The organism is Hymenobacter terrigena, assembly GCF_054776515.1.
Genome location: NZ_BAAHBU010000007.1, coordinates 1 through 55675 on the forward strand (window position 1 = coordinate 1; position 55675 = coordinate 55675).

Here is a 55675-nt window from a genome sequence, read left to right on the forward strand (position 1 = left end):
GACGAGTGGATGCTCGACTACAACACCCAACGGCCGCACCAGGCCTTGAATTTTATGACCCCCATCGAATTTAAACAAGCTGCTTAACCTCTGCTTACTACTGGCTTACCGAATGGGGAAGCGTACAGTCGAGGTGCCAGCTGACTACGCGCCGCGAGTAGGTATCGCGTCAAGTGGCCAGATAACACCAGCGCCCGCCGATGAGGGACAAGTACGTGGTGTCACCGGCCCACACCTGATTAGGCGCGGCGGGCGCGGGCTGGCCGAGGAGCAGGTTTTGGCCACGACTGCCGCTGGGTCGGCCACGGTGGTACGCGGGCGTTGCGGATGAGTACTCAGCGCTCGCAAGCCGCAGCGACGCAGCCAGGTACGCAGGGTATGGTGCCCGACAGCGTGCCCCTCAACGCGCCATTCTGCCCGCAGGCGTCGGGTGTCATAGCGCTGGGCATGGCGCGAAAAGGCGGCGGTGGCCGTAGGCTCCCAAACGGGCGTTGGGCGCGCTGCCCGGCTCTGACACTGATAATAGCCCGCGGCACCGACCTGTAGCACGCGGCAGAGCACCTGCACAGGCTCGGTGGCCGCAATCTGCTCGATGAACTGGTAACGGCTCACGATGGAGGCGGTTGGGAGAGTCTGCGCATGAAGCAGGCATTAATCACGACTTTTTTTAAAATGTCGCGCTCCTGTTCCACGCGTTTGAGTTCGGCGCGCAAGCGCTTAATCTCATCTCGTTCTGTGCTGCTGGGTACGGCCTCGGCTAACGCCTGGCGCTGCCAGCGGCCGAGCAAGGCGGGTGACAGGCCCTGGTCGCGGACCACGTCTGTTGCCGGTCCCCAGCGGCCACTTAGCGCACGCATGCGGCTTTGAAGGCCGGCGTATATTTCTTGCAGGTCAGCGGTGAGCCGCTTGGAAGTGTTTTATTGGGCATGAGCGGTAGAAGGTAAGACTTGCCACTTTCTGTTGTTACCTGACCACCTCAGTTTAGTTTTTCAGTCATGAATAGCGGAAGTTAAGACTTCTCGCTGTCCGTTTCCAATAGACCACCTCAACCTGATAATTATTACTAATGCTACAGTATGTAATGGTGTAATAAAGATTTTAAGTAATTTGACCGTTGGCTAATAGTCCATTGGATGCTAGTAATTCTGGTAGTTTGCTACTCTCTTCCTCAATCCAATTGTCTGTAGTAATAAGCTCTTCGATAAGTTTACGCTGTTCCGCCGAGAAAACCTGCGCCGCTGGTGCTCGGCTTTCTATCTTATTTGTCCAGAAGTCACTTTTCCATTTGCTGGCATGTTGTGGCGAATTAGTATGTTTTCGGGGGGCGTTGACTACTGGCGTAAGTAAAGTGATACGCTGATTACGAGCAGCGTACAGTGCCCAAATTCGACGAAATATCATTAAGCCGTCGTAGTCCCAGTCGCAGGCATAATAAAATTCCGGATTTGGGTCTGGGGAGTGGAAAAGCGGCTTCAAATTATTGCCGCCTGTGAACCAGAGACTTGTTTGCAATGCCCGCGCTACGTGAGGTTGCAGTAAGTAGTCCTCATTTTCACACAATAAGATACGCCGAGCGTTAGGGCAGCCGCTTACTGTTAAGGCTCTATCTCGAATATCGTTAAGCTCAGGATAATCAAGTTGGTTGGTAACTTTTAAGTAAGCTGCATTTAGTGTTTTGCTTTGTTTTAAGACTTTGGCCCCACCAAAGAAATTACTGCCTGCTTGTCGTTGCGTAAAGCCACCTTTCACTACTACATCCACTTGGTCTACTACTTGTTCTAAGTTATAGATGTCTAGCAAGGTGAGTGGGGAATTTGGCTCATCAAGCTCAAAGAGCGACAAAAAGCCATAAGCCCAGTCATACACTACCTGGATATGCTGGTCATATTCTTGGTCAAAGCCTGGACGTTTAACCTTAATATTTGTAGTAGACGGTTTATAATCTATGAATCCCTGCTTGAATAGGAAGTCAAAATAAGGGCCTTTAAGGCTGGCTTGCGTTTCTCCCTCATGGCGTAACTTATGTAAAGCTCGTAAATGCCGCCACGTGAATTCTGAGGTCAGGAATAGAGGATTGATATGAGTCATGGCTGAGTGAATAGGTCCACAGGTGAAGCGTAAAAATCATCCTCGTTAATCGGTTCAGCCTTAGTACCTCGGAGCATCATGGGCGTAAGGTTAAGCTTTGCTTTGGGTTGGCCAGCGCCCAGCACGTAAATACGGTGGTAGGCTACAGTTGCTGGGTCGGCGTCCAAGACGGGTTCAATAGCTAGTGAAACCACCTGATAGCCTTGTTGTGCGGCTAGCTTCAGCAAATTATTATAATTGCTGCCTAGGCCTGCGGCTTCGTCAATAGGCATAAACCGTATGCCTGGACGCCGCTTATGTAGTCGTCCATCGCGGCCAATAAGCGAGAGCCGAGCTATGTTGAGCAATGCGGCGGCCATAAACGTTTGACCAGTGCTACCGTGGTTGATTTGGCCTTCAGCTTCCATGTGGTAAGTGAGACGCAAATACGATTTAGGGTCGAGCAGCTCCTCTGCGATAGCCTGCTGGTTTTTACCCCCTTTTTCAATGTAGGCGGCACGCATGAGTTTAAGCAACGTTTCAGACTGGCGTAGCCCATCAAGGGCACCAACTTCGCCTCGGGCTTTAGCACGGAGCATATCCTGAAAATGGTGTAACCATTCCAGCGGGTATTCTGACGCCAGCGAGACGCGTAGTTTGGCACTAAAGCCACCAGCAATACCAGCTTCACCTCGTCGAAAATAGCTTTCTAATTCCTGTATCTCGTTTCGATAAGCAGTTACTGTTGTACGCACTCTGTTCAATACTTCGCCTAGGCGATTTAATTTATGCTCAGTTAGTTGGTTGCTCTGTGCGCTGATTTCTTCCAAGTAGACCAGCAATTCGTGGAGTGCTTCTTCTGGTTGGTCGAGGTATGTTTTAACAGCATCCGGCACAGCCCGTTGAATAAGAGCTGCAGGTTCGCCGGGGGTAAGGCGAGTGCCGTTGCTGCCTAATGGCGTGGCTAATACCCGAAAGCAAGTCTCATACTCTTGCTCTGCTTTTCGAGCGGCTACTTCATTGGGCTCGGGCAGAATATTATCGTTTTTTTCGAATTGAGGCAATTGGCCTGTTAGTTTTTGAAAACGTTGCTCAGCATCAGCAACTTCTTTCTGGCTCTTAATGAGTGCTTCTTTTGCTCTTTCAATGTCGTTGAAGCCCGCGCTGCATTTTTCCTTATAGGTGGCACAACTCCCGATAAGTTTGTCCTGCTCTACTTCCGCCATGGGTATTTCTATACCTTCTACAACATGAGCTTGGTAGAATGTAAAATCCAAATGATTTTCGTTCAGCCACTGGATTAACTCATCATGTGAAGTCTGCTGCAGCTCTGTGGATTCTTTAACTTGTTTATCTAATTCCTCTCGTAGGCCAGCTTGCAAGATTTGGTCACATTTCGCTAATTCCTTCTGAATTTCTGTAACGGCGTGCTCACAATTAGCAAGTTGCTCAACAGCCGCGTTGTGGTTGTGCTGGGCGGTCTGCCAGTCGTGTTCAAGCTGCGAACGGTCAGCATAGTGTTGCAGCATTTCGTGCAACTTGCTCTCTTCAGGCAGCATGTTAGCTGCGTCGACGGCTGCGGTAGCAGCAAGTTCCTCGCGGCGAGCGTAAAGCCGTAAACCAGTTAGCCAGTCACCATAGGCTTCCAGTGCTTCTTGTAATTGCTGCTCAACTTGTACTTGTCCTCGTAATTCCTCTACTGTTTGCTCCGCTGCTGCGGCACGTTGAGCAAGCAAAGCTGTAATACGCTCCTTATCACTGTTGAAAAAAATACAATGTTCAGCTTTCAGGCGAAGTATCCATTCTCCAACACCTCGTAAATCGAGCCAAAACCCCGACTCATTGCTACCTAGCAACTCCGGTAGAGGTAAGGCCAGCAAAGCCGCCGGGTCGGCTAAGTACCGTTGATTGGGTGCTGCTGTACGAGTTCGCAGTTTGGGTAAGCTGCTGAAGTGAGCCAATATACTTTCTTGCTCCCGGCTCAAGGCCACACTCTGCGTCAATGCCCAACGCGCCAGTGAATCTTCGTCGTTTAAGTCATTGAACTGTTGGAGTTGCTCGGCAGCGACTAGGCGGTTATGCATATCGCTTAAGTAAGTGCGATAGTCGCCAATAGGTGAATTGTTGGCCCATACTGATGCCCTAAGTGCCTCGTTTAGTTGTTGTTTATCGAGGTACTGAAGGAACTCATCTAATTGCCGCCTCTCGACCCGGCGCCGCTCTTGCTGCCGTTGGCTCTGCAGTAGGTCGGTTGGGGTCGGTCCCATAGGGCTTGTAAGCCATTGTTCTACTTGCTTGGCATCGGTGCGTTTCGCTTCTATGTGTTGTACTAGTCCTTTTTGTGCTTCTTCAGCCTTTTTAGCCTCCTCAACGTCATGGCTAAGCTGAGGAAGACGTCTGGTTAACTCAGGCTTGCGAAGAGTTGCTTGCGCGTGCGCCTGTTGCGTCTGGTAGGCAGTATCGGTTTTACGTCGAAGCACTTCAGCTTGCAAGCAGAAATAGGATAAATGATGCTGTTGGCTGGTAAGCTGTTGTGTTGACAACTCTTGTTGAGTTTTACTCAGTTGATAATGGCAATAACGCACCTGCTTTGTGGCAAAATGCTGCGCCTTCCCACGCAGGTCAAGCAATTCGCGAAAGTCGGTAACCTTATTTTTGGTGTCCTCAATTAGCTTATGCTGAACGTGTTGTTCGCGTCCATCTCGTTCAAATTCCTCCAGCAGCTTCTGATAGTCGGTCCATATGGATTCCTTGGCCTCCTTACCAAATAGAAAATCTATATAGTCGATGGTGCCTTTCTCCAACTCGCCACTCCGGGCAAATGAACGGATGATTTTAGCGTAGTTTTTTAGCAGGTCTTCGCTGCTACCTACATCTAGAGGCAGGATATGCTGCTGGTACAACAGCTGATGGTAACGCCGGTAGTTGTTAGGGAACATCTGGGTGCTGACGCCCTGTGGGTGGTGGCGCAAACGGTCGGCCCAAGTCTTGAAGGGCTTTATTTGCCCGTCGAGCAGGAAATCACGGAAACCCAGCGGCTGGCTGAAGCGGATAAGCTCAGTTTCATGGTAACCTGCGTGCACAACAAATGGATAGGCCGCACCAGACGCTTCGAGGTAGCAGCCTATACCCACATACTGACCGTGGGCAGTTTCAACGTTGGCATAAGCGTAAGCCAACCCTTCGGCTACCAGGCCGGGTAGCTTGCGCGGTTGCTGGCTACGCGTGGCCGATTCATACACACCAGGGCCGGTAAAAAGTAATTGCAACAAATCGGCTACAATACTTTTGCCAACGCCGCTGTCGCCGGCGAAGCTGGTGCAGTGGGGGTGCAACACATAGTCGCAATCGCCGTGGTAGATAATGCCCACAGTCGATAGACTATAGAGGCGGGGGTATTGGAAGGCTAGTTGCATAAGTAGCGTAAGGCTAAGCAGCCGGCGACGTCGATGGGGTTTGGTAGCGGGTGGCTAAGGTCTTAATTTCTACCTCGTACATTTCCCGAATACGGTCAAGGGCTGGCATTACCTCAAGACGCCCGTCTGGGTGCTCATACAGCCAGCCTAAGCGTTTATATTCTTTAAAGCAGCGTTTTAGCCAGCCAATTACTTTCTTCTTATCGGGCGCTATTTCGACGTCGCCTTTAACGTGGGCCAGGTGCCAGAATAATCCTTCGCGGTATGGCTCGTACTCATCTTGCAACTGCTGCAGTAAGTCGTCGGCCGATGCAAAATCGGTTATCTGATAGTCAATTATGCTAACCTTACACAGCAGCAAAGCCACGATAACGTACTCAGGTCCAAATTCTCGGCGAAACTTCAGGGGTTGCTGAGCTCCGGCTCCTAGCAGCGGTGCTAAAAAATAGTACGGCTCGTTCAGGCTGCCTTCCTTTACCAACTGCCAGCTATATACGGTGCTGAAATGGTAATTCAGCAGTGTATAATGCTGTCGTAGATAGCGTACTAATGTAGACTGCTCGGGATGTGCTGCTTGTAAATGAGTACCACTGCGTAAGGTCAGCTCAAGTGTGCCGAAGTGAGTTAGTGTATCGGGGTGCTGCCAAAAGGCGCTCAGCTCTTCGGGGCTGGGCGAATACGAAGTTTCCATAGCGTGAGGGTGTAGGCGGGAATAGTCAAATGTTCTTCCGCAGTAGGGTCAGGATGTAGCGTCCAGCCGCGACGTGGGGCCACATGCCGCCGTAATTGGGCCAGTAGTCGGGCTAGTATTGCGAAGGCTTGAGGCCCCTCGGTTTGCCCGATTCGGTGAGCCAATTCGATAAACGGGAAGCCTTCCGCCGCATGAGCTTCTACTGCCTGCGTAAGCTCATTAAGCCAGTAGGTTATTCGCTGTTGCACATCCCATTGTGCCTGGGTTTGGCGGCCAAAGGCCGCTTCGGCTTCAGGTTGGGGTAGGCGCGAGCGAGCTGGCACTGGTTGTGGCGGTAGCGCCCGCTCGGTGCGGCCACCTAGCAAGCAATAGCTCTGAGTCGGCGGCCCAGGCGATTTTGGTTGCAGCCCCGCCGGCCAAGTGCCCGGTGGTAGGTCAGGGTGTAAAAAAGCATCGAGTAAGCGCTCAGAATTGCGGTCGAACTGCAGTTTACGCAGGTTGCCGAATAAATCGCGTATGCGCGGCTGTACCAGACTGAGACGGCGCTCGAGGCTACGCAGGCGCTGATGCGTGTGTTCCAGAAAGTCGCGAGCTTGGCCTACGCCGGCCCGAAGTTGCGCTTCAATCTCTGCGTCGGACACGCCCTGGCTTTGCCAGCGCCGTTCTAGCTCAGTGTCAAGTTCACTGGCTTGCCCGAAGGCGGCTCGTAACTCAGCCGCTTGTTGGCTTAGCTCGGCTAATGCTTCGCTCACGCGCTTGACCAACAAGTTGAGGGATTCGTCGTCATGGTCAGTACGACGCCGCAGTTTACGTAGCTCGATGCGTAGGTTTTCGGCTAGGGTTTCAACATGTTGCTGAATAACGCCGCGCAGTTCAGGCAGTACCGTTTGCACCCAATGCAGTAAGTCGCCGTCTTCGAGTGTGCGGCGCAATGTGACAAAGGTTTGTGCTACTTGCGCTGGATTTACCTGCTCAGTAAACACCTTCTGCAAACCTTGACACAAGGCCAATCCGAATACCGTGAAGCGGTAGGTATGGGTATCACGGTCGCGTTCCAGTAAGTACTGTTGTAGGTGCCGCCACTGCTGATGTGCCGCCCGCGAACCTAACTCATCGGTTGCCGCAGGCTCATCAGCAGCTACTCTGTGCATAGCTTCGCTCAGGTCATCTTCCGTAAACACCTGCCCGCCGGCGTGAGCCGGCCCGAATTGCTCGTACAGGTATACCAGGGCCAAAATGGCTCGCTGGCCGGGAAAAAGCCGCTTGTAATCTTCGCGAACCTGTTGATACAAATAAACCTTGTCCTGCATAGCACCACAAGGTTAAAACAACTGGCGTAGAAGGACAAGCTTTATTTTGTTTAGTCATTAGAATGGCTTAATTGGAGCTCTTTCTAAGCACTATTGGGCTAGTATATAGCAAGCTGATATAAGGTGCTAGCTCGTCTCGAATGAGTTGAACGGTGTCTGCAATTCTAGCGCCGCGTACACCTCTAGCAGCGCCTGCGTCACGGCATCAGCTACTTTTACCCAGCGCACGGTCATGCCTGACACGGCAAGCTTCTCGGCCACAAACAGCGGCCCGAACACCTCATGCCCCGCCAATGCCGAGCGAGACTTACCCGCTAAGCTAGCTGTGTGCCCGGCCGCCTCAGCCGAGTGCCACGCCCGCAGAAACGCAAACGAGGCGCTGTAATGCGACGATTTGGGGCGGCTGTGCTCGTTCAGGCGCCGGCGCAGGTCGCGGGTGCGGCCCACGTACACGGGCTGGTCGTCGTGGTAGAAGGCGTAGATGCCGGGCGTGTTCTTGAGAATGCGCTGGGCTAGCTCGGCGCGAGCGGCCGGCGGGCAGGCTTTGAGGTCGGCTAGCAGGGCGGGCAGCTGGGCTAGCTGTTCGGTAAAGGTCACTAAGCTGTTAGTCGTAAGGCCGCAAGCAACTCCGACGCTTGCAAAGGGCCATGAAGTTGTTTACGCACAAGTGTCTGAATCTGGCGCAGTGTACTAGGACATTCTTTGGTAAACTTGGCTTCGGAAGGCAGTAATACTACTTCAAAACCACGAGCTTCGTGTTTCTGAAGCCGGCATTTGGGGAAAGAAGCTTTGCGAATGCCACCGGGAAAAACTATTTCTCGCAAGCTCTCATAAAGCCGCACAGTGTAAATGTGTTCAACTCCTATCGCGTCGGTTTCGACAAATTTGACGAATGACCCTTGCGGCTCCTTCACTGCTACTAGCACACTGCTTTTTAATTCGCGTAGTTCAGGGAAGATTCCGAATAGAAGTTGGCGCAATTCTGATTGATATGTTTGCGTACCATAGCTGTCATGAGACATTGAATTTAGTACACTGCTCAATGTCCATTTCAGGTCGCGTAGCTTGCCCATTTCAACGTTATGGTCGTTAAACGTCTGTTGCATTTCCCCTAATAGGTCACCTAAATTTTTGAAGCCAGGGTCCCCGTTTTCTCGCGGTTCCACATAAAGCTGGGCGGGGCTAAGAAACTGCTTCATAACGTGCTCTGCTTCCTTGCGCAAATAATTCGCACACGCTGCGTATTCGCCGTTGTTATAGTGTCGTTGGGCTTGCTCGTAAAAATCAGCGTAATCGGTCAGCAAATGCGGCTCCCGCTCGTGGGGTGGCAGGTCGTCGTTCACCAATAATTCGAAAATGTTCCACTCGTCGGCTTGGCGGGTGGTAGCGTAGTGCCGCACCATCTTGAACAACTCCCGGTCATGAGTGAAGAAAAAGATCTGATAGTTGGTAGTAATGGCGCTTTGCTTGTCGAACAGCCACTCTAGTACGTGTTGCCGATTCACCATGTCTAGGCTGATGAGCAGGTCGTCTAAGCAGAGCAGGCGAAAATTGGCAAGGGAAGGGCGGGTGTCTAGCGCACCTAGACGGAGTGCCAGCGCAATTCTGGTAAGTTGTGCCTCGTTTAAGAAAGCTTGTGGGCGGGGTACCGGCAACCATTCACCTTTTCTGGCTGGGTCGGGTCGTTCTACTAGTAGTGGTAAACGATTGTGGCGAAGGATGCCCCTTTGCAATTCCTCGCGGGTTATGAGTGCTTGGTAAGAGACGCTAATTCTAAATTTTATGGTGTCTTCGTTGCCATCGAAAAAGCGTTGCTTTAAAAATTTGTTGGCTTTTTCGGTAACGCTACTCATGAACACGGCCAGCGTAGAATTGAAGGTATTGAGGCGTTGCTCATAAGCCTGCATTTGCCTAGTGCCAACTTTTACCGTGCGTTGCCCGCCAGGGCCTTTCGGTGGGCCGGCAAATAGCTCTTTCCACACGTCGCCCAGTACTTCCGATCCGGTGCCATCGGGGCTGAAATACGGAAATATGTCGCGCTCAAATACCGGCCACAAGTCAATGCCGTGTCGGTTCGTATTGGCAAAAACGTCTTGCAAAAAGCGGTAGTGAACGAAGTCAGAGGCTAGAAACGCGGCGTACAAGTCCGCGTTTTTATCTTTCTCGGTGGTTGTTCCAGTTGCCTCAATGCGGTCGGTATGCGCGGTTTGTCCCGGTGCACAATACGCCATTTCCACGTAGGCTTCATCCGTTGCAGGAGCAAACACATTGCGCAAACACTCGTTCGTAGCGGGATTGTACTGGTCAGGAAAGGCAAAGTATTTGGCTACTACCGGTGCTGGCTTGGTCGTACTGTGGAGTAACGCGTGCAAAGCCCAGTACACCGACGACTTGCCAGCTCCGTTGTTACCAAAAATCAGCGTGTGCCGCCGCTCAATGGGAAATTCTTGGTAACGAAAACCCTTAAAGTTCTTAAGTGTCAGCTTGGTGATGCGTTGCACAGGTGGGTACAGAAATTAACGTGAAGGATTTACACCGAAAAAATAGCCCCAACCACTCCGGCATTCGCACTGCTGCCAACTTCAGCCGATTGCGCACGATGGATTCGGGCTGCTGCCAGCGGCGGAACAGCCGTAGAATAATGGTCGCCATTCTGGCTGCGCCAGCTTCTTCGGTTTCTACCCAAATGTCTTGCCCCAAAGTTGTCAGAATATCCAACTGGTGCGTGGGCACTCCGAGCCTGGTAGCCCCAGCTGAGCAGCCTTCGATTGGAAGCGGCATGGCAGCAGCACTTTAGCAACTCCTAGGCCCGTAAGGTTGCATCAACCCTTTGCTCCAGCACCATCCGGCCGCCAGCACGCTAACTGGGCGCCATAAACCGGACTCGTATCTATTCATAAACAGGCCTGAAGGAACAGGCCATCATAACGCTGGTTGTTCAATACACTCATTGCCCCCATTTTGACTTCGGCATTGCCGTATAAAAGCAAGTCAAAAAGCGGAACCAACAGATGCGAACAATCCAATGTAGCTAGGGCGTACACTAAGGTCCCGCGATGGTTTTCGTTCTCTTTGTTGAAAATGGCTTGCGACAGGGGCTCAAGGGCTTGGTTGTCCGCCAAGTCATGCAAGACAATGGCGGCGCGGTTCCGCAGCACCACATCCGTGCCAGTCAGGAAGGAGACGAGAAAGGCAAGGACCTCCTCTCTACCCCGGCTGACGAGTTCATCCAGCGCAGGCTCGGCGATGGCCCAATCGGAGGAGACAAAGTTTGCTTTCAGGGAGGCGATATCTACAACCATTTGTTCGCGCTGACATCACCGCAACCGTCCCGGAACGACACTCAAACGTGCCCATTTCGTGAATCTCACAAATCAGCTTGCTCCTATCAGGCTTATCCGTCAACCCCTGAACGGCCACCTGAACGTCCTGGTTTTGAACTTCAATAAAGCGGTGAAACATCCACCTTGGGCGAAAAGAAAATCATCCTCCGGACGAGAAGCAATGAAATCTTCCTCCTCAGCGCCTCGGATGATATCGGCTTTATCGGCCGAAGCAGTCCGGTTGTTGTTAATTTAATCAAGGATTAAAATTCTCTGCCGTAACCTTAAGCAAATCCATATCCGGGAAACTGCCCAGCAGCGAGAGCGCATGTTTGGTTAATTCCTGGGGAATACGGCCCGCGAGGTGTTTTAAACGGGCACCGTTGTCAGGAAAAACATCGAAAATGCCATACTCCCCATTGGGCAGGCGGATGGCAAACCACGCAATGGTCTCTTCTTCTGCCATGGCCAACGGCTGGGCATCTTTTAAAAATTGTACCACCTCCTGCTCGTGGCCCTCTTTCGCCTTAAAGGTGAGCAATAGTCCTTTTGTATTCGGTTCCGCGGGCGGTTGGGAGGGTCGTTTGCTGGCCAGTACCTCGATTTTCTGGATGTGCGGGGAGGTTTCAAATAATTCATCTGCTTTTTGCAGCAAGGCGCTGGCAACCGCCCCGTTAAGATGGGCATTGCGGGATTCTTCCTCAGGGAAGAAATCGACGATGCCGTATTCAGACCGGCCAAAACGAACGGCAAACCAGGCTTTTGTTCCGGCCTCCTGCCGTACTAATGGAAGGGCAGAAGAAAGAAAAGCTTCCACCTCGTCATCTTTGCCATGTTTCGCCTCTAAACGAACGAGCAATCCTTTCGTAGTCATAGTCATGGCTCAATGAATTAACATGATTCTTTAAACTTCGTCTACTAAAGCGCTAGAGATTAACCGGTTTCTATGCTTGTCTATTCCTGCGTTGGGTTTTCCTGTTTCATCCTTTTTTCACTCAGCCGCGGCAAGGCAAAGTAGACGTACAGCAGCACCACGGGCATGATGCTCCACGGGACGCTCCACAGGCAGATGGTTAAGGCGGCCAGGTGCAGCGCAGGGGCAATGGCATATTCTTTGGTCAGCCGACGAAGGAGCCGCTTATCGGTGCCGTCTTCCAAGAGTTCATCCCGGCTAATGGCGTACCACCAGGTACAATTATAGAACAAGGTCATCAACACCAACGTCCCGTGGTAAATCAGGGCGGCCGTGCGTTCGTCGGGTTTGCCGACCTGACGGGCCAAGAGCCCGGTGGTAAAGGATTGCAGGGTAACAAACATCAAAAACAAGATATTCAGGATAAGCAGGTACTGGTCCGTCTGCTTGATGTACCTAAACATGTTGTGGTGGTTGGACCAGGCAATGCAGATGAACAGGAACGACGCCGCGAAGGCCGCATAATGCGGCCAGTGGTTCCCAATCGCCTGCAGCAAGCCCGTTTCCGTTTCGGGCTTGGGCAGTTCGGTCGCCAGCAAGGTTGCCGCGATGGCCAACACCGCGTCGCTGAAATATTCGAGCCGGTCTGTGGGTCGATGGTTGTGCATACGAGCTGTTCACCAGTAAATGCCCTGAAACACCGAAGCCGCCTTTAAGCGTCAACCCTCTTTTCAGCTGTCAGTTATACGCCCCCCTTCCATTATGGGCCACCGGATTACTACGGATATTTGCCAGGATAAACCCGTAATCGTTGCAGCATCGGTTTCCCCTCGTGCCTCGCTCGACAAGCATGCCAGGCGGAAGCAGAAAGCAGAAAGCTGGCGCCTCTGGTAGTCGCCGTCCCGCGGGGGCTGACGCGCCGCTTCGTGCGCCCAGGCACCGGACGGGCGCGGCGTGGGTAAAAAAGCCCGGTAACTGCCGCCACGGAGCCCGACGCTGGCCCCGCCACGGCCCGTTGACGCACCCGTCCGGTCGTCGCCTACGCGCTGGGCGGCCGGCGAACCGCGCGGAAGAGGTCGCACTGCCGGCCGCCCGGCTATCGCTTCGCTCGGGGCTACACGGACTTGTCTTGTCCTGTCCGTTTTTCTGAACAACCCTGCCGCTAAGTCAAAGCCCTGATGGCGTAAACCAGCAGGGCTTTGACTTAGCGGCAGGGTTGTTCAGAAAAACGAGCCATTAATTGGCCTATTTCGGCAAAGCACTGGCTAGTTGACTATAAGCCAGAAGCTGCATCGTTAGTCCCTCGGGGGCTTCCAGCCGGATGGCCGTGAACGGCTTGCTTGGAAAAAATAGCTCCGTAGCCGTGCTTAGGCCGCCATCGCCAAACAGTTCCACGGAAGTAGCATCGAAGTACAGCGTGAGGTCGGCGGCGGGGAGTGTAGCCAGGCGCGGGGTGGTATGTCGCCCGGCAAACCGGGGACTGAACCCCGACGGCCCCGCCTTGCTGCGGTCAATAAAATATTGCTTGGCCTTTGCGTCGTAGCCGATGCGCAATTCCTCGCCCGCCGTATTGCTCAGCACCAGCGCAAAATCGCGCAGTTGCGTCGAGCTCATGGCAAGGGAAAACTTATCGCCTGTGAACTTAAGCCTAGAGGTCAGGTCAAGCGAACCGGCGGAAGCTTTTAGGTTTTTAAGAATGACAGCTGGCTGGGCCAGCTTGGCCAGCTCTTTCACCGGCTGCGAAGTGAGGTAGATTTCCGAACCTACCTGGCGCAGCGCCAATTCGCGGGGCAGCGTAGTAGCGTTGCGCCAAGGCGAAGTGGGCACTTGGTTGGCGTACTCCCAGTTGCTCATCCAGCCCAGGAAAATCTTACGGGTGCCGGTGTTGGCCCACGTCACGCCCGCATAATTGTCCGGGCCGTAGTCGGCCCATTTCGTCTTGTCGTTGAGCGGGGTGAATTTGTGTCCGTCGAAGCTGCCCACGAAATACTGCGTGCCCGAGCCGCCGTTGGGCCCACCGGGGTTCAGATTGACGATGAGCACCCAGTGGGTTTTGCCGTTCAGCGTGAGCGGGAACAGGTCGGGGCATTCCCATACGCCGCCATGCGCGCCCAGCTTCTCGCCAAACTCGCTTTCCTTGGTCCAGTCCTTCAGGTTCGGCGAAGAGAAAAAGGTGATGCGGTCCTTGGTGGCCAGGGTCATTATCCACTTTTTCGCTACCTCGTTCCAGCTCACTTTCGGGTCCCGGAAATCGTGAATGCCGGGGTTTTTCAGCACGGGGTTGCCGGCGTACTTGGTCCAGGTTTTACCGGCATCGAGGCTGTAAGCCAGGCTTTGGTTCTGAAAGGTGTGAGTCCCGGCCTTCTCGCCCTTGGGGTCGTGGTGGGTGAAAATAGCCACCAGCGGCGTCTTGCCATCCTTGCCGAAGCCGGAGGTATTCTTACTATCTACTACGGCACTGCCGCTAAAAATGTAGCCCAGACTGTCGGGAAACAACGCAATGGGCAGTTCTTTCCAACTGACCAAATCGGTGCTGGTGGCGTGGCCCCAGTGCATGGGCCCCCATACGGAAGCTGCCGGGTAGTACTGGTAAAACAGGTGGTACGTGCCTTCGTAGTAGACCATGCCATTCGGGTCGTTCATCCAGTGCGCGGCGGGGCTGAAATGATAACCGGGCCGGTACTGTGGGGTAGCGGGTGGCACGGGGGCCTGCTGCGCGTGGGCGAGCAAACTCGCGCTGCAAAGCAGGGAAAAGAGAAAGCGTTTCATGGTGCGGAAAAGATGATGAGCTGAATTATTGCGTGACCGGGGCGCTCATTAGCGTTCTGATATCGGATTCATTAAAGGCGGGCGTGGCCCCTTGATGGGTTGCCACCAGCGCGCCGGCCGCGCAGGCAAAGTCCAGCGCCTCCTGCGGAGCGCGGCCCGTAAGCCAGCCCTTGAGCAGTGCCGCCAGAAAGGCATCGCCGCTGCCGATGGTATCCTGTACCTGTACTGCTACCCCGGAAGCCCGGTAGAGTTGGCCGTTGGTCCAGAGCAGAGCCCCATTGGCTCCGCAGGTTACGCAGACCGCCTGTAGATTGAAGCGCTGGGCCAGCCAGGGGATGGCCGTGGCCGGCTCACTGGCGACCCCAAACCACTCAATGATTTCGGCTAGTTCGTGGTGATTCATCTTCACCAGATTGGCCTTTTTGAGCAGGTACTTCACCCCCTCGCGGTTGTAGTGTGGCGGACGCATGTTCACGTCAAACACCTTGAACTTCGCGATTTCGAGCAAGCGGTAAAGGGTTTCGCGGGTGCCGGCCTGCCGGGCCGCGAGGCTGCCGAAGACGAAGGCATCGGCACCAGCCACGGCGGCCTCTACGGTGGCGTCGAAGTGAATGTAGTCCCAGGCTACGGGCTGTACAATCTTGTAGGTCACTTCATTGGCGTCGTCCACGTTGGCTTTAACGATGCCGGTCAGGTGGGTTTTGCCACGCTGGATGAGGTCGGTGGCTACACCTTTTGATTCAACGAAATCGAGCAGCTCGGTACCCAGCTCATCGTCGCCCACGCGGCTGATAAAGCGCACCGGCAGCCCCAGCTGGTGCAGGTGCACGGCCACGTTGAAAGGCGCGCCGCCTGGCTGCTTGCCGCTGGGCAGGATATCCCAGAGAATTTCGCCGAAGCAGGCAATGGAAGGAAGCATAGCCATAATAGTTGTCAGTTAATTGTAGTCAAAGCAAGGGGTAGGCGAAGGCGAATTGCTGGTCTAATGCAGCACCAGTGCCTTATCAGCGGCTTCGAGGGTGGTGCCTTTGGTTTCAGGCATCATTTTCCACACGTACAGCAACTGGAGCACCATCATGGCGCAGAAGAAGGCAAACGTGTTGCCGCCGCCCAGGTGCTCGGCAAACCAGGGAAAGGTGAAAGCGATGACCGTGGCCATCACCCAGTGCGTGCTGGAGCCCAGTGCCTGCCCTTTGGCCCGCACCGCGCTGGGAAAAATCTCGGAGATGAATACCCAGATAACCGCGCCCTGTGAGAAAGCAAAAAAGCCGATGTACACGAACAGCAGCACCGGTACCAGCATGCCGCCAAACTCCTGCAGGTAGAAGGCCCGCGCCACCAGCCCCAGCGTAGCAATAAGCCCCACCGAGCCCACCAGCATCAGCTTGCGCCGCCCAAACCGGTCGATGATGTTGACCCCCAGCAGCGTGAAGCAGAAGTTGACCAGCCCAATGCCCGCCGACGAGAGCAGCGCCGTGCCCTGGCCCAGCCCCGTCATCTCGAAAATACGCGGGGCATAGTAGATGATGGCGTTGATGCCGGCCAGCTGGTTGAACATGGCGAAGAGTACCGCCAGCAGCACCGGTCGCCGGTACTGCGCCGCCCACAGCGACTCGCCGGGACCTTCCTCAGCGGCATTGGCTACCAGAATAGTTTGCACGTTTTCTTCGGCCGTAGCGGGGTCGATGCACTCGAACACGGCGCGGGCCTCTTCCACGCGGTGCTCGCGGAGCAGCCAGCGCGGGCTTTCGGGAATGCGGAATAGCAGCAGGAAGAAGACAATGGCCGGCACGGCCTGCACGCCCAGCATCCAGCGCCAGGCGTCGGGACCGATGTCTTTCAACAGGTAGTTAGACAGGTACGCCATCAGAATGCCGAACACCACATTGAACTGGAACATGCCCACCATGCGCCCCCGCGACTCGGGAGGCGACACTTCGGAGATGTAGAGCGGGGCCGTGACCGACGACGCGCCGACCCCCAGCCCGCCCAAAAAGCGGAATATCATAAACGGCACCCAGGCCGGCGACAAGGCCGCCCCCACTGCCGACGCCAGGTAGAGCACCGCAATCCAGCTCAGGGTGCGGCGGCGACCCAGGGCATCAGAAGGAATGCCGCCGAAGATGGCACCTATCACAGTGCCAATCAGGGCAATGGAGATGGTCAGGCCATGCTCCCAGGCGCTGAGGCCCCACACCTGCTGGATGGCTTTCTCGGCCCCTGAGATAACTGCGGTATCGAAGCCGAACAGGAACCCGCCCAGCGCGACCACAATGGACCAGAAGAAGACGTTATTTTTCACGGATGCATCAATAGAAGTGAAACCATGCGCCTCAACTCAAACTCCCGCCCCGCTTTCTGGGGCACTTGTTCCCACCATGCTGCCGGGGCACGGGGCAGGAGCTGAGTTGGGTAAGCCCTGTATTACCAGCCGGAATTTTGCTTGTATAGCCCTTTGCTGAAGTTGATTTGGTTGAGCGGAATGGGCATGTACTCATCGCGGCCGGCCGTGAAATTGGCCGTGGCCAGGTACTGGCGCTTGTTTTTTTCCACGCTGAAATACGTGTTCAGGTACGTGGCGGCGATGCCCCAGCGGGTGAGGTCGAAAAAGCGGTAGCCTTCCATGGCAAACTCCAGGCGACGCTCGAAACGCAGGGCTTCGCGGGCATAGGCCTGCGTCCAGCCACTGCTGGGATAGAGGCCGATGCGGTAGTTGGAGATGGGCTGGCCGGCGCTGTTGCGCAGTTTGGCGGTGCTGTTTTGGGCGCGCTGGCGAATCTGGTTGATGATGGGCAGTGCCTCCGAAGCCCGGTTGAGCTCAATCAGGGCCTCGGCCTTCCAGAGCAGCACGTCGGCGTAGCGGATTACGGTCCAGTTCTTCGAGGTGCTCATAAAGGGCGGATTCTTCTGGAAGCTGGGGTCGGAGGGCAACACGTTCTCCTTCATCGACATGAAGTAGCCGTACACCTGCGGCACGCGCACCCACGAGTTCTGAAACACGAACGAGGGGTCGTATTTGTACGGGTGCGTGGGGATGGCCACGGTGTGGTCGAGGCGTGGGTCCACGGCGTTGCTCTGGAAGTCGGCGGGGGTATCGGCCCGCAGGTCGCTGTTGTTGAAAGTGGTAAAGAGCGGCAAGCCCTGCGCGTCGGTCTTGTAGGCGTTCACCAGGTTCTGGCTGGGCTGGTGGAAGCTGCAGCAGCCGTAGTCGGGGTTCATGGGGTAGTTCAGTTCGTTGCCGCGGTCGGTGCGGCCCTTGGGCGTGCCGTCGTTGCGCGAGAACTGGATGGCGAATACTGACTCGCGGCTGTTGTCGCCCACGGTCAGAAAGTTGGTGGCGTAGTCGGCATTCAGGGCGTAGCCCGCGGTGCTCACTTGGTCGCAAAGTGCCACTACTTCCGTCAGTTTGGCCTGGTCGATGCCCGTCACGGCATTGTTATCGTTCTGCGTGTAAGCCTGGTACAGGAGTGTTTTTGCCAAATAAGCCTGGGCGGCCGACTTGGTGGCCCGGCCGATTTCGGGCTGCGTAGCCGGTAGGTTGGCCGCCGCAAAGCGGAAGTCGTCGGCAATTTTGCCCCAGAGCGCGTCATTGCTCAGGGCCACGTTCGAGACGGTGGCGTAGTCATTCGTCGCCACGCTTTGGTCGATGTAGGGGACGCGCTTGAACACCTCTTTCAGCAGAAAGTAGAAGTGGCCACGCAGGAAGCGGGCCTCGCCCTGGCGGATGGCCTTATTAGGCATGGCGGCATCGCTCACGGCATCGAGGCGGCGCAGGGCATCGTTGGCGCGCGACACGCCGATGTAAAGCAGGAACCACAGCTCGTCGGTATTGCCGACGTCGACGCGGTTGAAGGTGAAGGTTTCGTAGAAGTGGAAGGCGTCCACGTCGGCGGTGCCACCGCCGCCCTTGTAGGCATCGCCGGCCCGCACATTACCGTAGGGCCACATGGAGGTGTAAGGCGTGCGGTACACGTCGTTGCCCAGCTGCGAGTAGGCCGCAATCACCTGCTTTTCAATATTGGCGGGCGTATTCAGCTGCTCGTCGGTCAGGGCGCCGGTGGGGTCAACTTCGAGGAATTTCTTGTCGGAGCAGCCGAAGGAGAGCGACAGCAGGGAGCAGGCCAGCGCGAGGGTTTTAATCGATTTCATGGCGAGGGAATTTTGCTGGCTTTAGAAGGAAAGGTTGAGGCCGGTGGTGTAAATGAGCGGCACCGGGTATTGGTAGTTCGTCACTTCGGGGTCGGGGCCGGTGAACTGCTTGCTTTTGGCAAGCAGGAAATTCTGGGCCTGCACGTAGACGCGTATTCCTTGCAGCTTCACCTTGCCGGCCACCTCGGCCGGCAGCGAGTAGCCCAGCTGCACGTTGCGCAGCTTCAGGTAAGAAGCGTTTTCGATGAAGTAGGTGGAAGCGCGGCCCTCGTTGTTGGAATTGATGAGGGTAGCCGCCGGAATGGTCGAACCGGTGTTCGCGGGCGTCCACGCGTCGAGCAGGCGCTGGCCCCAGTTCTCGCCGGAGGCCAGCGAGGAGAAGTCGGTGCGGAACTTGGAGTTATTGTAGGCGTAGAGGCCTTGCACCCCTTGCAGGAAAATCTGCAGGTCAAACCCCTTATAGGCCGCGCCCAGGTTCAGGCCGTAGCTGTAGGCCGGCACGCCCTCCGAAATCCAGGTCTGGTCGAAGTTGTCGATTTTGCCGTCGCCGTTCAGGTCCTTGTAGCGAATGCGGCCGGGAGCCGCGCCCACCTGGGTGGGGGCCCCGCTCACCTCGGCGGCGCTCTGGAATAGGCCATCGGCCACGTAGCCGTAGGTGGCATTGATGGAGTGCCCCAGGCGGGTCACGTCCTTTCCGTTGCCGCCGTAAGCGTTAATCACCTCGTCGGGGAGGAAGGTAAGCTTGTTGCGAAACGTCGAAACGTTGCCCGTAATGTTGTAGGTCAGGCCATTGGCCAGCTTATTCTGGTAGCCGAGCAGGAACTCCCAGCCTTTGTTTTGGATGGAGGCCCCGTTCACAAACTGGTCGCCTCCCTCGCCCACCACGGCCAGGTAGGGCAGGTTCACCAGGATGTCCTTGCTGTTCTTTACGAAGTAGTCGACGGAGCCGGTCAGCTTGTTGTCGAGGAAGCCAAAGTCCACGCCCACATTGGTTTGGGTGGTGGTTTCCCACTTCAGGTTGGGGTTGGCGCGCTGCACGCGGCGGTAGCCCGAGGGCAGGGCCGTATTGTTGCCGTAAATGTCGTAGGCCGTGCCGTGGTCGTAGTCGAAGTTGGGGTCCAGGGTGCCCAGCAATGACTGGTACAAGCCGCGGGAGGCAAAGTTGGCAATGTCTTGGTTGCCGGTCTGGCCCCAGCCGGCCCGCAGCTTAAAGTCGGATATAAACGGCGCGCTGTTCTTCACGAAAGCCTCTTCGCTCAGGCGCCAGCCCACCGACAGGGCCGGGAAAATACCGAACTGGTTATCCGTCCCGAAGCGCGACGAGCCGTCGCGCCGGATGGTAGCCGACGCCAGGTACTTATCGGCAAACGCGTAGTTGACCTTGGCGAAGTACGAGGCCAACCGGTAGGCCGTCGCCGAGCCGCCGTTGTCCTTGTTGGCCGCGCCGGCGTCCAGCACAATGTAATTGGGGTCTTCGGTGGCAAAGTTGGTGCGCGAGGCGTAAGTGCTCTCAAAATTGTAGCTGATGCGCTCGTTGCCCAGCAACACATCCAACTGGTGCTTTTCGCCCAGCGGCACGCTGTAGTTCAACGTGTTCTGCCACGTCCAGCTACCCCCAAAATTGTTGTTGACGGTTACCCGGTTGTCTTGGTTTGAGAGAAAGCCGGCCTTGAACGTTTTGTACAGCTCGGTGTACTTATACAGGCTGTAATCAACGCCGAAGCTGGTGCGCAGGTGCAGGCCCTTCAGGATTTCCGCATCGGCAAACACGTTGCCAAACGCCCGGCCGGTATTGGAGCGGTTCTGCTGGTTGTCGGTCAGCAAGCGCAACGGGTTGTCGCGGTCGCCCATGCCGGCTACCGGACCGCCCCAGCCCACGCCGTCCACGGTGTGCACCGGCACGATGGAGGGCAGCTGGCTGCTGCGGTCGCGTATCAGGTTCAGGTCGTACTGAGCCTGCTGGGTTTTGGCCAGCGTCAGGTTCTCGCCGACTTTCAGCTTGCCGCCAAAGTAGTTGTAATCCGAGTTCAGACGGGCCGTAAAACGGTTCAGCCCCGTGTATTTCAGCGTGCCGGAGTTGTCGTAGAAGTTTAGCGAGAACAGGGCCCCGCCCCGCTCGCCGCCGCTGCTCAGGCTCAGGTTGTACTGTTGAATAAGAGCATCCTGCTGGGTTTGCTTAAACCAGTCGGTATCGGCCGAGCGCATGGTTTTGTCGGCATCGATAAACTCGGGCACCACCACCTGGTCGAGCACTGGCTGGCCGCCCGCATCCAGGTGCGACTTGTAGCTATAAAACGGGATGTTGGGGGTGGTGTGGTCGTTGGCGGATGCCTGCCAGTACACCTTGCCGTAGTCCAGCGTGTTCAGCATCTGAATGTGCGGCCCGGCCTTCTGCAAGGTAAAAAAGGTGGAAAAATCGATGTGGGTAGCGCCCTTCTTGGCCTTCTTTGTAGTGATGATAATCACGCCATTACCGGCTCGGGAACCGTAGATGCTGGCCGCCGAAGCGTCTTTCAGCACCTGAATGCTCTCGATGTCGTTCTGGTTAATCTGCCCAATGCCTTCTTTGGTCGGAATGCCATCGATGACGTAGAGTGGGTCGTTGTTGCCCAGCGTGCCGAAGCCGCGGATGCGCACCGTGGCCCCGCTGCCGGGGGCCCCGTCGGTGGTGATGTTCACACCCGGCACGCGGCCCTGCAGGTTGCGCGTCACGTCGCTGGAGGTCATGCCTTTCACCTCATCTACCTTAATGACCGACACGGCCCCCGTCAGGTCGGCCTTGCGCTGGGTCTGGTAGCCGGTCACCACCACTTCATCCAGGGCTGCCACGTCGGCCGCCAGCTGGGCCGTTACCGTTGTTTGGCTGCCCACCGGCACCTCCTGGGTTTTATAGCCCACGAAGGAGAAAATCAGCGTCGCGTTGTCGGGCACACTGATAGCAAAGCTGCCATCGGGGCCGGTGCTGGTACCCAGGGCCGTGCCCTTCACCAGTACCGTCACGCCGGGTAGGCCTTCGCCTTTCTCATCGGTCACCTTACCCGTGATGGGCCGGTCGGCCGTCTTGGCGTGAGCGGGGCCGGCCGGCCGGCCGGCTTCGGCAGGGCCCGCGGCCAGGGCCGGGCCGCCAGCGAGCAGCGCCACCAGCGCCGCTTGCGGAAGAGAATGTAGCAGTGAGTTCATGCGTTTTTGAGTGGGATGAAACAGCAGAAAAAAGACCTGACCACCTCTCCGCCACCTTGAGAAGCGGGTTGGTTGATGGTTCAAATTTCCGGCGGCAATCCCCGGCGGGCTTGCTCAATCCTCTCAAAAGCGTTAACTATTCGTTCACTGCATGAATTGTGCTTTATTGTCTGATTTTCAATATATTATATCCTTGCAAACGATTGGGAAATGATTCCAGGTTACACTCACGTTACCTGGGTTTCACTTTCCGTTCAACCCACGGGCGCAATGTGCAAGGCCCGGTACTCGGAAGGCGAAATCTGGTAACGCCCCTTGAAGCTGGTGGAGAAATAGGAGGGCGAATTAAACCCTAGTTGATACGCGACTTCCGCGATGGTGAGGGATTCATCAAGCAATAACTGGCGGGCTTTGGTAAGCCGGACGCTTTGGATAAAGTCTGTCGGGCTGGTGCCGAGCACGGCCTTCACCTTGCGGTAGAGCTGCACCCGCGAGATGCCCAGGCTGCGTGCCACATCTTCTACGCTCAAGTCGGCTCGCTCCAGATTGGCCTCTACAATGGCCGAGAAGGTGGCCAGAAATTTCTGGTCGACGCGCTGGGCCGGGGCCACGGTGGCCGTGTCCACGCTCAGCTCGCGGCGGAAATGCTCGCGCTGCCGTTCGCGGTTGCCGAGCAGCGTGCGCAGGCTTTCGAGCAGGAAGGTGGGGTTGAAGGGCTTGGTGAGGTAAAGGTCGGCCCCAGCCTGCACGCCCTCCACCTGCTGCTCGGGTGCCCCTTGGGCCGTAAGCAACACAATGGGAATATGAGAAGTGCGCCAGTCGCCCTTCAACTGCATCACGACTTCCAGCCCGTTGACTTCGGGCATCATCACGTCGCTCACGATGAGGTCGGGAATCAGCTCGGCGGCCAGGCGTAGGCCTTCAGCTCCGTCGGTAGCCGTGCGCACCTGGAAATGCGGGCGCAGCTTCTGGGCCAGAAAAGCATTAACATCCTCGTTATCTTCGATAATCAGTACCAGGGCATCCCGCCCTTCGCCGGTAGCAAAACGGGCTTCGAGGGCGTCATCGGTGGCCGTGGGCGCGGCAAACACAGGTTCCTCCACCAACGGCAACAAAATGGGCATGTTGGCTTTCCCCGGCGCCAGCAGCGCATCCGGCAGGCTGAGGGGCAGCGTCACCACAAAAGTGCTGCCCTGGCCCGGCCGGCTCTTAAACGTGAGCTGCCCCAAGTGCAAGCGAGTGAGCCCCAGCGCCAAGGCCAGGCCCATCCCCGAGCCTTGCGCGCCTGGGTGTTGCCCTTGGTAAAACCACTCGAAGATGTGCGCCTGGTCCTGCTCACTGATGCCCCGGCCGGTATCTTCTACGCTCACCCGCACGCTGCGCTCATCGGGCAGGGCCTGAATGCTAACGGTTACCTGCCCGTGCTCGGGGGTAAATTTCAACGCGTTGGCCAGCAAATTGAAGAACACCTTGTCCAGAATGTTTACGTCAAAGGGCAGCATGATGAGGGGCTCCGCCGGCAGAAAACAAAGCGTCACCCCCTTCTGCCGGGCCGACTTCTCGAAGGAGTCCAGGATTTCCCGTACGAAGGCCACGAGGTTACCCTCGGTGGCGTGCACCGGCATTTTGCCCACATCAATCTTCCGGAAATCCATGAGCTGGTTCACCAGACGCAGCAGCCGCTGGGCATTGCGGCGCACCAGGCCCAAGTCGTGGCGGTGGGCCGCATCAAAGGAAGTGCCGCTGGTCAGCATTTCTTCCACCGGCCCCAGAATGAGGGTAAGCGGCGTGCGTAGTTCGTGCGAAAAGTTGGTGAAGAAGCGCAGCTTGGCCTCGGTCTCAACCTTCGCCCGCTCGGCATACTCCTGAATCTGGTTGCGCTGGGAGCTGATTTCATTATTTTGCCCGGCCAGTACGCGCGTGATGCGGCGGTTGGCCCGCAACGCGCGCCACGCCAGCAGTCCCAGCGCCGCTGCCACCAGCAGCGCCCCGGCCAGCACGTAAAGTACTGTTTGCTGGCTGGCGTAGGTATCGCGCTGTTGCTGCAACAGGCGCTGCTGCCGCTGAATGTCTTGCTGCTGACTGGCCAGCTGCTCGGTTTGCATTTTCATGGTCAGCACGTTGGTCGAGTCGATAACCATAGTGCCAAGAATATTTTCCTTCGCATAAGGCCGGTGCTCCAGAATGTTCATGGCCGTTCGAATGGCTTCTTCGCCGCCCGGAGGATAGAGCAGCGTAGCGGTCAGCACGCCGTCCTGCACAAACTGAATGCCGCCGTGCAAGCCCGGCAGCCCATCAACGCCCACCACCCGGATGCGGCGGTCCAGCCCCATCTGCTTGCACACCTGGTAAGCCCCCAGGGCCATGCGGTCGTTGTGCGCGAAAATCACATTCACCTCGGGGTGCGCACGTAGCACGGCGGGCAGGCTTGTAATGACGGATGGCCGCTTCCAGTCGCCTTGCACCCTCGCTACGAGGTGAAGGCCGGGGTAGGCAGCCAGGGCGTTGACCAGCCCGCGGTGCCGGTCAACGGCTGGCGACGCCCCGGCCAACCCTTCGATTTCCAATATATTTCCGCGCCCAGCGAGCAGGCTCCTGATGTACCGCCCAGCGGCTTGGCCTATTTCTAGGTTGTTGCCCCCCACGTAGGCCGTGTAAAGTTTGGAGGCGATGCGCCGGTCCAGAATGACCACCGGAATGCCGCGGTTGAAGGCTTCCTCCACCACCGGCGTTACGGGCTCGGCTTCGTTGGCCGATACTATCAATAAGTCAATCCCTTCCTTTAGAAATTCCTGAATTTGTTGTTGCTGGCGGTTGCTGTTGTCGCGAGCGTCTTTCAGGCGGAACGTTACATTCGGGTAAAAGCTCAGCTCTTTGCGCATCCCGGCCAGCATGGCTTGCCGCCAGGCATCGCCGGTGGTGCATTGCGAGAACCCGATGGTGTAGTGCCGCGGCGGGGCGGCCTGGATTGGGCTGCTTACCAAACTCAAAAGCAAGCCGCTGTACAGCACCCACCTAATAATTAGGCGGACACTTCTAAGCATATAAGGCATTCTAACGCGCATTTGGATGTTACATCTCCTTTTAGAAGCGCCATGAGGAGCTGCTTTTCATATAGTAAAAAATAAGGTGTGAATAAGTAAGAGTAATTTAAATATGCTGCTTGCAAGGGCACAATCTACCACCAATATTTCGGTCTTGGGTCCAACCCATTTGTTCACTCACCGGTCTATCTCCTCGTACACCAAAATCGGTTTTGGCGTAGGTTCTATTTAATTAGACGGTAGTTTAAACGAATGCGCGACACCAAAAGGCAGGCCTTTTCTTGGGCCATAACACTAAAAAACTTCTCTTAATGCTGTATGTGGCTTAGGTTTGGTTCAAGGTATTGGTAAGGATTACTACCTCAACTCTAGTGCCACCATGGCACCTCCTTTCTAACCGACCCTGGTTCCGTCCCCAGACTCGCGCCGTAGGCCTTGCGCAAGTAACTCTAAACATCGCAAAGGCTCAACCGCGAGGGTTGGGCGGGCTAATCATCGCGCATGTACAAGGCACTGCACTTGTCAAACCTGCACTATTTTCCCTCGATGCGGAGCGCGCCCATCACTTGGTTTTGATAACTTGCGGCGGTTGTCTCGCGTGCCGGGGCCAAGGCCATACTACAGGGTCCAGGGCCTGTACGACTTTCAGCACCCAAGCTTGGCCCGGGAGGTAGTTGGGCTAAAATTCTCAAACCCGGTGGGGTTGGTAGTGGGGGCTGATAAAAACGCGGCCCTGACCGATGAGCTAGCGACGATAGGCTTTGGATTTGTGGAAATCGGGACCGTGACGCTCCGGCGGCAACCCACAGCCGCGCCTGTTCCGCCTGCCACCGCACCAGAACCGACAACTGCTCATCGGTGGCATTCACTCGGCGGCCGATGCGCAGGAAAAACTAGCCGCGGGTGCGTCGCCGGTGCAGCTGTATACGGGCTTTGTGTACGAAGGCCCGGCGCTCGTGAGCCGGATTAACAAGGCCTTGGCGCGGGGGAGCTGCGCAAGGGAAAGGGTTGATTTCCGCGCCACGTCCTTTCTGGGATGCCGTTGAAACGGGAGCGTAATCGAAACCAAGAGTGCGGGCCGAAAACGAAGCAGCTCCTGAAATACCAAGTACTTCAGGGGCTGTTTGCCACCGGAAAGCAGCAGCTCGCCAACTGAGCCGGCGGAATAAAGAGTTAAAGTTAAGCCAAAGGGTGCTGGCAAAGCAATGGGGCAAACAAGCCATAATTTTTTTTTGATGGCGATAAGAATGACGAGAAGTGCGTCGGTTAGCTTGTTAGGTCGAAAATAAAATTTGAAAAAAGCGGTGCGAAATAAAGTTAACATTACCGATGAGTTGCCGGTCGTAACAATGCCGTATTTTTGCATCATGCTTCAACCAAAACAGTTGTTTATGAAGCGCGGGACCTTGCTCGGCAGGGAATCGCGAGTGGACCGAGACGTCTTTGCCATCATCGGTTCTCCCGATTTTGCCTTTGGTATTTCCGTTGTTTTTTCTAAGTGTTGCCCCGCCACCGTTTCGGAAGCCGAAACGGTTTTTTTATGTCCATCGAGTTGGGCGTTGTTCAACAAGTAGGGTAAAAGCTCCGACTCGCAAGTACTGACTACGCACTTATTTCCCAGCTTTGGTATGGCACGTAAAGACCTGCTCGACATCGCATCCCTGCACCGTGAGGAAATCGAGTTCCTGCTCGACCAATCCACGTCCTTTAAAAAACTGTTCACCCGCTCGGTGAAAAAAATCCCCGCCCTCGAGGGCAAGTCCGTGCTCATGCTGTTCTACGAGGCCAGCACCCGGACGCACTCTTCCTTCGAGGTCGCGGCCAAACGCCTCTCGGCGGAGGTCACGAATTTCAACGTCGACCACTCCTCCATTACCAAGGGCGAGTCGGTGCGCGAGACCATCGAGACGCTCCAGGCCATGCGCACCGACTACATCGTCGTGCGCCATAGTCACTCCGGCCTGCCCGGCATGATTGCCCGCCAGACCACGGCGGCGGTCATCAACGCCGGCGACGGGGCGCACGAGCACCCCACCCAGGCCCTGCTCGACGCCTTCACCATTAAGGAAAAATTCCCCGACCCCCGGGGCAAAAAGGTCCTCATCATCGGCGACATTCTCCACTCCCGCGTCGCGCGCTCTACCAGCACCTTGTTGCAAAAGCTGGGCGTCGAGGTCGCTTACCTCGGGCCGGGCTCGCTGGTGCCCAAGTACGTCCCGGCCACGATTCCCCGCTTCACCGATTACGAGGCGGCCATGGCCTGGGGGCCCGACGTGGTGTACCTGCTGCGCGTGCAGTTGGAGCGCCAAGACGTGCAGTTTTTCCCCAGCGTGCGCGAGTACCACCGGGTCTACGGCATCACCAACACCCGGCTGGCGGAAATCAGCGACCGCGGCCTTTACATCATGCACCCCGGCCCGGTGAATCGGGGGGTCGAACTATGCGACGCCGTGATGGACTACGAGCGCAGCCTCATCACCAACCAGGTCGAAAACGGGATTTCCGTTCGCATGGCCGTCCTCGACTGGCTCACGCCGGGCGGGGAATTTCCGCGGCAGGAATCGTATGTCGCACCGCAGCGAGCTGGCTCACCGGCAATTATGCCCTGAACGCCGGACGCATCGGCTGGCTCCGTCCTTAATTCATCTCTCCAATAACACTTGCAGTTTATCGCAACCATCCATCCATGCTCCTCCTTCAAAACGCCCGCATCGCCTCCGAAAATTCACCCGAGCTTCTTGAGAGCGATGTCCTGATTGTCGAAGGAAAAATCCAGGACATCGGCAGCAACCTGGCCATTCCCGAGGGTGCCCGCGTCATCGATGCGCGTGGTCGCATTCTTATGCCGGGCATGTTTGATGCCCACGTCCACTTCCGCGCCCCCGGGTTTGAGAACAAGGAAACCATCACCACGGGGAGCGAAGCGGCCATCAACGGCGGCATTACCGGCGTGGTGATGATGCCCAACACCCGCCCGGCCCTCGACTCGGCGACGGCGGTGGCCACCGTACTGGAAAATGCCAAAGACCGGGCCCGGATTCCGGTGTACACCTCCGGCTGCGTGACTAAGAACCGCGAGGGCAAGGAACTGGCCGAAATTGAGGGCATGCGCGAGCTCGGGGTGAAAATGCTCACCGACGACGGAGACACCACGGCCGACCCAGCGGTGCTGCTGCGGGCGATGCAGTACGCCACCGAGTTTGGGATGTTTTTCGCCAGCCACTGCGAGGTGCCGGAACTGGCCGGGCCGCGCGCGCTGAACGAAGGGGTGATGAGCTACCGGCTCGGCATCAAGGGCTCGCCGGCGTGTGCGGAAGAAATCATCATCGACCGCGACATTCGCCTGGCCCGGGCGGCGGGCGCACACGTGCACATCCAGCACGTTTCCAGCAAGCTGGGCATGGAAACCATCCGCTGGTGGAAATCCCGCGGCGATGTGAAGGTCACGGCCGAAGTGGCCCCGCACCACCTGATGTTCACCGACGAGCACATCGGCGACTACGACACCAACTATAAGATGAACCCGCCGTTGCGGACGCAGGCCGATTGTGATGCGCTGCTCGAGGGGCTTATCGAAGGCGTATTCGACCTCATTGCCACCGACCACGCGCCGCATACGCCGTTCGAGAAAGCCCAGGATTTCATCAGCGCGCCCAATGGCATCACCGGCTTGGATACGGCCCTGGTATCGCTTTATCACCACTTCGTCGAGCCCGGAAAATTCGGGTGGGACCTAGTAGTCAAGCGCTACTCGGCGGAACCCCGCCGCCTGATGGGCCTGCCGGTAGCCGCCATCGAAGTGGGCCAACCAGCCGATTGTCTCTTGTTCGACACCGAAGCGGAAACGACCTTCACGAAGGAATTCATGAAATCCAAATCCCAGAACACGCCCTTCATCGACCAGACGCTGAAAGGCCGGGTAGATTTGGTGGTTTTAGGGACCGAAATCCTGCTGGAGCGCTAATGGTTAGAGTCAATCTGGATAATACCAGGTCGTCATGCAGAGCGCAGCGAAGCATCTTTACTGCCATAGTAAATAAATGCATCGAGCGGTAAAGATGCTTCGCTGCGCTCGGCATGACATTCTATAAAGCTTACCTGACTATGGATAACCTTCCTACCTCCAACACTCCCAGCCTCAGCGCCGCTCCGGACAAGCCGCTGGTTGGCGTGGTCATGGGCTCCAGCAGCGACTGGGACACCATGCAGCATGCCGTGCAGCTGCTCACGCAATTCGGCGTGGCCCACGAAGCGCGCGTGGTGTCGGCCCACCGCATGCCCGACGATTTGTTTGCCTACGCCGAACAGGCCGGCCCGCGCGGCTTGCAGGCCATCATTGCCGGCGCGGGTGGGGCTGCCCACTTGCCGGGCATGATGGCCGCCAAAACCACGGTACCCGTGTTGGGGGTGCCCGTGGCCAGCCGCCACTTGCAGGGGGTCGACTCGCTGCACAGCATCGTGCAAATGCCCAAGGGGGTGCCAGTGGCCACGTTTGCGATTGGCACAGCCGGGGCGGCCAATGCCGCGCTGTTCGCCGTCAGCATGCTGGCCCTGCACGACCCTGGCTTGGCGGCTAAGCTGCAGGCGTTTCGCGCCGAACAAACCGAAGCCGCTCGCGCCATGACGCTGCCGGTATGAACGACGATATTCACGTTGCCGCGATGACACCAATTTTACCAGGCAGTATGGACGCCGGGGGCCAGCCGGCTACGCTGGGCGTGCTGGGGGGCGGCCAGCTGGGCCGGATGTTTGTGCATGCCGCCCAGCGCCTGGGGTACTTCACCGCCGTGCTGGACCCGGACGTGCAAAGCCCGGCCGGGCTGGTGAGTCACCACCACATCCAGACCGGCTACGACGACCCGGCTGGCCTGGCGCAGCTGGCTGAGCTGTGCCAGGCCATCACCACCGAGTTTGAAAACGTGCCCGCCCAGGCCCTGCAAACGCTGGCGCAGGCCCGCCCCGTGGCGCCCAGTGCGGCCGTGGTAGGCATCGCCCAAAACCGCATCGAGGAAAAAGCCCACTTCGCAGCCTGCGCTGACCTTTCGGGAGTAACCTGCGCGCCCTATGCGGTGATTGAAACGCCGGCCCAGCTGCAGGCCATCCAGGACGAGCGAGCGGATTTGCTGCCCGGAATTCTCAAAACCGCGCGTATGGGCTACGACGGTAAGGGGCAGGTCCGCGTCAATACCGTTGGTGACTTGGCCGCCGCTTGGGCGGAGTTGGGCAGCGTTGCCTGCGTGCTGGAAAAGATGCTGCCGCTCACCGCCGAGTGTTCGGTGCTGGTGGCGCGCGGCTATGACGGGCAGGTGGTCAGCTTTGCCCCGCAGCGCAACGTGCACGTCGATGGCATTTTGGCCGTGACCCACGCGTACGAGGGCAATATGCCACTCGCACTGGCCACAAGGGCCCGCGACGCGGCCGTTTCCATCGCGCAGCATCTCAGCTATGTCGGGGTGCTGTGCGTGGAGTTTTTTGTGGTGGACGACGGCGGCGCGCACGGCGGCCTGGTGGTAAACGAGATGGCCCCGCGCCCGCACAACAGCGGCCACTACACTCTGGACGCCTGTGATGCCTCGCAGTTTGACCTACAGGTCCATGCCATGGCCAGCTTGCCCTTGCCGCAGCCGCGCCAGCATTCCCCGGCCATCATGCTCAACCTGCTGGGCGATGTGTGGTTTGACGCCAGCGGCCAACGGCGGGAGCCGGACTGGCCCGCTGTGTTGCGCCTGCCGGGAACGCACCTGCACCTGTACGGCAAGCTGGAAGCGCGCGCAGGCCGCAAGATGGGCCATCTGACCATCACCGGTCCGGATGTCGCCAGTGTCAAAACCGTGGCGCGGCACGCTGCTGGTTTGCTCGGCTTGCCGGGGCTGGACGTTAGCTAGCGGCTTTTAATCATTGGCTAGCCGTGCCCTCGTGCCTGCTTTCTCTACCATCTCGGGTATTACACGAGGGAAGGGGGACGGCCTCTTAGGACTTATAAGGCGAATTAAGAGAATATCGCCGTCTAGACAGCCGCGAGTACATAAAGCAACTGCATGGCAACGGGCAGCACCCGCTTGGCCTGGGCCTGGGTTGTGAGCCAATCGCGCTCCCGGGGCGAGTTCCGGCGCAGGTCTTCTAACGCCGCGTGGGCCCATTCTGTGAGCGTGTCTGGCAGTTGCGGCGAGGTCAAGTATTGGTGCAGCAATTCACGGGCGCCACGGTGGGCCGTTTCGGCCAGGCACCAGTCCTTGGCCTGGCTGCCGTCGGCGCGTTTGAGATGGGCCAGGCACGCGGCCAAGAACAGACGCTCTTCAGTGGGATGAACGGGTAGGGAATGGGGCATGGCGCTTTTACGCAACTTGCTCGCAAACAGTCCGGATACGCCTTTTGCTACTCCAATCCTAAAACGATTCATGCAGACCTTAAAAAAACTTAGGTGCAGTGAGTTAAGCCATTTCTTGAAAGGGCCAAATCCAAGTATTTGATTTGGGTATATGGTAAATACCAAGCATCTTTGCCGTACCTTAACCAAATAGTTAAACCACCTGCTCAATGGACATCCAGAAACTTTCCACCGAAGAACTGATTCTGGAAGCTGCCCAAGCAGTGTTTCTGGAAAAGGGCTTGGCGGGCGCGCGCATGCAGGAAATTGCCGACCGGGCCGGCATCAACAAAGCGCTGCTGCACTACTACTTCCGCAGCAAGGAAAAGCTGTCGGCGTTGATTATCGACCGGGCCATTGGCGTGATTTTGCCGCGGGTAATGGCCATTCTGGAAACGGACCAAGACCTTTTCGACAAAATCCGGCAGGCTGTGGACCAGTACCTCACCTTCGTGAGCCGCAACAGCTTCCTGCCCTTGTTCATTGTGAACGAGGTGAACCGCAACCCGCAGTTTTTCTTCCGCAATGTGGTGGCGCACGAGAAGCCTCACCTCGACAAATTCCGCCGGCAGGTGGACGAAGCCGTGGCGCAGGGCCGCATCCGCCCGGTAAGCTCTGCGCAATTGCTCATGAACATGATGTCGATGCTCATCTTCCCCTTCCTCGGCAAGCCCGTTTTTCAGGTTGCGCTTGGCTTGTCGGACGCTGATTTTGAACGTGAAATGGAAAGCCGACGCACCGAGGTAGCGGAATTCGTTATTCGAGCCATTCAGGCTTGATATTTTTTTGCCCACTCGTTAACCAAGTAGTTAAATCGTATGGATAAGAAGCGAAAAATGTTGCTGGCCTTCTGCCTGATGGCCCGCGCGGTGCTGGGGCAACCCGCCGCGCCGTCTGCCGCCGGGCCGGTGCTCACCTTGGCGCAGTGTTACGAGCTAGCCCAAACCCAAGCCCCACTGCGCCGCCAAATAGCCCTCAACAACGACCAGGCCGCCAACAACCAAGCCCGGCTGGCCACCCAGTTGCGCCTGCCTCAGCTAGCCATCAACGGCCAGGCGAGCTACCAGAGCGAGGTAACTAAAATACCACTGGAAGCGCCCGGCATCAATATCCCAACGCTTGCCAAAGACCAGTACCGGCTGACCCTCGATGCCAGCCAGACACTGTTCGACGGGGGAGCCACCCGCCGCCAGCAGGAACTGGAAACCCTGAGCAGCCAAGTAAACAACCAGCAGGTAGAAGTGAGCCTGCATCGGCTGCGCGAGCAGGTGAACGGCCTCTATTTCGGTGCCTTGCTTAGCGAGGAAACCACTCGCCTGCGTCAGGGCCTGCGCGCCGACTTGCAGCAGCGCCGCAAGGCCTTGCTGGCCCGCCGTGCCAACGGCGTGGCCACCGGCCAAGACGTGGCCCGCCTCGATGCCGAAGTACTGAACCTCGACCAGCAATTGCGCGAGCTGGCCACCACCCGCGCCGGCCTGCTGCGCCAGCTGAGTGAACTGCTGGGCCAGCCCCTGCCGTCCGACACCCGCCTGACCACTCCTGCCGAGCTGCCTCCGGCCGTGCCCCGGCCCGAGCTGGCCTTGTACACGCAGCAAAAAGCGCTGCTGGCCGGGCAGCAAAAGCTCAGCGATGCCCGCCTGGCGCCCCGCCTGAGTGCGTTTGGGCAGGTGGGCTACGGCCGGCCCACGCTCGATTTCCTGCGCAACGACTTTCATGGTTACGGCCTGGCTGGCCTGCGCCTCAACTGGAACCTGAGCAACTACTACACCCGCCGCCAAGACCGCGAAACCATTCGCCTGGGGCAGGAAGCCGTGGCAGTGCAGCAGGCCGCTTTCGAGCAAAACCAGCGCGTAGCCCTCGCCGGCCAGCAAACAGCCGTGGAACGCTACCAAACCCTGCTTGGGGCCGACGCCGAGCTGACTGCTCTGCGCGAGAAAATCCAAGCCACGGCCACCGTGCAGCTCGACAACGGCATCATCGGCTTCAGCGACTACTTCACCGAGGCCAACAACCTGAGCCTGGCCCGCCTCAACGAGCAACTGCACCGCCTGCAGCTGCTACAGGCCCAAGCCGATGAGCAAACCACCCGCGGCACTACACCGCCCGCTTCTCCCACGCGCTAACCACTTCGTTGTCATGAAAATTTCCCTGCTTTCTCTGCCGACGGCGCTGAGCGCGGCGGCCGGCTTCCTACTCCTCGGCTGCCAATCCGAAGAACCCCGCTTCGATGCTTCCGGCAATTTTGAAACCACCGAATACGTGGTGGCCGCTAAGGCCCAGGGCCAGCTCCTGCGCCTGGCCGTGGCCGAAGGCGACGAGCTGCCCGCCGGCCGTGAAGTTGGCGTCATCGACACCACGCAGCTTTACCTGCGCAAGCGCCAGCTGCAGGCCAGCACCCGCGCCGTGCGCCAGCAAACGCCCAACGTGACGGCCCAGCTCGGCGCCCTGGCCCAGCAGCTGGCCAACCTGCAGCGCGAGCGCCAGCGCGTGGTGAATTTGGTGAAAGCCGATGCCGTGCCCAGCAAACAGCTCGATGATATTGATTATCAGATTGCCACTGCCCGCCAGCAACTGGCCGCCCAGCGCTCGGCCCTGAGCACGCAGGCCAGTGGCACCGCGGCGCAATCGGCCCCGCTGCAGGAACAGGTGCGCCAGGTAAACGACCAACTGCGCCAAAGCCGGGTGCTGAACCCGGTGACCGGCACCGTGCTCACGGTGTATGTAGAACCCAGCGAGGTAGTGAACTACGGCCAGCCGCTCTACAAAATCGGCGACACGAAAACGCTGCTGCTGCGGGCCTACGTGGCCGGCGACCAGCTCACCCGCGTGAAGCTGCGCCAGCCAGTGAAGGTGCTGGTCGACGCGCCCGGCGGCAAGCGCCGCGAGTACCCCGGCCGCGTGCAGTGGATTTCGAGCAAGTCGGAGTTCACGCCTAAAGTCATCCAAACCAAAGAAGACCGGGTGAACTTGGTGTACGCCCTGAAAATAGCCGTGCCGAATGATGGCAGCCTGAAGATTGGCATGCCGGCGGACGTGCTGTTTTAAAAGCATGATTTTCTAGCGCATCACTCGATACCGCACCATTTTTTGCCACCCCACCATGCCTGCCGTCGAACTAACCAACATCAGCAAATCCTACGGGGCCACCGCAGCCGTGCGCGACGTGAGCCTGACCGTGGAGCCCGGCGAGTTGTTCGGCCTCATCGGGCCCGACGGAGCCGGCAAAACCACCTTGTTCCGCATCCTGGCCACGCTGCTGCTGGCCGATGCAGGCACGGCCACCGTGGCCGGGCACGATGTGGTGCGCGACTTTCGCGCCATTCGCAACGTGGTGGGCTACATGCCGGGCCGCTTCTCGCTCTATCAGGACCTGACGGTGCAGGAAAACCTGGCCTTTTTTGCGGCCGTGTTTCGCACCACGGTGCAGGAAAACTACGAGCTGGTGCGCGACATCTACGAGCAGCTGGCGCCCTTCAAAGACCGGCGGGCGGGGGCACTATCGGGCGGCATGAAGCAAAAGCTGGCCTTGTGTTGCGCCCTCATCCACAAGCCCGAAGTGCTGCTGCTCGACGAGCCTACGACGGGCGTCGACGCCGTGTCGCGGCAGGAGTTCTGGCACATGCTGGGCACGCTCAAGGCCAAGGGCATTACCATTGTCGTGTCCACGCCTTACATGGACGAGGCCGCGCGCTGCGAGCGGGTGGCGCTGCTGCAAACCGGCCAAGTGCTGCGCGTCGATACGCCCGCCGCCCTGCGCGCGGCCTATCCCTGGCCGCTGTACGCGGTGCGGGCCGCCCGCATGCACCCGCTGCTGCAGGACCTGCGCGCCTACCCGGCCGCGCACAGTTGCTACGCCTTCGGCGAAACCGCCCACCTGAGCCTGGCCCGGCCCGATGCGGAAGCCACGGCACACCTCACGGCCTACCTCACCGGCAAGGGCCACCGCGATGTGGCCGTGACGCCGGTGCCGGCCACCATCGAAGACACCTTCATGGATTTGCTTGCGCAACAGCAACCCGCTAACCCTGAGCCTCATGAACCAGCAGCCCAGTAACGTAGTCGCCGGCGTCGGCCGCCCCGCAGCGGCTGGCCCGGTCATCACCTGCGCGAAGCTTACGAAGCGCTTCGGCGACTTCGTGGCCGTGAATGCCATCAGCTTCGATGTGGCGGTGGGGGAAATTTTCGGCTTCCTGGGGGCCAACGGCGCGGGCAAAACCACGGCCATGCGCATGCTCTGCGGCCTGCTTGGGCCCACCGAAGGAGCTGCCGCGGTGGCGGGATTCGACGTCTTCACCCAAGCCGAGCGCATCAAGCAGCACATCGGCTACATGAGCCAGAAATTCTCGCTCTACGAAGACCTGACCGTGCGCGAAAACATCCGCTTCTACGGCGGCGTGTACGGCCTGACAACGGCCGCCATCCGCGAAAAAACCGACGCTCTGCTCCAGCGCCTGGGCCTGGAAGCCGAGCGCAATACCCTGGTCGGCAGCCTGCCGCTGGGCTGGAAGCAGAAGCTGGCCTTCTCGGTCGCCTTGCTGCACGACCCGGCCGTGGTGTTCCTCGACGAGCCCACCGGCGGCGTCGACCCCATCACCCGCCGCCAGTTCTGGGACCTGATTTACGAAGCCGCTGCCCGCGGCGTCACCGTCTTCATCACCACCCACTACATGGACGAGGCCGAGTACTGCGACCGGGTCAGCATCATGGTCGACGGCAAAATCGAAGCCCTCGACACGCCCGCCGGCCTCAAGCAGCAGTTCGCCGTGGGCAGTATGGACGAAGTGTTTCTGCACCTGGCGCGAGGGGCGAAGAATGTGGAGTAATGGAGTAATAAAGATGCTTCGACACGCTCAGCATGACGACCAGGAATAATTCATCACAGCACTACAGCCAATCAGCCCCATGAAAGCCTTCCTGATGTTCGTGCGGAAAGAGTTTTACCACATTTTCCGCGACCCGCGCACGCTGCTTATTCTCTTTGGGATGCCGGTGGCGCTGGTCACGCTGTTCGGCTTCGCGCTGACCAACGAAATCAAAAACGCCGATGTGGCCGTGCTCGACTTCGACCACGGGGGGCACGCCCGGCAGGTGCAAAACCGGCTGTTTTCGTCGGGCTATTTCGGGCTGCGCGACTATGCCCGCAGCTACCCCGACGTAGCCGCCGCCTTTCGTCAGGGCCACGTGAAGCTGGCCGTGGTATTCCCTGCGGGATTTTCCCAGGACCTCGACCACCTGGGCCACGCGCAGGTGCAGCTCGTGGCCGACGCCTCAGACCAGAACACGGCCATCAGCCTGGTAAACTACGCCACGGCCATCATCCGCAGCTATGAGCAGGAGGTTGCGCCGCGCCGGGCGGGCAGCCCCGGCCCGCGGGTAGAGGCCGTGGCCCGCCTGTATTTCAACCCCGGCTTAAAGGCGGCCTATACTTTCGTGCCCGGCACCATGGCCCTGATTCTGCTGCTGGTGTCGGCCATGCTCACCAGCATCACCATTGCCCGCGAGAAAGAAACCGGCACCATGGAAGTGCTGCTGGTGTCGCCGATGCGGCAGCTGCCCATCATCATTGGGAAGATTCTACCTTACTTCCTGTTGTCCTTCGTCAACGGCCTCATCATCTTAGCGTTGGGCGTGTGGGTGTTGCACATCCCGGAGCGCGGCAGCCTGGCCTTGCTCATCGGCGAAACGCTGCTCTACATCTTGGTGGCCCTCACGTTGGGCGTGCTGATTTCGACGCGGGCCGCCTCGCAGCAAACCGCCATGCTCACCTCCATGCTGGGTTTGCTGCTGCCCACGCTCATTCTCAGCGGCTTCCTGTTTCCGATTGAGAGCATGCCCCTGCCGCTGCAAACCATCTCGCGCATCATTCCAGCCCGTTACTTCATCGTTATCCTGAAAGGCATCATGATAAAAGGCCTCGGCCTGCGCGAGCTCTGGCGCGAAACGGCGGTGCTCATCGGCATGGCCGGCGGCCTGCTGCTGCTAGCGCTGGGCTCGTTGAAAAACCGCTTGGCGTGAATTCTGACCCGCACCTGCCAGCACGTCATGCCGAGCGCAGTGAAGCATCTCGCGTGCTTCGTTGAACGATTCAATTACTACCACAAGCGAAATGCTTTGCTGCACTCGGCATGACGTTCTAAAATTATCAGCTCTCTCACTATGCGTACCGTCTGGTTTCTCATCGAAAAAGAAGTGCGGCAGCTGCGGCGCAACCGCACGCTGCTGGCCTTGCTGCTGGTGGCGCCCATCGTGCAGCTGGTGCTGTTGTCGTTCGCGGCCAACTACGAAATCAAGAACCTGAACCTAGCCGTGGTCGACCAGGACCACAGCCCCGCGGCCCGGCGCCTGCTCGACAAGTTTCAGTACACTCCCTACTTCCGGCTGGTGCAGGTACGCCCCAGCAGCGCGGCCGCCGACCAGGACCTGCTCAGTGGCCGTGCCGATTTAGTGCTCGTCATCCCGCCCCACTTCGAGCGCGACTTGGTGCGGGGCGGGCAGGCGCGGGTACAACTGCTTGTTAATGCCCTCGACAACGTAAAGGCAGGCCTGGCCAGCTCCTACGCGGCCGGCATTGTGCAGGCCTACCAAGGCGAGGTGCGGCCCGCCACGGTGGCGGCCGCGGTGGGTGAGGTGCGCGGCCTGGAAGTGGTGCCGGCCTATTGGTACAACCCGCTACTGAACTACAAAACCTTCATGGTGCCGGGCATCTTGGTCGAAATTATCAGCTTGATTGTGATGATGGTGACCACGCTCAATATCGTGCGCGAAAAGGAAATCGGCACCATCGAGCAGCTTAACGTGACGCCCATTCGCAAGTGGCAGTTTATTCTGGGCAAGCTGCTGCCGTTTTGGGCGGCCGGCCTGTACCAGTTCACCATTGGGCTGCTGCTGGCGCGCTTTCTGTTTCACGTGCCCATGGTGGGGAGCGTGCCGCTGCTTTATGGCATCATGGCCGTGTTTTTGGTGGTGCCGCTGGGGCTGGGGCTACTCATTTCTTCGGTAAGCGAAACGCAGCAGCAGGCGCTGTTCGTGGCCTTTTTCTTCCTGATAATCTTCATTCTGCTCTGCGGGCTGTTCACGCCCATCGAGTACATGCCGGCCTGGGCCCGCGCCTTCGACCGCCTCAACCCGCTGGCTTACATTATCGACATTGCCCGCCGCATTTTGCTCAAGGGCAGCACCCTGCGCGACGTCCTCCAGCCCGTGCTCACCCTGCTGGGCATGGCCGTACTGGTGAACACGCTGGCCGTTTGGCGCTACCGCAAAACGTCTGGCTGATGCTCCACGGATGGTGACAAGGGGATTGTTGTTCGCCTTAACGAAAAATTCCCGCAGGGAAGGGGCGTAATCTCTAGGTTGTACAGACAATTACTTTTGTGTTCGTGAGTAGTATTGACGAACTTAATGACCGTGTGTAGGCGGCCCTGGCACCGCACCTGTCGGGCAAAACGGGCGACGTGGGCTGATAATCGCTTGTTTTTAAACAGCGAGTTTTGGGTGGCGCCTGCTAAGCGCGCCACGGGTGCGCTTAGCAGGCGCCACCCGCGCACTTTGGCAAGCACGACACGCTGCGCAAGCGCAGCCGGCGATGGGCACAGAAAGGCACCTGGCAGCGCTTGTTTGAGGCCGTGCAAGAACCCAACCTGGACTGGGTGATGCTCAATTTGACCTTGGTGCGTGCCCATGCCCAAGCGGCGGGCAGCCGAAAGACGATGGCCAGCTCCTCGCAAGCCAACGTCGTAGACCGCAAGAATGGGTTAAACGGCCGCCGAACCGTGATGCGTTGTCCGTGGGGATTACCTAGGTATAGTCGGCGAACTGGAAAGCGAACTGCGAGCCCAGCCGCGACGTGCACCGCCGCCCAATGGTCCATGATCGAAGCGGCCAATTGGAATTACACGGAGGCGCACCGCCGTTACTCCACGAGCACGCGCTGCACCACCGCCTCCTCGCCGGCTTGCAGGTGCAGCAGGTATATGCCGGGGGCCAAGCCCGCAGTGGAGACCGTGAAGGATGCGCCGGCGGCCGGCAGCGGGGCAGTTTGCTGCCGCACGCACTGGCCCACTGCGGTGCGGAGTTCGGCCCGCACTTCGGTGGACCAGCGCACTGCGGGCACGAACACCTCAAAACTGCCACTGCCATGGGCCGGGTTGGGGAAGAGGCGGATACCGGCCGCGGCGAGCGGCGAGCGAGTGGCCAACACGCTGGTATTGAGTAGTACACCCACTCTGGCGGTAGTGAAGTTGGCCGTAATCAGGTCGGGCTTTCCGTCGCTGTTCACGTCGGCCACAACGACATCGTTGGGCGCGCTGTTGCTGCCGGTGGAGAGGGCAGTGGCTGCGGCTGGGAAGCCCCCCGTGCCCTGGCCGAGCAGCACGCCCGCCGCGTTGAGGCCATAATTGGCCGACACCAAATCGAGCCGCCCGTCCCGGTTGAGGTCGCCCAGGGCCACCGATGGGGGCGCGCTGTTGGCGCCCGTCGAGTAGCTGGCCGCCGTGCCCAAGCCGCCCGTGCCAGTGCCCAGCAGCACGCTCGCCGTATTCTCGAACGTGTTGGCGGTGACCACGTCCGGCCTGCCGTCGTTGTTCACGTCGCCCAACTTCACGCGCTGTACGCTGCTGCCTCCGCTGAGGTAAGGGGTGCTTGTGCCAGAGAACGTGCCGGTGCCGCTGTTCAACAGCACGACCAGCTTGCCGTCCGAGGTGCCGACCACGATATCCGGTTTGCCGTCGTTGTTCATATCGCCCGCCGCCAGGCTCTGGGGGCTGCTGTTGCCGGTCGACACTTGCGTGGCGGCACCCATGCCCCCGATGCTGCGGCTCAGCAGCACGCCCACCGAACCGGTGGCGTTGTTGGCCACCATCACGTCCGCCCGGCCGTCACCGTTGACGTCGGCCAGCGCCAGCCCGGTCGGGTAGGTGAAGCTGCCCACCGCATAGGTCGTCGCGGCTTGGAATGTGCCGGTGCCGGTGCCCAGCAGCACGCCCACGTTGCTGTCGTTGGCGTTGAGCACGACGATATCTGCCTTGCCGTCGGCGTTTACGTCGCCCAGGGCCATTGCGCTGGCGTTGCCCGACGTTGCCCCACTGGCGTAGGTCGTGGCCGTGGCCGGGAAGGTGCCCGTGCCTGCGTTTAGTAGCACGCCTACCGTCGAGGAGGCATTGGCTAGGACAATGTCCTGTTTGCCGTCGCCGTTGAGGTCTTGCACGGCCACGGCACTCGTGCCCGTGCCGCCGCTGCCGTACGCAACCGCTGGCGCAAATGCGACGGACTGGGCCAGCACTTGGGTGGCGATGCCCGCCAACAAAAAAGTAGGGAGTAGAAAGTGTTTCATGCCGGAAGATAGCAGGTAACCGCGCGGTGCCCGGGCCCATCCGTTCGGGCCGGCAGGAAGATGACGCAACTGAGTGCTCCAACCGATAGAGTGGCGCACCGTGTCCTGGCCTGAATAGGCCTTCCGGGCTCGTTCAAATGATTGGCTCCGCTCATCCGTGAGTTCTGCATCAACACCGTTTTTAGACGGTAGTGCCTTTGGCCGCCAGACTGAAAGTGACAATGGGTACGTTTGTCGGCATATCCCGTTCGCCAGCACGCCATGAAATTGCTCCTCATGGCTTGCGGCCACCCTCACGGGCGCGGTACTTGGCACCACGGTACGGGTGTTCGATGCGCTGGGCCGCGAGGTGCTGGCCGCTACGGCCGATGCCAGCGGCACGGCGCCGCCGGTGCTGCCCGCTGGGCAGGCCACGGGCGTGTACGTGGTGCGCGTGGGCAGCAAGGCCCCGCGCCTCACGGTGGAGTAAATACGAGGGTAGTTGAACTGTTGCTTAAATCTCAAACCGCACGCATTATCTTGAGCCAAATACAATTCAAACTGAAACGCTGGTTAGGTCAAGAAGTCAAACTGCGTTTAGGAAAACGGTGGTGGCTGTTGCAGAACTCGGGTTAGGCGGTTCGGTTGCGGAGTCGCGGCTTCGCGAGAGCCCGCGTGGACGCTTCGGAGCGCCCATTGGACCGCCAAGTGCGTGCATTTGTGGCTAACAGGGGCTGTGGCAGGGCCACGGCTAGGCTCAACTGCCGTTCGGGGCGGTACTTGAGCAGCTTCTTGAGGTTGTAAGCGACGGCCGTGAGCAGCATGGTTTTGTGGGCCCCGGCGTGGCCGCGTACGTTCAGCCGGCGCAGACCGTAGTGGTGCAGCAGGTTTCCAAACACCGGTTCCACCGTGCCCTGGCGGACCCGGCGCATGCGCTGGCCCCGGCGGCTTTGCTGCCGTTGCCAGGCGCGGCGGTACGGGGCGTCGTAAAGGGTGCGGGTGAGTTGCTTGCGCTTGGCCCCGGGCACGCAGGTGGGCTTCAGCGGGCACTGTTGGCAGTCCTGGCAGGTGGCCCAATAGATTTTGAGCCAGTGGCCGTCGGTCGTGGTGTCGTACTTGCGAAAGGGCAGTACCTTGCCCGCCCGGCAGTGGTAGACGTCCTGCGCAGCGTCGTAGGTAAAGCCCTCGATTTCGGCTTTGTACTGGCCAAAGACCGGTATCCAGGTCGTCACCGCTTGCGCTTCGAGCAGGGCATAGTTCGAGCCGTTGGCGTAGCCCGCGTCGGCCAAGAGGTCGCGTAAGCGCAGTTCGTGGCCGCGCAGGTGTCGCTGCAGGCCGGCGAGCAGGCGGGGGAAATGCAGGCTGTCGCGGCTGTCGGCGTAATCGGCCTGCACGTGGCTGATGACGCCGTGGGCCGTGTCGACGGCCAGGCTGCAGAGGTGGTTGAGCGCCCGGGCCTTGCCGGGCTTGATGGAGATGCGCGCGTCCGGGTCGGTGGGGCTGTAATGCGTCTTGTTGCTGAGCAAACGCGCTTTTTCGTGCTGCGCACCCACGGGCCCGGGCTCGGCCCGGCGCTTGGCCTGCCGGGCGGCTTCGCGGCGCAACTGGTGCGCGGGCGCCGTGATAAGCGGCGGCCCCGACGTCGCCCGGTGTGGCGGGCCTGTGCCGGACAGGTGCGGTGCCTGGGCCGGCTGCGCCTGTTTTTCGGCCACGCTGTCTAGGGAGGCGTTGGCCTTGACGGGGGCCGAGTCGACGGCCTGCGTGTCGCCAGCCACCAGGCCCCGGGCCACGCACTGGGCGAAGACGTGGTCGAACAAGCGCTCAAACACGGCGGCTGGAAAGAGCTGGCGGGTGCGGCTCACGGTGGAATGCCAAGGCAATTCCTCGTCCACTTCGTAGCCCAGGAACCAGAGGAGGTCCAGCCGCAGGGCGCAGTGCTCAATGAGACGACGGTCGCTGACCAGGTTTTCCAGCCGGCCCACGAGCACGAGCTTGAAGAAGACCACCGGGTCGAGCGAGGGCTGGCCCGTGTGGCTGTAAAGCGCCCGCGTTTCCTCATAAAGGAAGGTCCAGTCGACCAGTTCGGCCTGCCGCCGGTACAGATTATGCGGCGGCACCCGCTCGGAAAGCCGAAAGCGGGTCACCTCTTTGTCGAGAAATGGTTTCTTGCCTTGCACCTTCCCTCTACGAACCCGACTTCTGCAACAGCCACGGTCCGTTTTTGCAGAAAATCCCTCCGTCTCCCAACGCGGGCCGGCATGACAGGACTCTTCCTCCTACTCCCGGCTACGGCAGGGGCCGCTGACGGAAGTAGCGGACCTTATTGCGCACCGGCGGAAACACTACCAGCGCCAGTATCAGCGCCGCAATGCCTGCGCTTATCATGGCATAGTAGCCCATCGAAAAGCGGAGTTGGCTTTGGGCTTCCATGGCGTTCGCCAGCAGGCGTACAGCCGCTTTCTGCGCCGGTTCGAACGCTAGGCCTTTGCCTTGGAGGGTTTGTTGGTAGCCTTGTAGCCGGGCGGCAAGGAAGGGATTGTCGAGGGCAGCTTCCTGCCGGAACCGGTCGTAGTGCGCCGAGCGCCAGAAGAGCTGGAAAAAGCCCGTCAGCGCCATCGAGCCACTGAAGGTGAAGAAGCGCACCGTCACGGCCGCGTAAGAGCCGGCCGCGCCCAGCGCGGGAGGCAGGGCCGACAGCGTGTAGACAATCAGCGGAATGAACAGCGTGCCGGTGCCCGCGCCCTGCAAAAACAAGGGCCCCAGGAACTCGGCCGGGCCGCGCGAGGGGCCGAACAGAAAGTACATCCACACATGGTACGCCAGCAGCAGGCCAAAGCCCACCAGCCAGATGTTGCGCATGGGCGTGCCCACCAGCACAAACCGCACGGTGAGCGCAATGCCAGCCACTGTGCCCGCCAGCGTAGCCAGCTGGATGTAGGAAAGATTCCAGGCGTCGAGCCGCAACGCGCCCACGAAGTAGCTGGTGGCAATGCCCGCGGTGCCCCGGCAGAGGTAGAAAAAAACGAACAGCACCAGCCCGACCCGAAAATTGCGGTAGCGCAGCACGCGCAGGTCGATGTAAGGACGCTTGAGGGTGAACTGCCGCAGCACGAACAGACTGCCAAAAATCAGCATCGCCAGCAGGGCCAGCAGGACGGTCCAACTCTGCGTCCAGTAGAGCTGCTGGCCGTACGACATGACGTAGGCAAACAACCCTAACACGATGGCAAAGTAGAGGAAGCTCGGCCATTCGAGCTGCGAGAGCGGCATTTTGCGCTTGAGCCGCACATCGTTGAGCAGCAGGATGAGGAGCAGCGCGCCGGGCAGCTGAAGCAGAATAAATACGTGAAACAGCGCCGGAAAATCAAACCGGTCCAGCGTCAGCGAGGCCACCATCGTGCTCAGGGGCGCGGCGGCCAGCAGCGCCCCGTAAAACACGGCATAGCCCATGGCCCGCGCCCGCTTCGATTCGAGCCGCGAGTAAATCAGCGTCAGGCAGGGGCTGCCAATGGCCGCGCCCACCATTCCCTGAAAAAAGCGCAGCCCAAACAGCACGTACGGCTGGTGCGTGAGCGTGCACAGCCACACGCTGAGGATGAGCAGAAACAGGCTCCAGATAAAATACTGCCGCGACAGCAGGTAGCTCGAAAACCGTGGGTCGAACGGAAAATACGCCACAAGCCCGGCGTAGTAAATCAGGATGGAAAACTGCACGTCGCTGGGCTCCATGCCGTAGAAGCCCGCCGCGTCGGCCGGGGTGCTGCCATAGAGCGCCAGCAGAATGCTTGAGGGCACCAGCGCCAGAAACAGCGTGGCGCGGATAAGCCACTCGGGCGCCCACGGCTTAAACAGGGGTTGGGGCGAATGCATGGGGTATGGCCGCTACTTGCGCACCGTGACGGTGGCGTTCATACCGGCTTCGAGCTGCGCCACCTTGGCGGGCGGGTCGGTAAGGCGAATGCGCACCGGGATGCGCTGAATGACCTTGATGAAGTTGCCGGTGGCGTTGTCGGGGGGGAGCAGCGAAAACCGCGCGCCCGTGGCCGGCGACAGCGACTCGACCTGGCCCGCGAACGTGGTGCCGGGGTCGGCGTCGGTGGTAACCTGCACCGGCTGGCCCACGTGCATGGCACGAATCTGGGTTTCCTTGAAGTTGGCCGTCACCCACTTGCCCTGCTGCGTATTCACGATGAAGGCCAGTGGCTGCCCGGCCTGCACCAGCTGGCCATCCTGAATGGTGAGGCGGCCCATCTTGCCATTGTAAGGCGCCGTGATAACGGTGTACGACAAGTCGAGCCGCGCTTTCTGCAGCGCCGCCTGGCGCCGCTTTATCTCGGCCAGCAGCACCGCCCGCTGCCCTTTGGTTTCATCGACTTTGGAGCGGGAGGTCGCATAGCCGCCCTGCAGCGCCGCAAATTCGGAGCGCGCCACGGCCAGCGCCGTCTGCTGGCGCTCGAACTGCTGGCGCGTCACGGCTTCGTCGGCCAGCAGCTTTTTGTAGCGGTCAAACTCCTGCTGCTGCTCGCGCAGGCGGGCGCGCGCGGCTCCAATCTGCGCCTGGCTCACCTCGGAGGTGCGCTCCGAGGTTTGCACGTTGCTGCCCAGCACCGCCAGCTGCGCCTGCGTGTTGGCCAGCGCCGCCTCGGCTTCGGCGACCGGCAGCTGGTAGTCGCGGTCGTCGAGCACCACCAGCGTATCGCCGGCCCGCACGGCCTGGTTTTCCTGGTAGCGGATGCGGTGGATGTAGCCCGCCACCTTGCTGTTCAGGGGGTTAATGTATTCTTCGACCTGCGCGTCGTTGGTTTCTTCGTAGCGCAGCAGGCGCCAGCCCGTGATGCCGCCCCAGAGGAGCAGCGCCACAAACAGCAGCCCGGCCATCCAGCTGGTCAGGTGGGTAATAACCCGGTCGGCCCGGTTGTCGGAATTTTTCGGCTTGGTCATCTAAATTAAAGTTTGCCGAGGGCCTTTTGAAGTTGATAGTACTGCGTGGCCGCCTGCACCTGCGCCGACACCAGGGCAAAGCGCGACTGCAGGAGTTGGTTGTCGGCATCGAGCAGGTCGGTAAGCAGGGCCAGCTGGTTGAAATACGTGCTGCGCACAATGCGGTAGTTTTCGGTGGCCTGCTGGATGTTTTGCTCGGCCATGCGCATGCGCTCCAGCGTTTCCTGGTAGCGCACGTAGGCCGTTTTCACTTCCTGCCGCTTGTCGTCGAGCACGTGCTCTTCGGCCAGCTTTTGCCGCTCTACGGTCAGCTCGGCTACGTTTTCGGCGTGGCGGTCGGTGTACAACGCCGAGAGCTTGTAATTGATGCGCACGCCCACCTGGCCGAGGCCATAAATCTGCCCCACGTTGGGAAACACCAGGCGGTTGGGGTAGGTGTAGCCGTAGCCGGCAAAGAGCCCCACCTGCGGCCGCTTGGCCGCTTCCGTCTCCTGCAGCCGCGCCTCGCTGATGCGCGACTGCAAGCCCGCAATCCGGGGCTCGAACGCCTCCTGCTGCGCCTGGCGCAGGTAGTCGTCGTAGCTGCCGCTCAGGGCTGCGCCGGGGGGGAGGATGTCGGCGGCCGGCACGTTGGGCTGGTCTTCGGGGGCGCCCATCAGCAGGTTGAGGCGCTGGTTGGCCAGGGTGATGTTGTTGCCGATTTCGGTCAGCAGCAGCTTCTGCCGCGAGTATTGCAGCTCGGCCCGCAGCATATCGCTGCGCAGCACCACGCCGTTTTTATACAGCGACTGAATCTGGTGCAGGCGCTTCTCCGACTCGCGCACGTTGCTTTCGGTCAGCGTTTTATACACGGCGTTGCTTTTCAGGTCGAGGTAGGCCGCGGCCACCCGCAAGCGGATGTCGGCCTGCGTCAGGTGGAGACGCTGCGTTTCGACCTCGGCCGTCAGCTGCTGGGCGGCAATCTGGCTTTTGATGCGGCCGCCGGTATACACGTCCCACTCGGTGCCCACGTGCGCCGCATAGGCGTGCGGACTGGGCGGCACCGCAATGGCCTCGGGGTTTTTCAGCCCCGCGCCCGGCTGATACAGCTCCAACCCACCCAGGTAGGCGTACTCGCCGCCCGTTTGCACGGTGGGCAGGCGCTCGGTCTGACGGTCTTTTACCTGTTCCTGGCTGATGGCTACCTGCTTGCGTTGCAGCAGCACTTCCTTGTTGTGGGTTTCGGCGCGCTGCCAGGCCGCTTGCAGCGTCAGCACTGGTGAAGCGGGCTGCGCGTTCTGTGCATTTACCGGGTAGATTGCTGTGAATAAGGATAATACACCCAACAGATGCCCCCGACTTCGGTACTTCATTTTCAGTGCGTTTTTACACCACAAAGTTACCAGCACCCAAAAGCGTAGGCTTTTTCTAATTAGCCATAAATTTGCTTAAACCGGCCAAATCCTCCTCTGCCATGTCCAGCGCGACTACCCTTACCGCCGAAGATTTTTTGCAACAGGTCGCCGACATCGACGCCCGGCCCGAAAGCATGTTTGTTCAGCATCAGCGCACGGAACACAACTACCCGCTGCACCATCATCAGAAAGGACAGTTTCTGTACGTAGAGGAAGGGTTGGCGTACCTCCACACCTTGAACCGCACGTATTTCCTGCCCCCGAGGCACTACGTCTGGATTCCGCCGCTGCTGGACCATTTCATCTTCGTGCAGTCGCACAGTCATTTGCTGCACAACATCTGCTTTGCCGTTGCCGACGACTTAACCCATCCTTTTTACAGCGTACTGGGGATTTACCCGGTCACGACGCTGCTTTATGAGATGCTGCTGTATACCGAGCCATGGGCCGGGCACATCGAGCCGGCCGATGCGGAGCGGTTTCAGTTTCTGGCGACGCTCAAGTCCATTCTGCCGACCATCAGCCGGCATCCGCTGCCTATCAGCCTGCCCACCACCGACGATGAGCGCCTGCGGCCCCTGCTGGCCTACGTTGCCAAAAACCTGGGCGAGCCCCTGGAGTTAGGAGCGCTGGCCCGGCAGTTCGGCTTCAGCACGCGCACGCTTACGCGGCTATTCCAGCAGCGCATGAGCCTGTCGTTTGTCCAGTATCTGAAGCTCTGCCGCATCATCGCCGCCATGGAGCTGCTGCTGCAAACGTCCAAGAGCATTAGCGAAATAGCCTACGAAGTAGGGTATAACAGCCTGTCGGCGTTCAGCAATACCTTTTACCAGCTCGTCCAGCGACGCCCAAGCGACTTTTTGCCCCAGGAGCGCCGGCAGAGTAAGCATATCCGGCGGCAATAGGGTCGGAGACCGAACAAACGAACACGGATGCTAGTATGTGCTCAGCGGCCTCGATAGCCCGTTGTATTGCAAAATATGCGGAAATGGTGTGCAGAAACTGCATGGTCGACTTACAGGTTTTGGCCTGTTCGTTTAATAGCGCCCATTACCAATCGTTTACGAAAGCGGTCCAACGAGCCAAAGGAGCATTTCAGGAAAGCGGCCTTATCAGCCTTGAAGAGCGCAAAGGCCGTTTCCCCTATTGTTCCGCCTTTGCCTGCAAAGAGGCTGGTACTAATCGGTGGTCCTTCGTGAAGGAAGCGCATTGGTTCGTGGTAACTGCTGGAAAACGCTTTGCCCATTGCTGATACTGGTTTACTTCGGTGGGCTCTCCGCTTCGAAAAAAGACGTGTTGCGACTCGTCGAAGTGGGAATAGGGCTCTTCTGCCTGTGGCGGCAGGACCTGCACGCGCCGGATGTCGCGGGCAAACACGTAGACGGTTTCTCCTTTAGTGAAGGCACGGGCGGAATTGCTATCGGTTTGTAAGACCAGCACCGTATCACGCCGGGGGCGTCCCTTTTTCCAACGGGTGACTTGCACCAGCACATCCGGACCCAACAAGCGCGGGCCCGTTCCCGGAGTGCGCGGGGCAATGGCCGCGAAGGCACGCCCGATAAACACCGCATCAGACTGGTCGTAGAGTTGCTGCAGTTGCGCCTCACTCTCAAACCACCGGCAGCTACAAGCCAAGGACGGGGCCGCGCAACAGAGGATGCACAGCAAGGAACCAGAATGCCTACGCATAACAGCAGTTTAAAGCCCTCAAGGTAGTGAATGCAATGGAGTTGAGCAGGCTTCCGCTTCCAAGTTGGCAGACTAAGAGCGTGTTTGGGATTTCAATCGGCGGTAGCACGTCGTAAGGTCATGGTTAGATTGGCGAGCAGTATCCACGCCACGTGGCTGGCTGGGGTGCGTTCGTAATCCACGACGATGCGTCGAAAGTAATTGAGCCAGGCGAAGGTGCGTTCCACCACCCAGCGTTTGGCGACGGGCACGAAGCCCCGGCCGACGCTAGGCGGGCGGCTCGCCACCTGATGCTGCCAGCTCAGGGCCCGGACCTGCCGGGCAAAACGTCCTTGATACGCGCTGTCGGTCAGCACGGTGCGCAGCCGGCTGGCCCAGCCCGGGCGAAGCTGGTCGCGCCGGGGCAAGAGCGCGTAGGCGGCGCGGCTATCGTGGCCACTGGCCGCATGCACGGCGACCTGCCAGCTGCGGCCGCCCGTGTCGCAGAGCACCTGGCGCTTGCGCCCATTGATGCGCTTGTGGGCGTCGAGGCCCCGCTGCTGGCCTAGGCGCGGGGCCAGTTTGACGCTTTGCGCGTCGACCAGGGCCAGCGACGGGGTGTGCAGGCGATTCCGCGCCAGCCGGTCCACGCGATTAGCGGCTTCATTGAGTCGTTGCAGCAGGCCGGTGGTTTGCCAGCGGGCGAAATAATAGTACACGGCTGGCCACGGAGGAAAGCGGGCTGGCAGACACCGCCACTGGCAGCCCGTTCGGCAGATATAACGCAGCGCATCAAGTACTTGCCGTAGGCACAGGCGGCGTTTGCGGTGAACGGGCAGCAACGGCGCAATAACTTGCCACTGCGAGTCAGTAAGGGTTTGATAGCTCTCAACCATAAAGCGAACCGGAGCCTAGGAACTCCGGCCGCAACTTACTGACTCGTTTCTTTTTGCCTTGCCAATTCCCAAACACGTTCTAAAAGGGGCTGGCAAGGAAAAGGAGCGTTTAGATGCTTCCCTTTCGGTTTAGACGCTAATAAATCAGCCTGCACAATAAACGGCCCCAGTCCCTGAGCTGCCAGCTTTCTGCGGCAATGGTGCGGTGCTGCCAACCATTCGGTCCTGGCTATATCTGTTCTCAGACGGCCTGATTCCACGTGACCAACGTGTCCCGTTTCGCGGTTTTCTGCGTAATCGATTACGGGGATTGATGATGAAATAAAGCCAGAAAAAAGCAGCGTAGGGTATCGGCACGCGATTTAGCACCGGCGAAAACTTGTGCGATTGAATATACCTTGAAATCATAAATTTCACCTGGTCAGGCTTTCGTTGCACTCAATTTTTTGTGATGAAATAATTCCCCTGGCCAGCAACCGCAACTAGTAAAGAATAACATACTAAAGGGGCAGTTACCATCGGGTAGTCACGAGGCAAACGAGCAGTAGATGATGCTATTCCTTGTTCAATACCATATGACTTGAGGAGCACGGACTCTGCCATAAGTAGCCGGGCCATCGTGTGTCCACTTCGAACATTTTGCTCTTTTTAAAGATGGTCACTACTGTTACACCAAACCAGCTTTCACTAATCATCCAAACCCCACCCTATGGTAAACCTTGACTCAATCCGTTGGAAACGCATAATGCACCCCGTTCCGCGGCTACTAATTGCTTGCTGGGCTTGTTCACCGCTACTGAGTTTCGGCCAAGCAGTGCCCTTCACCCAAGGCACGCTGGCCGTGGCGCGCTATGGCGACCGAACGGGCGCCGCGCCTACGAGCGGCGTGACGCTGCCCGCGGCGCTGGACGAGTACACGACCACTGGCACGCTCGTGCGCAGCATTAGCATTCCCGTGGCCGATGCGGGCTCCAACTTTGGCCTGACCGGCTCAGCCGTGCGCAGCAACAACGACGGGGTGATGGGCATCTCGCCCGACCGCACAAAGCTCTCCCTGGCGGCCTACAACCTGCCCCCGGGCACCGCCAACGCCGCTTCGGCCTCGACGGCCAGCCGGGTGGTAGCCATTTTCGATGCGCAGGGCAACATTAACACCTCGGCCGGCTTCAGCAGTACCACCAACCCGCTGCGCACCTCGCTGGTGACCAATGCAGGCGGCATCTACGTGGCTTTCGGGGCTGAAACCGCCGGCATAACGTATGCCCCGGCCCCGACAGCTGTTACCCCACCGGCGTCCGTAGTGCCGACGGCGGTGCTGCCGCTCGTCAGCGCTAAGAAGATGCAGGTGTACGACGGCAACCTGTATTTCACCACCTCCAGCACGGGGGCCACGACGAGCGGAGCGAAAATCCGGCGGTTTACGGGCCTGCCCACGGCGGCTGCCACCGCCGTGGACCTACCCGGCATTCCGGCTACGGGCACCCCGGCCGCCGGTGCCTTTGTGATGTTTGACGTGAACCCGGCCGTGCCGGGCGTGGACCTGCTGTATTACACGGACGACGTGACGGCCGGCTCCCCGGTGAACAAATACACTTTCAACGGCACGACGTGGACCGCGCGCGGCACTTACACGCTCACGGGCGTGACCGATGGCCTGATTCGGGACATGACCGGGCAGCTGGAAAACGGCGTGCCCACCCTCTATGCCGTCACTTATACCTCGCTGGTGAAGCTGGCAGATGCCAGTGCCTACACGGCCAACATCAGCGTGACCAAAACCGCGCTGGTCGATAACCTGAGCGGCGGGAGCTACGCCTTCCGCGGCATCTCGTTCTCGCCGGGCACCCGCGAAACCATTGCCCTGAACACGGCCTCGGCCCAACTGGCGCAGGAAATTACCCTTTCGCCTAACCCCGCCCAGGCCGAAGTTTACCTCAGCCTGCCAGCCACGCTGCAACGCGAAACCCTGGCCGTGTCGGTTATCAATGCGCTGGGCCAAACGGTGCGGACGCAAAAATCAACCCCTGGTGCCGGACGCATGCTGCCGCTGACTGGTTTGACCGCCGGGGTTTACACCCTACGGCTGGAAACCAGCGCTGGTGTGGTGAATAAGCGCCTGATTTGCGAGTAACCGCCGCCTTGCTTCTGGGTCGGCCAGGAGCACAGCAAATACCAACAAGAACGGCCCGCTGTGCTTATCAAAGCGCAACGGGCCGTTTCTGTTGGCCGGCATCAGGGATGCAAACAGCTTTTTAGCGCTGCAATCTACGGTTTCTGCGACGCGGAAGCAGTCGCCTCCAACTCAAAGCGCAGCCAGGCTAGCTCGGTCGCGGGCTGCTCGATGAGCAGCTGCACCGTGTGCCGCCCCGCCGGCAGCACCGCCGTGGTCGAAAACGTTTGCCAGGCTGTGGCCCCGCCCGTGCTGGGCACGGCTACCGAGGCCAACGGGGCGCCGTCCAGCTTGAGCAACATCTTGCCTTCCGCAGGGCCCGCGTTGGCAGCGCGCAGCTGCACGGTGTAGGTGCCGGCCTGTGCCACCGTGAGGGTGTAGTTCATCCATTCGCCGGCCGCCAGGTGGCCCACGGCCAGGCCGCGCGTGGTCCCGTCGCGGACGGAGTCAATGTCCACGCCGTCGTTGCGGTAGCGGCCGCCTTCGTTCCAGGGGGCGTGATTGCGGAAATCCGTGCGGGCCGAATAGGTGTCGTGGTAGGCCACTTCGGCCGGGCCCATGTCGTAAGCCACCAGCGGGATGGTGCCCGGAATGCGCAGGTCGGCGAAGGGCGTGCTGGCGGTGGTGGGCTGGGTGAGGGCGGCCAGCACGTCTTTGTTGGGCGTGCAGCGGCTGTAACGGATGTTGCGCAGCAACGTTGCGCGGCCCTGGGGCGTGAGGATGCTGCCGTAGGGCGCCACGTTTAGCAGGCTGGTGCGGCCGTCCACGCGCTTCACCGTCCAGTGGCACCAGCCAATGCGCTGCGCCTCCAGGCCCTGCCGCGCCGTGCGGAACCACTCGTTGGAGTTTTCGCCGGTTTCGCCCACCCACACCGGCACCTGCCACCGGTCGCGGAAGGCGGCCACGTTGGCAATCAGGTTCACCTGGTTGGGATGCGGGTCGAGGGCCGTGGGGCTGTTGGTGCACCAGTAGCGGTGGGCGTTGTACACCAGATTGGCGCGGCTGGCGACCGGAAACTGGTCCGGGGTGAGTTGGGTGTACTCGTTGCCGTAGCCGTTGCCTTCGAGCAGGATGAGGTGCTGGTCGTTCTGGGCCCGCACGGCGGCCACCAGCCGGGCGTAGAGCGCGTGCAGCTCCGTGTTGTCGGCCGACAGGCCGTGCTCGGCGTTGAGGTTGTGGGGCTCGTTGATGAGGTCGTACATGCCCACGCGCGGGTCGGCGCGGTAGCGGGCCGCCAGCTTTTCCCACAGCCGCACGGTAATGTCTTGGTAGATGAGCCGGCCCTTGGCGTCGTGCCGTTTCCAGAGGTCCAGGGGCAGGAAGTTGTCGTTGATGTTGCGGTCGGTGCCCTGGCCGCCGGGGGCGGCGTGCAGGTCAAGCACCACGTACATGTGGTTGGCGGCGCACCAGCTCAGCACCTGGTCAATCAGGCGAAACCCTTCCAACTGCTTGGCATTGGTGAAGAGCTGGTTCGCATCGTACCATGTGCTCAGCTGCTGCACGTAGGCATCGAGCTGGCGCGGGTCGCGCAGGGCCTGGGAGCGGGCGTTGCGCTGGGCTGCGGTCAGAAACAGGTCGTAGTGAAACGGCAGCCGCACGCAGTTGAAACCCTGCCGGGCCATCAAGTCAATCTCCTTTTTCGTGACGAAGCCGGCCCGGTATTTTCGGTAAAACTTCTCCATTTCCGCCTCCGGCATTTGCCGCAGCAGCCCGCGCTTGATGCGGCCCTGCGAATCCAGCGTGTCGGTTTTCAGAATGTAGCTTTCCTGCAACAGCCAGCCGCCGACGTTGCAGCCCCGCAGCAGCACCGCCTGGCCTTGGGCATTCACTATTTCCGGCCCTTTGGCTTGCAGCATCGGAAGGCCTTGCGCGGCGGCCCCTTGGCTCAGCAGCGTCAGCAGCGCCAAGCCCGCCAGCAGCGCTTGTTTGGGACTGCGTTGGCAAACAAGACGGTTGATGGTTGAGCGTAAGAGTATTTTCATTAAGTAGAAAATTAGATGGTTACTGCTTCTAAGCGCACCTGTTTAGGGTAATTATCCCCTGCTTTTTCGACCCGGTAACGGCGGTTGAGTCCCGCTTAATCAGCGTCGACTTCAGCACCAGGCTCTGGGCGGGCAGCACCGGCTTTTTCTTTTCTATCGCCCGGATGAGAATGGCGGCGGCCTCGCGCCCGATGTGGTGAGCGGGCTGGGTGATGGTGGAGAGGGGAGGGGCGAGCAGCGACACGTCTTCCAGGTTGGAGAAGCCGATGATTTTGATGTCTTCGGGGATGCGCCGGCCCAACTCGTTGCAGACCTGGTAGGCGCTGGCAGCCAGGCGCTCAACCGACGCAAAGATGCCGTCGATGTCGGGCCGGCGCCGCAATAATTTTCGTACGAGCGCCACGTTCCGGCCATCGTCGCTCACGCCGCTCACCACCAGGTCAGGGTCGTGCGGGAGGCCGTGGGCCTGAAGCGCGTCCAGATACCCCTGGTGGCGCAGCTGGCCGATGGATAGCTTGTTGGAAATGAGCAGGTGGGCGATGGTTCGGCAGCCACCGGCGATGAGGTGCTCAGTGGCTTCCCGGCCGCTTTCGTAGTCGTTGGTGGTGACCGTTGCCGTGGGCACCTCGCCGCAAACGCGGTCAAAAAACACGATGGGCAGGCCGGTGTCCGCGAAGGCTTTGAGGGGCGCAAAATCCTGGGTTTCGCTGGCCACCGACATGAGCAGCCCGTCGGCCCGCCCGCCGCCGAGGTGCTGCAAAATGGCCGCTTCCCGCGCGTAATCGTCGTGGGTCAGGCAGATTAAGACGTAGAAGCCGTTTTGGCGGGCTACTTCTTCGATGCCGTTGATGGCAAGGGCGAAAAAGGGGTTGGTGACTTTGGGAATGACCACCGCAATGGTCCGACTTACGTTGCGGCGCAAGCTGCTGGCGTAGGCATTCGGCTGGTAGTTGAGCTCGGCCGCCAGCTGATGCACCCGCTCCTTGGTTTGCGGCGAGATTTCATGGCTGTCGCGCAGGGCCCGCGAAACCGAAGCGACGGTGAGATTGAGCGCTTGCGCGAGTTGTTTTAATTTGATGACAGCCATTCCAGCGAAGTTCTAGGTGGAAGAATTCGAAGCGGACTTTTCGCATTTGATTACCCCAGCCGCGTGCTGGCAAGCGGCCCGGAAACGGCCAGCCGCAGGCCCCTGGCCAGGGCTAATGGTTAACACGGCATCAATGCTTGCTGGCGGCTACCGGCCATAGTTGTCCCAACCCGGGCCTCACTGCTACGTTCCCACCATTTTCGTGAGGCGCCGTGCGGGGTTGAGCAACTGCGTTGCAGAATTCGGTAGAATTCTGCGGCCGGCAGCCGCCAGGTAAGCATGCAGGAGCCAGTAGAAAGGCTCGGAGAAAGGCACTTATTTGCCGTCGTATTTCGCGGCTTGCTGACGATAGTAGTCCTGGAGCACGTAGAACGCCTTCTTCTTGACGCCGGTGCTCGAAATCAAGCCCTTGCGGTTAAAGCCGTTCTGGTACACCGGGTGTTGGCGGCGGGTGGCGCGGAAATCGGCCAGAATCCAGGGCGTCATGCCGCGCAGGCCCTGAATGTGGCCGAGCATTTTCAGCTGATTCTGGTACAAGGCCTCCTGAAATTCCTCGCTCCACCGGGTGTTGGCGTCGCCGTGGTAGCCGGCCAGGGCGTCGCCGCCAAACTCGCTGATGACCACGGGCTTGTTGTACTTGATGTTGAACGTGTAGTTGGGCACGTCGCTGAGCTTGTCGTTCCAGTACCAGCCGGCGTATTCGTTGAAGCTGGCCAGGTCGAGCTCGGCGCCGAGGTCGTCGTCCACGGTCACTTGCGGGCCGTTACGGTGCAGCTCCAGCGCCGCTGCTACCAGGCGGGTGTCGTCGAGGGCGCGGGCTTTGTGCACCAGGCTGGTCATGAATTTCAGGCGGGCTGCGCCGGGCGGCGTCTCGTTGCCGACGGACCAGACGACGATGCTGGCGCGGTTTTTCCCCATCGAAATCAGGTCGGAGAGTTGGGTTTCGGCGTTCTGGTAGGTGGCTTGGTTTTGCCAGGCAATGGTCCAGTACACGGGCA

The 55675-nt window shown here is 59.3% G+C and carries 45 protein-coding genes; 18 read left to right on the forward strand and 27 right to left on the reverse strand.

Features of this window, described 5'->3' with window-relative positions; all coding sequences use genetic code 11:
• The coding region (locus ACYU7Q_RS21575; protein ID WP_460608722.1) for an integrase core domain-containing protein at nt 1-87 on the forward strand (87 nt) is incomplete at its 5' end.
• Between the two features lie 1011 nt (nt 88-1098).
• On the opposite strand, the gene ACYU7Q_RS21580 is transcribed toward ACYU7Q_RS21575, so the two are convergent.
• The 16 genes from ACYU7Q_RS21580 to ACYU7Q_RS21655 all read right to left on the reverse strand — a co-directional run bounded on the left by ACYU7Q_RS21580 (nt 1099) and on the right by ACYU7Q_RS21655 (nt 24808).
• Complete coding sequence (locus ACYU7Q_RS21580) at nt 1099-2088, reverse strand: hypothetical protein (protein ID WP_460611530.1); 990 nt, start codon at nt 2086-2088, stop codon at nt 1099-1101.
• Nucleotides 2085-5438, reverse strand: coding sequence for a hypothetical protein (locus tag ACYU7Q_RS21585; protein ID WP_460611531.1), 3354 nt, complete (start codon nt 5436-5438; stop codon nt 2085-2087). The genes ACYU7Q_RS21580 and ACYU7Q_RS21585 overlap by 4 nt, the downstream gene beginning before the upstream one ends.
• A gap of 58 nt (nt 5439-5496) precedes the next feature.
• Nucleotides 5497-6174 (reverse strand): hypothetical protein, encoded by a 678-nt coding sequence (locus ACYU7Q_RS21590; protein WP_460611532.1) that lies wholly within the window; start codon nt 6172-6174, stop codon nt 5497-5499.
• Nucleotides 6138-7484, reverse strand: a complete 1347-nt coding sequence (locus ACYU7Q_RS21595) for a hypothetical protein (protein WP_460611533.1) — start codon at nt 7482-7484, stop codon at nt 6138-6140. The genes ACYU7Q_RS21590 and ACYU7Q_RS21595 overlap by 37 nt, the downstream gene beginning before the upstream one ends.
• Nucleotides 7485-7610: 126 nt before the next feature.
• Nucleotides 7611-8081 (reverse strand): GIY-YIG nuclease family protein, encoded by a 471-nt coding sequence (locus tag ACYU7Q_RS21600; protein ID WP_460611534.1) that lies wholly within the window; start codon nt 8079-8081, stop codon nt 7611-7613.
• On the reverse strand, nt 8081-9985 hold the full coding sequence (locus tag ACYU7Q_RS21605) for an AAA family ATPase (RefSeq protein ID WP_460611535.1): 1905 nt from the start codon (nt 9983-9985) through the stop codon (nt 8081-8083). The genes ACYU7Q_RS21600 and ACYU7Q_RS21605 overlap by 1 nt, the downstream gene beginning before the upstream one ends.
• Nucleotides 9957-10265, reverse strand: coding sequence for a hypothetical protein (locus ACYU7Q_RS21610; protein WP_460611536.1), 309 nt, complete (start codon nt 10263-10265; stop codon nt 9957-9959). Before ACYU7Q_RS21610 ends, ACYU7Q_RS21605 begins: the two co-directional genes overlap by 29 nt.
• A 113-nt stretch (nt 10266-10378) precedes the next feature.
• The gene (locus ACYU7Q_RS21615; RefSeq protein WP_460611537.1) at nt 10379-10786 is read right to left on the reverse strand and encodes a HEAT repeat domain-containing protein; all 408 of its coding nucleotides are present in this window, start codon (nt 10784-10786) and stop codon (nt 10379-10381) included.
• A gap of 277 nt (nt 10787-11063) precedes the next feature.
• Nucleotides 11064-11687: a putative quinol monooxygenase gene (locus ACYU7Q_RS21620; protein ID WP_460611538.1), complete on the reverse strand. Its 624-nt coding sequence runs from the start codon at nt 11685-11687 to the stop codon at nt 11064-11066.
• Between the two features lie 74 nt (nt 11688-11761).
• Nucleotides 11762-12388 (reverse strand): TMEM175 family protein, encoded by a 627-nt coding sequence (locus ACYU7Q_RS21625; protein WP_460611539.1) that lies wholly within the window; start codon nt 12386-12388, stop codon nt 11762-11764.
• Between the two features lie 577 nt (nt 12389-12965).
• The gene (locus ACYU7Q_RS21630; protein WP_460611540.1) at nt 12966-14489 is read right to left on the reverse strand and encodes a glycoside hydrolase family 32 protein; all 1524 of its coding nucleotides are present in this window, start codon (nt 14487-14489) and stop codon (nt 12966-12968) included.
• 25 nt (nt 14490-14514) lie between these two features.
• Entirely contained in the window at nt 14515-15408 is an 894-nt protein-coding gene (locus ACYU7Q_RS21635; RefSeq protein WP_460611541.1) for a carbohydrate kinase family protein, read from the reverse strand.
• A 63-nt stretch (nt 15409-15471) separates the two neighbouring features.
• A complete protein-coding gene (locus ACYU7Q_RS21640) occupies nt 15472-16791 on the reverse strand; it encodes an MFS transporter (protein ID WP_460611542.1) in 1320 nt (439 codons plus the stop codon).
• A gap of 122 nt (nt 16792-16913) precedes the next feature.
• Nucleotides 16914-18638 (reverse strand): RagB/SusD family nutrient uptake outer membrane protein, encoded by a 1725-nt coding sequence (locus ACYU7Q_RS21645; protein ID WP_460611543.1) that lies wholly within the window; start codon nt 18636-18638, stop codon nt 16914-16916.
• Between the two features lie 21 nt (nt 18639-18659).
• Complete coding sequence (locus ACYU7Q_RS21650) at nt 18660-21818, reverse strand: SusC/RagA family TonB-linked outer membrane protein (protein ID WP_460611544.1); 3159 nt, start codon at nt 21816-21818, stop codon at nt 18660-18662.
• Nucleotides 21819-22072: 254 nt separating this feature from the next.
• Entirely contained in the window at nt 22073-24808 is a 2736-nt protein-coding gene (locus ACYU7Q_RS21655) for a substrate-binding domain-containing protein (RefSeq protein ID WP_460611545.1), read from the reverse strand.
• Nucleotides 24809-25571: 763 nt separating this feature from the next.
• On the opposite strand from ACYU7Q_RS21655, the gene ACYU7Q_RS21660 reads away from it, so the two are divergent.
• The 7 genes from ACYU7Q_RS21660 to ACYU7Q_RS21690 all read left to right on the forward strand — a co-directional run bounded on the left by ACYU7Q_RS21660 (nt 25572) and on the right by ACYU7Q_RS21690 (nt 30747).
• Nucleotides 25572-25832, forward strand: coding sequence for a hypothetical protein (locus tag ACYU7Q_RS21660; protein WP_460611572.1), 261 nt, complete (start codon nt 25572-25574; stop codon nt 25830-25832).
• Nucleotides 25777-25908: a hypothetical protein gene (locus tag ACYU7Q_RS21665; protein WP_460611546.1), complete on the forward strand. Its 132-nt coding sequence runs from the start codon at nt 25777-25779 to the stop codon at nt 25906-25908. Before ACYU7Q_RS21660 ends, ACYU7Q_RS21665 begins: the two co-directional genes overlap by 56 nt.
• A 321-nt stretch (nt 25909-26229) precedes the next feature.
• Nucleotides 26230-26436, forward strand: a complete 207-nt coding sequence (locus tag ACYU7Q_RS21670) for a hypothetical protein (protein WP_460611547.1) — start codon at nt 26230-26232, stop codon at nt 26434-26436.
• 54 nt (nt 26437-26490) lie between these two features.
• Nucleotides 26491-27471, forward strand: coding sequence for an aspartate/ornithine carbamoyltransferase family protein (locus ACYU7Q_RS21675; RefSeq protein WP_460611548.1), 981 nt, complete (start codon nt 26491-26493; stop codon nt 27469-27471).
• A 77-nt stretch (nt 27472-27548) separates the two neighbouring features.
• Nucleotides 27549-28826, forward strand: coding sequence for a dihydroorotase (locus tag ACYU7Q_RS21680; RefSeq protein WP_460611549.1), 1278 nt, complete (start codon nt 27549-27551; stop codon nt 28824-28826).
• A 140-nt stretch (nt 28827-28966) separates the two neighbouring features.
• Complete coding sequence (gene purE, locus ACYU7Q_RS21685; protein ID WP_460611550.1) at nt 28967-29500, forward strand: 5-(carboxyamino)imidazole ribonucleotide mutase; 534 nt, start codon at nt 28967-28969, stop codon at nt 29498-29500.
• A gap of 47 nt (nt 29501-29547) precedes the next feature.
• Nucleotides 29548-30747 (forward strand): 5-(carboxyamino)imidazole ribonucleotide synthase, encoded by a 1200-nt coding sequence (locus ACYU7Q_RS21690; protein ID WP_460611551.1) that lies wholly within the window; start codon nt 29548-29550, stop codon nt 30745-30747.
• Nucleotides 30748-30869: 122 nt separating this feature from the next.
• On the opposite strand, the gene ACYU7Q_RS21695 is transcribed toward ACYU7Q_RS21690, so the two are convergent.
• A complete protein-coding gene (locus ACYU7Q_RS21695) occupies nt 30870-31190 on the reverse strand; it encodes a hypothetical protein (RefSeq protein WP_460611552.1) in 321 nt (106 codons plus the stop codon).
• Nucleotides 31191-31399: 209 nt separating this feature from the next.
• Here ACYU7Q_RS21695 and ACYU7Q_RS21700 point away from each other — a divergent pair, with 209 nt between their 5' ends.
• The 7 genes from ACYU7Q_RS21700 (at nt 31400) to ACYU7Q_RS21730 (ending at nt 38504) form a co-directional block, all read left to right on the forward strand.
• Complete coding sequence (locus tag ACYU7Q_RS21700; protein ID WP_460611553.1) at nt 31400-32008, forward strand: TetR/AcrR family transcriptional regulator; 609 nt, start codon at nt 31400-31402, stop codon at nt 32006-32008.
• A gap of 39 nt (nt 32009-32047) precedes the next feature.
• The gene (locus tag ACYU7Q_RS21705) at nt 32048-33352 is read left to right on the forward strand and encodes a TolC family protein (RefSeq protein WP_460611554.1); all 1305 of its coding nucleotides are present in this window, start codon (nt 32048-32050) and stop codon (nt 33350-33352) included.
• A 13-nt stretch (nt 33353-33365) separates the two neighbouring features.
• Complete coding sequence (locus ACYU7Q_RS21710) at nt 33366-34274, forward strand: HlyD family secretion protein (protein ID WP_460611555.1); 909 nt, start codon at nt 33366-33368, stop codon at nt 34272-34274.
• A gap of 55 nt (nt 34275-34329) precedes the next feature.
• A complete protein-coding gene (locus ACYU7Q_RS21715) occupies nt 34330-35283 on the forward strand; it encodes an ABC transporter ATP-binding protein (RefSeq protein ID WP_460611556.1) in 954 nt (317 codons plus the stop codon).
• A complete protein-coding gene (locus ACYU7Q_RS21720) occupies nt 35264-36052 on the forward strand; it encodes an ABC transporter ATP-binding protein (RefSeq protein WP_460611557.1) in 789 nt (262 codons plus the stop codon). The genes ACYU7Q_RS21715 and ACYU7Q_RS21720 overlap by 20 nt, the downstream gene beginning before the upstream one ends.
• Before the next feature lie 79 nt (nt 36053-36131).
• Nucleotides 36132-37244, forward strand: coding sequence for an ABC transporter permease (locus ACYU7Q_RS21725; RefSeq protein ID WP_460611558.1), 1113 nt, complete (start codon nt 36132-36134; stop codon nt 37242-37244).
• Between the two features lie 141 nt (nt 37245-37385).
• Complete coding sequence (locus ACYU7Q_RS21730) at nt 37386-38504, forward strand: ABC transporter permease (RefSeq protein WP_342300144.1); 1119 nt, start codon at nt 37386-37388, stop codon at nt 38502-38504.
• A gap of 637 nt (nt 38505-39141) precedes the next feature.
• On the opposite strand, the gene ACYU7Q_RS21735 is transcribed toward ACYU7Q_RS21730, so the two are convergent.
• On the reverse strand, nt 39142-40560 hold the full coding sequence (locus ACYU7Q_RS21735) for a T9SS type A sorting domain-containing protein (protein WP_460611559.1): 1419 nt from the start codon (nt 40558-40560) through the stop codon (nt 39142-39144).
• Nucleotides 40561-40885: 325 nt separating this feature from the next.
• Here ACYU7Q_RS21735 and ACYU7Q_RS21740 point away from each other — a divergent pair, with 325 nt between their 5' ends.
• Nucleotides 40886-41029, forward strand: a complete 144-nt coding sequence (locus ACYU7Q_RS21740; protein WP_460611560.1) for a hypothetical protein — start codon at nt 40886-40888, stop codon at nt 41027-41029.
• Between the two features lie 142 nt (nt 41030-41171).
• On the opposite strand, the gene ACYU7Q_RS21745 is transcribed toward ACYU7Q_RS21740, so the two are convergent.
• The 4 genes from ACYU7Q_RS21745 to ACYU7Q_RS21760 all read right to left on the reverse strand — a co-directional run bounded on the left by ACYU7Q_RS21745 (nt 41172) and on the right by ACYU7Q_RS21760 (nt 46736).
• Nucleotides 41172-42683: an IS1182 family transposase gene (locus ACYU7Q_RS21745; protein WP_460611561.1), complete on the reverse strand. Its 1512-nt coding sequence runs from the start codon at nt 42681-42683 to the stop codon at nt 41172-41174.
• A gap of 142 nt (nt 42684-42825) precedes the next feature.
• Entirely contained in the window at nt 42826-44409 is a 1584-nt protein-coding gene (locus ACYU7Q_RS21750) for an efflux MFS transporter permease (protein ID WP_460611562.1), read from the reverse strand.
• Nucleotides 44410-44421: 12 nt separating this feature from the next.
• Nucleotides 44422-45480: an HlyD family secretion protein gene (locus ACYU7Q_RS21755; protein WP_460611563.1), complete on the reverse strand. Its 1059-nt coding sequence runs from the start codon at nt 45478-45480 to the stop codon at nt 44422-44424.
• A 5-nt stretch (nt 45481-45485) separates the two neighbouring features.
• Nucleotides 45486-46736 (reverse strand): TolC family protein, encoded by a 1251-nt coding sequence (locus tag ACYU7Q_RS21760; RefSeq protein ID WP_460611564.1) that lies wholly within the window; start codon nt 46734-46736, stop codon nt 45486-45488.
• Nucleotides 46737-46933: 197 nt separating this feature from the next.
• On the opposite strand from ACYU7Q_RS21760, the gene ACYU7Q_RS21765 reads away from it, so the two are divergent.
• Entirely contained in the window at nt 46934-47779 is an 846-nt protein-coding gene (locus tag ACYU7Q_RS21765; protein WP_460611565.1) for a helix-turn-helix domain-containing protein, read from the forward strand.
• A 238-nt stretch (nt 47780-48017) separates the two neighbouring features.
• Here ACYU7Q_RS21765 and ACYU7Q_RS21770 read toward each other — a convergent pair whose 3' ends face one another.
• Nucleotides 48018-48563: a hypothetical protein gene (locus ACYU7Q_RS21770; RefSeq protein WP_460611566.1), complete on the reverse strand. Its 546-nt coding sequence runs from the start codon at nt 48561-48563 to the stop codon at nt 48018-48020.
• A 92-nt stretch (nt 48564-48655) separates the two neighbouring features.
• Nucleotides 48656-49438 carry an IS5 family transposase gene (locus ACYU7Q_RS21775; RefSeq protein ID WP_460611567.1) on the reverse strand — a complete coding sequence of 261 codons (783 nt, stop codon included), beginning with the start codon at nt 49436-49438 and terminating at the stop codon, nt 48656-48658.
• An 814-nt stretch (nt 49439-50252) separates the two neighbouring features.
• Between ACYU7Q_RS21775 and ACYU7Q_RS21780 the strand changes: the two genes are divergently transcribed.
• Nucleotides 50253-51569 carry a T9SS type A sorting domain-containing protein gene (locus ACYU7Q_RS21780; protein WP_460611568.1) on the forward strand — a complete coding sequence of 439 codons (1317 nt, stop codon included), beginning with the start codon at nt 50253-50255 and terminating at the stop codon, nt 51567-51569.
• A gap of 134 nt (nt 51570-51703) precedes the next feature.
• Here the strand turns inward: ACYU7Q_RS21780 and ACYU7Q_RS21785 are convergent, their stop codons facing one another.
• The 3 genes from ACYU7Q_RS21785 to ACYU7Q_RS21795 all read right to left on the reverse strand — a co-directional run.
• Nucleotides 51704-53590: a cellulase family glycosylhydrolase gene (locus ACYU7Q_RS21785; protein WP_460611569.1), complete on the reverse strand. Its 1887-nt coding sequence runs from the start codon at nt 53588-53590 to the stop codon at nt 51704-51706.
• Nucleotides 53591-53618: 28 nt separating this feature from the next.
• Nucleotides 53619-54677, reverse strand: coding sequence for a LacI family DNA-binding transcriptional regulator (locus ACYU7Q_RS21790; RefSeq protein WP_460611570.1), 1059 nt, complete (start codon nt 54675-54677; stop codon nt 53619-53621).
• A gap of 315 nt (nt 54678-54992) precedes the next feature.
• Nucleotides 54993-55675 (reverse strand): glycoside hydrolase family 2 TIM barrel-domain containing protein (locus tag ACYU7Q_RS21795; protein WP_460611571.1); only part of this gene is annotated, 683 nt, incomplete at its 5' end.

Bases quoted from the DNA above. Each gene is read 5' to 3' on its own strand.
- ACYU7Q_RS21690 (WP_460611551.1), top strand. From the start codon at position 29,548: ATGGACGCCGGGGGCCAGCCGGCTACGCTGGGCGTGCTGGGGGGCGGC.
- ACYU7Q_RS21700 (WP_460611553.1), top strand. From the start codon at position 31,400: ATGGACATCCAGAAACTTTCCACCGAAGAACTGATTCTGGAAGCTGCC.
- ACYU7Q_RS21785 (WP_460611569.1), bottom strand. From the start codon at position 53,590: ATGAAAATACTCTTACGCTCAACCATCAACCGTCTTGTTTGCCAACGC.
- purE (WP_460611550.1), top strand. From the start codon at position 28,967: ATGGATAACCTTCCTACCTCCAACACTCCCAGCCTCAGCGCCGCTCCG.
- ACYU7Q_RS21790 (WP_460611570.1), bottom strand. From the start codon at position 54,677: ATGGCTGTCATCAAATTAAAACAACTCGCGCAAGCGCTCAATCTCACC.
- ACYU7Q_RS21645 (WP_460611543.1), bottom strand. From the start codon at position 18,638: ATGAAATCGATTAAAACCCTCGCGCTGGCCTGCTCCCTGCTGTCGCTC.
- ACYU7Q_RS21630 (WP_460611540.1), bottom strand. From the start codon at position 14,489: ATGAAACGCTTTCTCTTTTCCCTGCTTTGCAGCGCGAGTTTGCTCGCC.
- ACYU7Q_RS21705 (WP_460611554.1), top strand. From the start codon at position 32,048: ATGGATAAGAAGCGAAAAATGTTGCTGGCCTTCTGCCTGATGGCCCGC.
- ACYU7Q_RS21620 (WP_460611538.1), bottom strand. From the start codon at position 11,687: ATGACTATGACTACGAAAGGATTGCTCGTTCGTTTAGAGGCGAAACAT.
- ACYU7Q_RS21590 (WP_460611532.1), bottom strand. From the start codon at position 6,174: ATGGAAACTTCGTATTCGCCCAGCCCCGAAGAGCTGAGCGCCTTTTGG.
- ACYU7Q_RS21670 (WP_460611547.1), top strand. From the start codon at position 26,230: ATGCTTCAACCAAAACAGTTGTTTATGAAGCGCGGGACCTTGCTCGGC.
- ACYU7Q_RS21775 (WP_460611567.1), bottom strand. From the start codon at position 49,438: ATGGTTGAGAGCTATCAAACCCTTACTGACTCGCAGTGGCAAGTTATT.
- ACYU7Q_RS21725 (WP_460611558.1), top strand. From the start codon at position 36,132: ATGAAAGCCTTCCTGATGTTCGTGCGGAAAGAGTTTTACCACATTTTC.
- ACYU7Q_RS21715 (WP_460611556.1), top strand. From the start codon at position 34,330: ATGCCTGCCGTCGAACTAACCAACATCAGCAAATCCTACGGGGCCACC.
- ACYU7Q_RS21680 (WP_460611549.1), top strand. From the start codon at position 27,549: ATGCTCCTCCTTCAAAACGCCCGCATCGCCTCCGAAAATTCACCCGAG.
- ACYU7Q_RS21730 (WP_342300144.1), top strand. From the start codon at position 37,386: ATGCGTACCGTCTGGTTTCTCATCGAAAAAGAAGTGCGGCAGCTGCGG.
- ACYU7Q_RS21735 (WP_460611559.1), bottom strand. From the start codon at position 40,560: ATGAAACACTTTCTACTCCCTACTTTTTTGTTGGCGGGCATCGCCACC.
- ACYU7Q_RS21710 (WP_460611555.1), top strand. From the start codon at position 33,366: ATGAAAATTTCCCTGCTTTCTCTGCCGACGGCGCTGAGCGCGGCGGCC.
- ACYU7Q_RS21675 (WP_460611548.1), top strand. From the start codon at position 26,491: ATGGCACGTAAAGACCTGCTCGACATCGCATCCCTGCACCGTGAGGAA.
- ACYU7Q_RS21720 (WP_460611557.1), top strand. From the start codon at position 35,264: ATGAACCAGCAGCCCAGTAACGTAGTCGCCGGCGTCGGCCGCCCCGCA.
- ACYU7Q_RS21635 (WP_460611541.1), bottom strand. From the start codon at position 15,408: ATGCTTCCTTCCATTGCCTGCTTCGGCGAAATTCTCTGGGATATCCTG.
- ACYU7Q_RS21625 (WP_460611539.1), bottom strand. From the start codon at position 12,388: ATGCACAACCATCGACCCACAGACCGGCTCGAATATTTCAGCGACGCG.
- ACYU7Q_RS21755 (WP_460611563.1), bottom strand. From the start codon at position 45,480: ATGACCAAGCCGAAAAATTCCGACAACCGGGCCGACCGGGTTATTACC.
- ACYU7Q_RS21595 (WP_460611533.1), bottom strand. From the start codon at position 7,484: ATGCAGGACAAGGTTTATTTGTATCAACAGGTTCGCGAAGATTACAAG.
- ACYU7Q_RS21580 (WP_460611530.1), bottom strand. From the start codon at position 2,088: ATGACTCATATCAATCCTCTATTCCTGACCTCAGAATTCACGTGGCGG.
- ACYU7Q_RS21765 (WP_460611565.1), top strand. From the start codon at position 46,934: ATGTCCAGCGCGACTACCCTTACCGCCGAAGATTTTTTGCAACAGGTC.
- ACYU7Q_RS21615 (WP_460611537.1), bottom strand. From the start codon at position 10,786: ATGGTTGTAGATATCGCCTCCCTGAAAGCAAACTTTGTCTCCTCCGAT.
- ACYU7Q_RS21610 (WP_460611536.1), bottom strand. From the start codon at position 10,265: ATGCCGCTTCCAATCGAAGGCTGCTCAGCTGGGGCTACCAGGCTCGGA.
- ACYU7Q_RS21770 (WP_460611566.1), bottom strand. From the start codon at position 48,563: ATGCGTAGGCATTCTGGTTCCTTGCTGTGCATCCTCTGTTGCGCGGCC.
- ACYU7Q_RS21695 (WP_460611552.1), bottom strand. From the start codon at position 31,190: ATGCCCCATTCCCTACCCGTTCATCCCACTGAAGAGCGTCTGTTCTTG.
- ACYU7Q_RS21650 (WP_460611544.1), bottom strand. From the start codon at position 21,818: ATGAACTCACTGCTACATTCTCTTCCGCAAGCGGCGCTGGTGGCGCTG.
- ACYU7Q_RS21750 (WP_460611562.1), bottom strand. From the start codon at position 44,409: ATGCATTCGCCCCAACCCCTGTTTAAGCCGTGGGCGCCCGAGTGGCTT.